Origin of the sequence: Vibrio sp. 10N.222.52.B7 (genome assembly GCF_041474275.1) — a bacterium.
Taxonomy (GTDB): Bacteria; Pseudomonadota; Gammaproteobacteria; order Enterobacterales; family Vibrionaceae; genus Vibrio; species Vibrio crassostreae_C.
Genome location: NZ_JBFRTU010000022.1, coordinates 1 through 57671 on the forward strand (window position 1 = coordinate 1; position 57671 = coordinate 57671).

Consider the following 57671-nt stretch of genomic DNA (forward strand, 5'->3'; position numbering starts at 1 on the left):
AATTGATAGCCCACGACCTGCTCTCCCAGCCTCTCCAGAGCACCCAGATATGGACTTTGATGATACACCTCGTTGGTCTCCAGATTTCGGTGAAGACCGCCCCGAGATGGAAGAGCGTGACCTGACAGTTAAGATCATTAACGGCGAAATCCACATTATCGACGAAAACACCAGCGAGTGGGTAGGTACTGTCCAACGCAAAGATGGCGAGCTCGTATTTATTGGCAACGGAGACTTTGAAAAAACACTACTTCGTGTGGAAGGCGATGTTACTTCTGACCAATTCTCTTTAGTCAAAGGCAACGGTCAATGGGTTGCGACTGTTTCAAAAATAGATGACGGTGTACGTATTCAAACAAAGAATCACGATCATGTGTTTGATGGTTCAAACATCGACCGTAGCAAGCTTCAATCTATCGACCCAACTAAACTACAGAAAGCTAAATCCGCTATTCAACAACGTTTACGCGGCTAAAATTCAACCTGAGTTGAACCCGCTCACCCGATAATAGTGAACGCTATTATCGGGTGTTTTTACTCACTAGCTAAGGAAAGCGATTCGGAATTTGAATATGAAACGCCTTCTATTAATACTTGCTTTGACTTTCCCTTTTTACTCGTCTGCAAATGACACCCTTATTGAATCTATTGAGCGTTTTACAGATATCTTTTCCGTCAGCTTATCTCAAAGCCCAGACAATGATAAGACAGTCGCCACACTTGATATAAACTATCAAATCAATGATAAATTGCGTGTTTTTGGAGAGGTTGATACTCAAGACTATTGGCAAGCAGGGTTGGGATATTCATTCTGGCAAGGGGACACGTACTACACTGAAAACACCGTAAAAGTCAGCGAACATGAGATCACAACAGGCATTTTTGTTGCTAAGTTGATTCATGAAAATTGGACACTGCTTGGCGATATCAACTACAACTATATGGACAGAGATTTCAATGCTTGTCTTCCAAACTTATGCATGGAATATAAAACCTCTGACACATTCGATTATAGTGCAGGCGCTCTGTGGAGCCCGATTCAATATGCTGACTTTCTTTACAAATTCAACCAAGAAATCGGATTCAAAAAAGATACCCAAGACTTTTATATTAAAGATGAGACTACTACGAGATCTAGACATATCAGAAATGAAACTAGGACCAACATTCATTATCACGAAGTAGCTGTATTCTTTAACTTGAAGTACGTAAAACCGTCCGTTACCTATACCATATACCCTGAAACCAAAAACTATGTGGAATTCGGTTTAGCCTTCGATTTCTAGCTATTTAATAACTGTTTAAGCTCATCTCGTAACTCTTGATGTTGCCCATTAGTTTGATACTTCTTGTGATAGAAAAACTCAAACTCCACGGGACGCATTGAGAATGGAGGCTCATGAATTTGTAAGCCAATGATTTTTGCTAAATGGATCATGCTAACCGGAACAGCTGCAATATAGTCAGTCCCTTTTACCGCCAATATCAAGTTAGTGATGTTTCTTACTTCGATAGCAACATCACGAGTAAAGCTCTTTTCGGAAAGAAAGTCGACTATTTGAGTATCTTGGCGAAGTAACTTCAAGGTTACATGCCGTGCTTCAAGAAACTCATCCATCGAAATCTTCTCACCAAATTGACTGTTTTCAGGATCACTCATAAGAAGCAATCTATCAGTAGTTGCAAATTCAGACGCTAAACTTGACTGTTTAGGTAAACCAGTATCGACCACTAAATCTACTCGATTGAGTCGGATATCCTCGACAACATTCTCTACAGAAATTGGGGATTCAACTAACTGAACACCATTGAGCATGGGCATTTTGTGGAGCAGATTCGCAGGCATATAAACCGTAAAATCACGCTTTCTTGATACTGCACCTTCCATCAACTCTAAAGCATCAGATAATTGACCAGCCAGTTTGTGAGACATTGACGTTGGTTCTATTGAACGCCCTACTCTTACGAACAACGCATAGCCTACCACCGCTTCAAACCTCTTGATTGCAGCACTAACCGCAGGTTGAGTTAGCTCTAACGATTCAGCCGCTTTGGTTATCGATCTTTGTTGATATACAGAGAGGAATGGCTTTACTAAATTGAGATCAAACACGCTTTACTCCATCAAAACGGTGTACTCTTAGTGTAACAAAAAAGCCGAATGCTAGAAGCAATTCGGCTTTAATATTATCCAACAATGTTATGTAGAACTGTCGCTATTAGTGCTCGCGCGTCGCTCGGAATTGAACTTCAGGGAAACGTTCAGAAGCTAGGTTCAAGTTCACCATAGTTGGTGCGATGTAAGACAGGTTGTCACCGCCATCTAGCGCAAGGTTAGATTGGTTCTTACGTTTGAATTCTTCTAGTTTCTTAGCGTCATCACATTCAACCCAACGAGCTGTTGCAACGTTAACACCTTCGTAGATAGCTTCTACGTTGTATTCCGCTTTCAAGCGCGCTACAACCACGTCGAACTGAAGCACACCAACCGCACCAACGATCAGGTCGTTGTTTTGCATAGGACGGAATACTTGTACTGCGCCCTCTTCTGAAAGCTGAACTAAGCCTTTTAGAAGTTGCTTCTGCTTAAGTGGATCGCGTAGACGGATACGACGGAATAGCTCAGGTGCGAAGTTAGGAATACCAGCGAACTTAAGGCTCTCACCTTGAGTAAAGGTATCACCAATCTGGATAGTACCGTGGTTATGTAGACCGATAATATCACCCGCGTATGCTTTTTCAGCACGTGCACGGTCACCCGCCATAAAGGTTACCGCATCAGAGATACTTACACTCTTGCCTGTACGAACATGGTTCATCTTCATACCTTGGTTGTAAGTACCCGAAACGATACGCATGAATGCGATACGGTCACGGTGTTTAGGGTCCATGTTTGCTTGGATCTTGAAGACGAAACCAGAGAACTTCTCTTCGGTTGCTTCAACATCACGCTCGTTCGCTTGACGCGTTTGAGGTGCTGGAGCCCATTTCGTTAGACCATCAAGCATGTGGTCAACACCAAAGTTACCCAATGCAGTACCGAAGTAAACCGGCGTTAGTTCACCCGCTAGGAATAATTCATGGTCAAACTCAGGACAAGCACCGATAACAAGCTCTAGCTCTTCACGTACGCTTTCCGCAAGATCAGCACCTACTGCTTCATCTAGCTCAGGGTTATCTAGACCTTTGATGATACGAACTTCTTGGATCTCGTGGCCGTGGCCAGATTCATACAAGATCGTTTCATCACGGTGAATGTGGTAAACACCTTTAAACTCTTTACCGCAACCAATTGGCCATGAGATTGGAGCACAAGCCATACCTAGCTCGCTCTCTACTTCATCAAGCACTTCCATTGGGTCACGAACGTCACGGTCAAGTTTGTTCATAAACGTTACGATTGGCGTATCACGCAGACGTGTTACTTCCATTAGTTTACGAGTACGATCCTCGACACCTTTCGCAGCATCGATAACCATCAAACATGAATCAACCGCTGTTAGCGTACGGTACGTATCTTCCGAGAAATCTTCGTGTCCTGGAGTATCTAGTAGGTTTACTAGGCAATCATTGTATGGGAATTGCATTACCGACGTAGTTACCGAGATACCACGTTCTTTTTCCATCTCCATCCAGTCAGATTTAGCGTGCTGGTTAGAGCCACGGCCTTTTACGGTACCCGCTTTTTGAATCGCGTTTCCGAATAAAAGAACTTTTTCAGTAATCGTGGTTTTACCCGCATCCGGGTGAGAGATAATCGCAAACGTTCTACGTTTGCTCACTTCTTGTTGGAAAGACATAGTCGCCCTTTGCTGATCTAAAGCGTAAAAAGGGCAAGTAGATAATACTTGCCCTTGAATTCTGTGTGCGGATTATACAGAAAGCGTATCACTTTCTAAAGGGTCAGTTTACACCCTATTTTTCGCGTACCCTCTGCTTAGCTAAAAGCTACAGTATGACTAGCTAAAAGACATAAAAAGATAGCTCATAATGATGGCGTCTTCGTTGCCTTGCTTAGTTGGATAATAGTTACGACGGCGATCAACTTCGTTGAAGCCTGCCTTTTCGTAAAGATTAAACGCGTTCACATTACTTTCGCGAACTTCTAGCCAAGCACTTTCCGCGTCAGCTTGCTCACACATATCAAGGAAATGTTCCGTTAACGCTTTTCCATACCCTTTGCCTTGCTGGCTTGGGTCTACCGCGATATTAAGCAATGTGACTTCGCCAACGATGTTTTGCGCGAAGAAATAGCCCACCACTTGTCCATCAACTTCAAGGACATGATGACAAGCGCCTCGGCTATCAAGATCTCGGATCATATTTTCAGACCAAGGGTGAGAATGCGCGGCCTGCTCTATCTTCCAAATGGCGTCTAGGTGTTGTTGTGAAGTCGGTAAAAATTGATTAGTCATAAGCACAAATTTGTTGCCATAAGTCGCGGCGGTGTTGGTTGTTACCGTTAATGTCAGACAGTAATGGCGATTGAAGTGTTTTAGCCTTCAGCTCTTGAGCCGACTCACAACCAGCAAACCATATCCACTCAACCGAACCTAAATCCACAGTAGACAAGTGTTGCGGTTGAAGGTGTAAAGCCTGAGATAAGTCGAGCTTGATACTTTTGAGTACTCGCTCAAACATCACGGCGAGATCTTCCTGAGGTTTTTCAGGCGAAACCAACAGTAACTTGCAATCGCTCGAGAGCGGAGTCAATTCAGATTCATAACCTGCTAAACGCTCTGGGTGACTTAGTTCCCATTGGCTAATGCCCATCTCATGTAGGTGTTGCGCGTGTGTTTGTGACATATCTAGCGGTAGTAACCTTAAGTTTATTGGAGCCAAAGTTTATTGAAACCAGAAGTTTGTTAGAACTAGTTTTGTGAAAGCTGCCTCTATTGAAAGAGCGCTTATTAGAGCAGGGCTGATACTAACAAAAAATAAAGGAGCATCAAGCTCCTTTATTTAGACTAAATCAGTTTGTATCTTGTTGCGTGATAAATCAGCTTATAAGTCGTTGAACTCAGGACTGTAAGCAATCTCACCAGAATGCCCTGCAAGCGCACCTTCAACTAACTCGATAGCTTGGAAAGCTCCTTCAGGTACATCCCAAGTGCAGCTCAAACCAAATTCACTCGCAGCCTTGAAACCAAAGCGACCGTAATAGGCAGGATCACCAAGCACGACACAGGCTGGGTAACCAAAATCAACCAAAGTAGAGAAAGCATCTTCAACCAGTGATTTAGCAATGCCTTGGTTGCGGAACTCTTCTTTCACAGCAAGTGGTGCAAGCCCCTGCCAGTTGTGATCGTCACCTTTAAGGGTAATTGGGCTAAACATCAGGTGACCAACCACCTCGCCTTCGTCAGAGCAAGCCACCAGCGATAGCGTTAAATGACTATTCTCACGCAAGCTCATAACCAAATTAGCTTCTGCATCCGTTTCAAAAACAGATTTCAATAGACGATCAATGACAAGTATATCTGCCGGTGCTTCAGTTCGAATAAGCATTCATTACCTCACTTTGTGTATCTGGGGATTGTACTCCCTTCTGCACAAAATCAGCTAATTGATTTAACAAAGTTTTCATAGGAGTCGGCAATAAGTCCAAATCTACGCTATCCATCAAGTTTTTGACCTCTAAACCGAGCTCTGTATCACCTTCAATAGACAGTCGACGTTGGAAGAAAAGCGTATCTGGGTCTTCTTTACGTCCCGCAATCAACACAAGATCGTTAAGATTGCCGCTAAAGCTTACATCTTCAACCACCTCTTTATCAGCTACAACCAGTTGCTCATTTTTGTAGCTAATACACCAACTTAACCCCATGTCTTTTATTGAGACTTTCAGCCATTTGTCTTCTAAAAACTCAAAGTCACCGTCCTCTAAAGCTTCCTTGAATACATTCTTAAGCGCCTCCAATAAGGCTCTTTTTTGTACTGTTTTAGGCAATAACTGGACTGGAGATCGCAAAATTGATGCGGCATTTTGAACTAGTTGAGTGCGAATCTTGTTTATCACGTGACTTATCCGTAACTTTGTCAATAATATGGAATGCATCATAGATGATGTTGAGATCTCAGTTACTGTTATGTATCAAATTAACTTCTGTTTGATACTCGACCTTTAATATCCTGAAAATCACAGTTATAGTAACTCAGGTAATGAGAATTACAGCGGATCGCTGCACTCACAGGTAAATATCGATAGCCACACAAAAAGTAATAAATATTTATCGATAGTGAATATTCAAGCTCTTGGAGAATTGGTAGTACTTTGATGCCTCCCCAACAACTACAACATTGGTTTACCCAGCTAACTGCAAATAGTCCGTTCTTTTTTGCAGTACTTGATGCTCAACATAACTATTTTATGGTGAATGAGCGTTACTGCGATATTGCTGGTTTGAGTCAAACAGAGCTTGCAGGCATGAATGATCGCCAAACATTGGGCGAACAGTTCTACCAACATCTCAAGCCTTACTATGAGCGTGCATTCAGTGGCGAAACGATTGAGGCCGAAGTCACCCTCAACGAAACAGACCTCGATACCAGCCTTCATTTCAGCCTATCTCCGCTTACCAATGGCAACAAAACCGACTACATCGTCTTTCACGCCTTCGACACATCAGAAAACCAAGTACTTGTCCGTTCTTTAGAAGAATCCGAAGCCAAATTCCACAAACTATCTCAACTACTCCCTGACGGATTACTGCTCGTTGAAAGTGACTATATCTTGTCATCCAACCCAGCGGCAGCGCGCCTGCTTGGCTTTAACTCAACCACAGAGTTAATTGGCGAACAGCTGGGACGCCTATTTATCGATGAACAAACCAAAACAGTCTTCAATAATAACCTCAGCTCTATTATTTCTGAGTCTGGTTTGGTTTGCTTAACGGGTGCGCGATGCGGCTTTGAACGTAAGGTCCAGCTCAACATCGACTCCACCACCGTTCTTGGAAGCAACACTCAGCTGGTGCTTATTCAAGACGCACAAGAAACCGCAAAACAATACACACCAGCAAACAGTGAAGATGCCTACATAGATGCACTGACCAAACTCTACAATCGAGTTGGGTTTACTAAGCGTCTTGAGCAGTTCATTCACAACGATACGCCGGTGGTGATGCTCTACTTAGACATTGATAACTTTAAAAATATCAATGACTCACTTGGTCATCACATCGGTGACAAGGTGATTAAAGAGGTCGCTTCGCGTCTTAAACGCTTACTGCCTCGTAAGGCCGTGATTGGACATTTAGGCGGGGATGAGTTTGGTATTATCCTTCCAGAACCTGAACATCAGCGAACACCTGAAATGCTCGCTGAAAAGATCATTTCCCTGATCAATCAACCCTTCGATCTTCACCACTTTAGCAAGCGCTTAGCCTGCTCTATTGGTAGTGTGAGCTTTCCTCAAGATGGTACTGATGCTCGTATCTTGCTGCAAAATGCAGACACAGCAATGTATGAAGCGAAAGATCGTGGTCGTAATCGTCTGATCAAGTTCAACGAACAGATGAATAAAGAAGCGCGTATGCGACTGTGGCTTGAGATAGAGCTCCAAAAAGCACTGCAACAAAATGGACTTGAGGTTTGGTATCAACCGAAAGTGAATGCCCGTGATTTCACCATCAACGGCGCTGAAGCTCTGGTACGTTGGAAGCATCCTGTCGAAGGTTATATCAGTCCGGCCGCGTTCATTCCTGTGGCGGAACGAGCAGGGCTTATTGAACAACTTGGCCGAGTGGTAATGCGTGAAGTATTTGCTACGGTTAAGCGCTGGAAGATGCAAGGTATCCTTCCAGGTCGAGTGGCTATCAACCTTTCACCAGAACAGTTTGGTAACCCGAAACTGATTGATTACATGGAAAAGCTACTGCGTTCGACCGAGCTTGATCCAAGTGCGATTACGTTCGAGCTAACGGAAAGTGCGGTGATGAGTGATAGTGAACACACACTCCAAATGCTTAACGCCATCAAGAAACTTGGCTTTGCTCTCTCCATTGATGATTTTGGTACAGGTTACTCTTCACTGTCTTACCTTGCTCGCTTCCCAATTGATGAGCTTAAGATAGACCGTGCTTTCATCTCTGATATCGATACCCTACCAAAGCAAATCACCGTAATTGAAAACATCATCAACCTAGGTAAATCTCTCGATTTGACCGTGGTTGCTGAAGGTGTCGAAACCAGTGAGCAAGCAACTCTGCTATCGAACCTCAACTGTAGTTCGATTCAAGGCTTCCACTTCTACCGTCCGCAACCAAAACAAGATGTCGAAGAGTTGTTTGCCCAAAACCGCCGTCATAAGAACTAATCAAGTACCTCATATTTAAACCAAGCCAACATGTAAAACGGTCACTCGTCAGTACCTCAAACGGAGTAAAAGCAGATTTATCCATCTAAACCTGCCTTACATCAATTCCGTCATTCACAATTCTTCATAAAATGCTCGCTTCAACTTAATTCTACTGGTAGTGAGCAAATGGAACTCTTATGCCCAGCGGGTAACTTACCTGCTTTGAAAACCGCTATTGATTGTGGTGCGGATGCTGTCTATATCGGATTCAAAGACGATACCAATGCCCGACACTTTGCAGGCCTAAACTTTGCGGGTAAAAAGCTCGATCGTGCTGTGCAGTATGTGCATGACCACAACAAGAAAATTCATGTTGCCCTAAATACGTTTGCTCACCCAAATGGCTTCGACCGTTGGACTAATGCCGTAGACAACGCCGCTGCTCTGGGTGTTGATGCGCTGATCATCGCAGACATCGCGGTGCTTGAGTACGCAGCAAATAAGTATCCAGATCTCGAACTGCACCTATCAGTGCAAGCATCTGCGACCAATGCGGCGGCTATCGACTTCTACCATAAAAACTTCAACGTTAAGCGTGTCGTACTACCGCGTGTGTTGTCGATTCATCAGGTCAAACAGCTTTCTCGTAACATCACTTCTGACGTTGACCTTGAAGTATTCGCTTTTGGTAGCTTGTGCATCATGGCAGAAGGCCGTTGCTACCTCTCTTCATACATGACAGGCGAATCACCAAATACCGTTGGTGCTTGTTCTCCCGCAAAATACGTTCGCTGGCAAGAAACAGAAACTGGCCTCGAGTCTCGCTTGAACGAAATCCTTATCGATAAGTATGAAGCAGGTGAGAACGCAGGTTACCCAACGCTGTGTAAAGGCCGCTTTGAAGCCGAGATCGATGGTGAACGTAAGCGCTATCACGCACTTGAAGAGCCCACCAGCCTCAACACGCTATCCATGTTGCCTGAGCTTTTCGCGGCAAACGTTGCCTCAGTGAAGATTGAAGGTCGCCAACGCAGCCCGGCTTATGTTGAACAAGTCACTCGCACTTGGCGCGCAGCTATCGATCGCTACTTAGCGAACCCAGAACAATACCAAGTGGAACAAGCTTGGAATGCGACACTGGCGAATGTATCTGAAGGTACACAAACCACGCTTGGCGCTTATCACCGTAAATGGCAATAGAGCCAAATGGAGAACTCAATGAAATACGCATTAGGCCCTCTACTTTATTTTTGGCCAAAACAAGACGTTGAAAGCTTCTATGAGCAAGCGAAATCAAGCTCTGCCGATATCATCTACCTAGGTGAAGCGGTGTGTTCAAAGCGTCGTGAGATGAAAGCGAAACACTGGATGGACATTGCTAAAGAGCTGTCGGCTTCAGGTAAGCAAGTCGTACTTTCCACCATGGCATTGCTAGAAGCACCAAGCGAAGTCAACATCATGAAGAAGTACATCGATAACGGTGACTTTGCGATCGAAGCCAATGATGTGTCTGCAATTCAACTGGCCAGCGAAAGCAAAGTACCTTTCGTGGTTGGCCCGGCAGTAAACACCTACAACGCACGCACCCTGAACCTATTCTTGAAACAAGGCATGACGCGTTGGTGTATGCCGGTTGAGCTTTCTCGCGAATGGCTAAGCAACGTAATGACCCAGTGCGAAGAGCTAAATATTCGTAACAAGTTCGAAGTTGAAGTGTTTAGCCACGGCTACCTGCCGCTTGCTTACTCAGCACGCTGCTTTACCGCTCGCGCTGAAAACAAAGCTAAAGACGATTGCGAAACCTGCTGTATCAAGTACCCAACAGGGCTACAAGTAGAAAGCCAAGAAGGCCAATCAGTCTTCAACCTTAACGGTATTCAGACGCAATCAGGCTACTGCTACAACCTAGTCAATGATTTACCGAACATGCACGACCTGGTTGATGTGGTTCGTTTAAGCCCTCTCGGTATCGATACCTTCTCTGAAATCAATAACTTCAGAGCGAACGAGCAAGGTCAAAAACCGATGAAGATTGAAAGCCGCCAATGTAATGGTTACTGGCATCAGCTTGCAGGTTTAGACGTTAAGAACATCTAGTTCCTCGCATTGGACTAACCAGCAACAGATACAAAAAAGGTCTAGCGTTCGCTAGACCTTTTTAATGCGACTTAAGAAACACGGCCTATGCCGTCGCTGTTTCCATCGGTGAGGCATCGAGCTTCTTTAAGTCTTTGTAGAGCATTACCATCACCACCACACTTAGTGCGATGTTAGACAGTGGGTACGCAATCCAGATCCCCGGCACACCATACAACTTAGGCATAATGTACAAGAACGGTAGTTGGATAAGCATATTACCTATAGTCACAAACATCGCCTTGCTGCCCTTGTTCACCGATTGATAGTAAGCAGCTGCGACTACCAAGAAGCCATCCAGCGCCAGTGCAAACATGTGTAGTCGAATACCCAACACGGTGTACTCAACTAACTGAGGTTCGTCTGAGTTAAATACTGATACAAACTCCCGTGGGAACGCATTGAGAAGTAGCACGAACGCCACACCAATCAATACTGAACTCATCATCGCTATCTTAAGTAACTTACGGATGTTCGCTTGGTTACGCGCACCATGGTTGTAGCTCACCAAAGGTTGCATGCCGTTGGCGATACCTTCAGCCGTGAGATAATAAACCGTCACGATGTAGCCCAAAATCGCGTAAGCACCGATCATCAACTGGTCGCCATATTGAGAGAACAACGCATTGTGCAACGCCACCATCATCGAACCATAAGCGTACATAAAGAAGCTTGATGTACCAATGGCGAAGATTTGTGGAATCACATCCAGCTTCAATCTCAACTCATTCCAACGTAAACGTAGGTTTGCTCGACGCGAGAAGAAGTAAGCCAAGCCGAGAGCCGTTACTACAAACTGGGCAATCGCTGTTGCTAATGCTGCACCCATCAACTCCCAGCCATAGAGAGCGATAAACAGGTAATCGAGCACGATATTAATCACCGCACCAACGATCATCAGTATCGTCGCTAAGTTCGGACTGTCATCGTTACGCAGTAGAAACGGCATCGCGATCGAACCTAGCGTGAAGACACTAGCACCAATCAGAATGTGTAAGTACTGCAGACCAAGTTCATACACTCGCCCTTCAGCGCCCTGCCAAAGCAAGAAGTTATCAGCAAACAAGAACAGCAATGCAGAGACAATAGGCGTTATCGCTAACAACAAGGTTAAGCCCGTTGCTAAGATCTGCTTAGCGCCTTGAGTATCTTTTTCACCTTGGCGAATCGAGACAAGCGCACCTGTGCCCACACCCACCAACATACCAATACCAAGAATCGAACCAATCACAGGCCACGCAACATTGATACCTGCAAGTCCATCAGCCCCCACATAGCGGCCAATGAAGATGCCATCCACCACTTGGTACAGGCCATTAACCAACATGGCCGCCACGGTAGGGATTGTGTATCGCCAAAATTGACGACTAATTGAGTTACTCATTTCTTACTCTACTTTCATTTGTGAGTCGCATATCAACAAGATATGACTCGAAAAATTAGTTAACAAGGCTAACTAAATATCTAAATTATTTACTTTAAAGCTTTATTTAATAATAGGTTTAACTGCTGAGATTCTTGCTCAGACAAACGGCTTTCCAGTATCTGTGCCATGACCTGATAGATCTTACTTTCTTCTTCCAAGCCGACTTCCGCTTTGCTGGTCAGTACGACCAACTTAGACCTCGCATCTTCGAGCGAAGCTTTACGCTCAACGAGACCTTTTCTCTCTAACCTTTGAACCATAGTAGTTGCTGAAGGCTTGGTTACTTGCATTTCAATCGCCAGATCTGTCAATCGGATCGGTTCAGGAGAGGCTTGAATGACCTTCAAATAGTCATATTCATTGAAGCTCAATTGGCAAATAGGATCTTTATTTACCTGAGTGCGCCATATCTTAGAGGCGAAGCGCTCAATCTTTTCTAAATTCTGGTTCAGCATACTCACCTAATCAAAGAATAGCATTTAGTTAGCAAGGCTAACTATTTTAGTGTTGTTTAAATAAAAAGCAATCAAAACGAGATGAAGATCATAAAAAAGGAGCATAAAAAAACCGCTGACAGACAGCGGCTTTTCGGAATCAAAATGTGTTGCTTACTTAGCGTTGGCTTCTTCTTCGGCCTCAGCCAGCTTAACTTGCGCTAAGTGCTCAGCTTTAAGTGTGGTGAAGATACGGCTTAACTCTAAGAAAGAGTAACGATGTTCTACGTATTCATACACGTTAAAAGAAACCGCTAACTTGTACAAAGAGATAGCATTCGCGTAATCACCATTCATATGGTAACGCTTAGCAAGGTAGAAGTACGTCTCTGTTAGACGCTGCGCAAGTAACGTGTTGTCACGAGTACCGGTTAAGATCGCCTTGAAAGCCTGCTCTTCAGTAATGTCATCAAGCATAATCGCGACTAATACCCAACCCCACTGCTCATCACGGCTCTCGTAACGTTTTTGCAAATCAAGCTTAGCCTGCTCTGGCGTCAGCTCATGCTGAATGATGTACAACCACAGAGCGCGAAACGGATCGCTAGGATCGTCGGCATAGTGCTTCATCATCTCTTCATTGGCTAAGTCGTAACGCTCGCCATAGTAAAGCGCGATAGAGCGGTTCCTTTCTGCGTAAGAGTTTGCAGGATCAAGCTCTAACGTAGAATCAAAAGATTCATAAGCCGCATCAAACTCCCCTACCTGCGTAAAGTAAACACCCAAAAGATTGAAGATATCAGGTTGAGCAGGGTTCAATGAAAGAGATTGGTTGAAGTCGAGACGCGCGAGATCACGCAGGCCAACACTGTCGTAGTAGTTACCACGTTCAAACAGCATCTTAGCTCGAACTTCATCGTTCAAATCTGGGCGCTGTAATAACTGACTAAGACGTGCAATTTGAACTTCTTGCTGAACGCTTGGTTGCAGTGGCACAGCCATCGGTGGATAAACCCAACTTGAGGTGTTATCTGATGTTGTCGCACAACCTGTTAGTACAAGCAGTAAACACATACTCGCGGTTTGAAACCATTTCACAAATAATTACTCCTGTTATGACCGCAATAAAAAAGGGGAGCGATATGCTCCCCTTTATAACATGCTTTGTTGACGATAGGTTAGAAATCACTAAAAAGCGATATCACCATCGACACACTGAGAATTACTCAGCAGCAGGTGCTTCGCCTTCAGCTGGCGTTTCAACTGCTTCTTTCATGCTTAGACGTACACGGCCTTGACGGTCAATTTCAAGAACCTTAACAGGAACTTCTTGACCTTCAGTTAGGTAGTCAGACACTTTCTCAACGCGCTTGTCAGCGATTTGAGAGATGTGTACTAGACCATCTTTACCTGGAAGGATAGTAACGAATGCACCGAAGTCAGCTAGACGAGCAACTTTACCTTGGTAAATGCGGCCAACTTCAACTTCAGCTGTGATCTCTTCGATACGACGGATAGCTTCTTTAGCAGCTGCGCCTTCAGTAGCAGCAATCTTGATTGTGCCATCGTCTTCGATTTCGATTGTAGTACCAGTTTCTTCACAAAGAGCACGGATAACTGCGCCGCCTTTACCGATAACATCTTTGATCTTATCAGAGCTGATTTTCATTGTGTGGATACGTGGAGCGAATTCAGAGATATCTTCACGAGCACCAGAGATAGCTTCATCCATTACAGAAAGGATGTGCTTACGTGCACCTTGCGCTTGGTTAAGTGCAATTTGCATGATCTCTTTAGTGATACCTTCGATCTTGATGTCCATTTGAAGTGCAGTGATACCAGCGTTAGTACCTGCTACTTTAAAGTCCATGTCACCTAGGTGATCTTCGTCGCCAAGGATGTCAGAAAGAACAACGAAATCGTCGCCTTCTTTAACAAGACCCATTGCGATACCCGCAACAGAAGCTTTGATTGGAACACCAGCATCCATAAGAGCTAGAGATGTACCACATACAGAAGCCATTGAAGAAGAACCGTTAGATTCTGTGATTTCCGATACAACACGAACTGTGTATGGGAATTCTTCAACAGAAGGCATTACTGCTTGGATACCACGTTTAGCAAGCTTACCGTGACCAATTTCACGACGCTTAGGAGAACCAACGAAACCAGTTTCACCTACACAGTATGGAGGGAAGTTGTAGTGTAGAAGGAAGTTGTCTTTCTTCTCACCCATCAGGCTGTCGATGATTTGAGCATCACGTTGTGTGCCAAGCGTTGCAGTAACAAGTGCTTGAGTTTCACCACGAGTGAATAGAGAAGAACCGTGTGTACGTGGAAGAACACCAGTACGTACGTCTAGCGCACGAACCATGTCTTTTTCACGGCCATCGATACGTGGGTTGCCAGCGATGATGCGGCTACGTACTACGTTTTTCTCTAGAGAACCAAGCATGCCGCGGATTTCGCGCTCATCTAGGTTTTCGTCTTGTGCAATTAGAGCTTCAACAACGTCGTTCTTGATTACGCCAACTTGCTCGTAACGAGCCATTTTCTCAGTGATCTGGTACGCGTCAGATAGACGAGTTTCAGCAAGTTCAGCAACTTGAGCTTTAAGCTCAGTGTTAACTGCTGGTGCTTCCCAGTTCCAAGATGGAGTTGCAACTTCAGCAGCAAACTCGTTGATTGCTTTGATTACAACTTGTTGTTGGTCGTGACCGTAAACAACAGCTGAAAGCATTTCTTCTTCAGATAGGTTATCTGCTTCAGATTCAACCATAAGTACTGCGCCTTCTGTACCAGACACAACTAGGTCTAGTTTAGAGTTTTCAAGCTCAGTATTTGATGGGTTAAGAACAAGTTCGCCGTCGATGTGACCAACACGTGCAGCACCGATAGGACCATTGAATGGAGCACCAGAGATAGCAAGCGCAGCAGATGTTGCGATCATAGTGATCATGTCTGGGTTTACGTCAGGGTTGATAGAAACAACCGTAGCGATAACTTGAACTTCGTTTTTAAACGCACTTGGGAAAAGTGGACGAATTGGACGGTCAATCAGACGAGCTGTTAGTGTTTCGCCTTCAGATGGACGACCTTCACGCTTGAAGAAACCACCAGGGATTTTACCCGCAGCGTATGTACGCTCTTGGTAGTTTACTGTTAGTGGGAAGAAGTCTTGACCTGCAACTGCTTCTTTCTTAGCAACAACAGAAACGAATACTGAAGTATCGTCCATAGTCGCCATTACAGCAGCAGTAGCTTGACGTGCAATTACGCCCGTTTCTAGAGTAACGGTGTGGTTACCGTACTGGAACGATTTTACAACTGGTTTTTCAAACATTGTATATCCTTAGCTCTAAAGTCAGACTTTAGATTAAGTGAATAATGACTCAAGACATTACCAATCGCGACTAGTGAAAAGGGACTTAGGATGGTGACTCTTTGTATGTGTTCATACGCCGAATTAAGACCAAATCCGCCTTTGAATAGTCGCGACCTATTGGCCGACATCTGTGACTGTAATCTCTTGAGAGGTTGATTGCCAAACGCTGAAAACGCTATAGGCGGGCGTAGTATAAACTATTTTTATTAGGAGATATATTTCCTATCAGAAAAAGCCAGATGATATTCTGAGCATCCAGCCTAGCATTTTCTTACAGGCACAAAAAAAGGAGCATAAATGCTCCTTTTCTTCAAACTGTCTTTGCAGACATCGCTATTAGCGACGTAGGCCTAGACGCTTGATTAGGTCTTGGTAACGAGCAAGGTTTTTGCCTTTCAAGTAATCAAGAAGCTTACGACGGCTAGAAACCATACGTAGTAGACCACGACGGCTGTGGTGATCGTGTTTGTGCGCTTTGAAGTGACCTTGTAGGTGGTTGATAGAAGCAGTAAGTAGTGCTACTTGTACTTCTGGTGAACCTGTGTCGCCTTCAGATTGTGCGTATTCTGCAACGATTGCTGCTTTAGTTTCTGCATTCAGAGACATAATTCTCTCCTGATAAGAGTAAGTTTATATTTGTAGCAGCCAATCTCTGATTCAGCCGCTACGCGAGCCGAGGATTATAGGGAAGTTTGTCAGTTGGTGCAATAACAATCGAACCCATTAAAAACGAAAAAAGCGAACCACCTAAATTAGGCGTTCGCTTTCTATCTTATTTGCTCGCTTTTCACGACTCAGCGCTAAGATCCGATGTAAGCGCTACGCTTGTGGCTCTTCATCTCTGAAAACAACCAAACGCTTCGGTGCAACTCGGCCATCTTCAGCAATCTGAGCTACGCCGACAAACAGCTTCTCTTCGCCACTTGTCATACGAACCGTGCCTTCAGTTGGCGCACCAGCAACCTGAACTGGCATACCGTGCTGAACTAGGTCAGTCAGTTCCGCGTTCAGGTTTACTTCTGGTAAGTCTTCAACGGCAGTGTCCATTGGCATCAGCAGTGGATCAAGCAGCTCTTTCGGTGCAATTTCTTGCGCCTGTGCTTGCTCTAGGATCTCGTTTAACTGCTCCAAAGTCACCATACGCTCGTATGGGTACTTTGCGACACCTGTACGACGAAGCATGGTCACGTGAGCACCACAACCTAGCATTTCACCAAGGTCGTCGGTAATTGTGCGGATGTATGTGCCTTTCGAACAGTGCACTTCCATTTCAACTTCATCACCTTCAAAGCGAAGCAGTTCAATAGAGTACACAGTGATCTTACGAGACTCACGAGGAACCTCGATACCTGCACGTGCGTATTCGTACAAAGGCTTACCTTGATACTTCAATGCCGAAAACATTGATGGTATCTGATCGGTTTCACCCTTGAAGCTCGCAATGCAACGTTCAAGCTGTTCTTGAGTCACGTTAACATCACGTGTCTCTACCACTTCACCATCAGAGTCAGAGGTATTGGTACGCTCACCAAGCTTAGCGATAACAACGTAGCGCTTATCAGAATCTAGAAGAAACTGAGAGAACTTCGTTGCTTCACCAAGACAAATTGGCAGCATGCCAGTCGCAAGAGGATCCAGAGCACCGGTGTGCCCTGCCTTCTCTGCAAAGTAAATACGCTTTACTTTTTGCAGTGCATCATTAGACGAAATGCCAGTCGGCTTATCTAATAGAATTACCCCGTTGATAGGGCGACCTTTACGACGGCGAGCCATTACTCTTCGCCCTTAGACTGAGCTTCGTCAGTGCGGCCAGCTTCTTCTTGCTTACGCTTATCATCGTTCAGAACTTCACTTACTAGGTTAGACATACGCATGCCTTCTACTAGTGTGTTGTCGTAAGTAAAACGAACTTCAGGCGTTAGACGGTGGCGAATACGCTTACCAAGAGCCATACGAACTGGCACTTCATGCTCTTTAAGAGCTTTAAGGCATGATTCCGGTGTTTGCTCACCAACACATAGGAAAGTCACGAACACTTTTGCGTAAGCAAGGTCACGAGACACTTCTACGTCTGAGATAGTTACCATACCAATACGTGAGTCACGAACTTCACGTTGTAGGATAAGCGCAAGCTCTTTTTGAAGCTGCTGAGACACACGTTGTGTGCGGCTAAATTCTTTTGACATTTTCTTTTCTCACTTAGAAAGATGGGGGGCTTGGTAATAACCAGCCCCCCATGGTGTATTCAACAACCGATTACTTATTACCTTTACTAGTAATGTTAGTAACCTTAGTCAATATGTCGAGTCGTACAGACTGATTAGTCTAGAGTACGTTTAACCTCAACGATTTCGAATACTTCGATCTGGTCACCAACGCGAACGTCGTTGTAGTTCTTAACGCCGACACCACACTCGTAACCGTTCTTAACTTCTTGAACGTCATCTTTAAAGCGACGAAGTGACTCTAGTTCACCTTCGTAGATAACAACGTTTTCACGAAGTACACGGATTGGGTTGCTACGCTTAATCGTACCTTCAGTCACGATACAACCAGCGATTGCACCAAGTTTAGGCGACTTAAATACGTCACGAACTTGTGCAAGACCAATGATCTCTTGACGGAATTCAGGAGCAAGCATACCGCCCATCGCCTGTTTAACTTCGTCAATTAGTTGGTAAATGATTGAGTAGTAACGTAGATCTAGGTTTTCGTTCTGAACCGTGTTACGCGCAGTTGCGTCAGCACGAACGTTGAAACCAAGGATGATAGCGTTAGAAGCTGCAGCAAGCGTTGCATCAGTTTCAGTAATACCACCAACACCAGAACCTACGATGTTCACTTTCACTTCGTCAGTTGACAGTTTCAGTAGAGAGTCAGCAATCGCTTCTACAGAACCTTGAACGTCAGCTTTAAGTACCACGTTAAGCTCAGCAACTTCGCCAGCCGTCATGTTCGCGAACATGTTCTCTAGTTTCGCTTTTTGTTGGCGAGCTAGTTTAACATCACGGAATTTACCTTGACGGTAGTTCGCAACTTCACGTGCTTTACGCTCATCACGTACAACAGTCGCTTCATCGCCTGACGAAGGAACACCAGAAAGACCTAGAATTTCTACAGGAATAGATGGACCTGCAGTTTCGATGTCTTTACCGTTTTCATCACGCATTGCACGAACACGGCCGTACTCTTGACCACAAAGAACGATATCGCCTTTGTTTAGAGTACCAGACTGTACTAGTACTGTTGCAACTGGACCACGACCTTTATCAAGACGAGATTCAACAACAACACCAGACGCCATGCCTTCTTTAACCGCTGTAAGTTCAAGAACTTCAGACTGAAGAAGGATAGCTTCTAGAAGACCATCGATGTTTGTACCCTGTTTAGCAGAGATGTGAACGAAGATGTTCTCACCACCCCATTCTTCAGGGATAACGTCGTATTGAGCTAGCTCATTCTTAACGTTGTCTGGGTTTGCACCCTCTTTATCGATCTTGTTCACAGCAACAATCAGAGGAACGCCTGCCGCTTTCGCGTGCTGGATTGCTTCGATTGTTTGTGGCATTACGCCATCGTCTGCTGCAACTACAAGTACAACGATATCTGTCGCTTGAGCACCACGAGCACGCATAGCTGTAAACGCCGCGTGTCCAGGAGTATCAAGGAAAGTGATCATACCGTTGTCAGTATCTACGTGGTAAGCACCAATGTGCTGCGTGATACCGCCAGCTTCGCCAGAAGCAACGTGTGCTTTACGAATGTAATCAAGTGTTGAAGTTTTACCGTGGTCAACGTGACCCATGATAGTAACAACAGGAGCACGACCTTCAGCGATAGCATCGCTATCACGGTCAGCTAGTACTGCTTCTTCAAGTTCGTTTTCTTTACGTAGGATTACCTTGTGACCCATTTCTTCAGCAACAAGTTGTGCTGTTTCTTGGTCGATCACTTGGTTGATAGTCGCCATAGCGCCCATCTTCATCATTACTTTGATAACTTCAGTTGCTTTAACTGACATTTTGCTAGCCAGTTCAGAAACAACGATAGTTTCGCCGATAGCAACGTCAGATTTAGCAACAGTTGCTGACTTATCGAAGCCTTGCTGCATTGAAGTTGGTTTAGCAAGCTTACCTTTACCGCCACGACCACGCTGGTTACGACCACCACGGTTGTTTGCAGGTTGGTTAGCAGGAGCTGCTTTCTTCTTGCGACGACGAGGTGCTTTCTCATCTTTCTTATCTGCCGCATCTTCAGCTTCACGAGCGTAAGTAGAAGTAGTCACATGGTAATCCGCAGATTTCTCTTGCTCTTTCTTCTTCTTCTCTTCTTCAGACCAACGTTCTTGGTTCTCTTCTGCTAACTTACGAGCTTCTTCAACAAGCTTAGCTGCTTCAGCTTCTGCTTTACGAGTTGCTTCTAGCTCTTGACGAGCTTTAAGTTCATCCGCTTCTTTTTTCGCTTGTGCGTTAGCGTCTGCATTTTTTGAATTCATGTCTTTTTTAGCCTTTTCAGCTTGTGCGCGTTGAGCCTTCTCTTCAGCTTCACGTTTTGCATCCGCTTCACGTGTTACTTTTTCTTCAGCTTCGCGCTGTGCTTTCTCTGCAGCATCACGTTTCGCTTGCTCTTCAGCATCGCGTTGTGCTTTCTCTTCCGCTTCACGATTAGCTACTTCCTCAGCTTCACGTTTCGCTTCATCTTCAATAGTGCTGCGCTTCACGTAAGTACGCTTTTTACGTACCTCTACTTGAACATCCTTACTCTTACCGCCTCCAGCGGCAACACTTAGCGTGCTGCGGGTCTTGCGTTGAAGAGTTAAACGAGTCGGTTCTGTTTCGCCTGAAGTATCGCCGTGCTCCTTTTTAAGGTGCGTTAGCAATGTTTGCTTCTCTGAATCAGTCACTTGATCCGACCCTGCTTTCTTCATGCCTGCATCAGCAAGTTGTTCAATTAAGCGGTCAACTGGCGTACCAATCTCTTCACTCAGTGCTTTAACTGTTAATTGTGTCATACCGCTTTCTCTCCTTGCTGAATTATTCTTCGTCGCCGAACCAACAGATGTTACGCGCAGCCATAATTAGCTCGCCTGCACGCTCTGCAGTTAGGTCTTCGATGCCTTCTAGTTCATCAACGCCTTGGTCAGCTAGGTCTTCCAGTGTCGCAACGCCTTTTGCTGCTAGCTTGTAAGCCATTTCACGCTCAAGACCTTCAAGTGCAAGTAAGTCTTCAGCAGGCTCAACACCGTCGAAAGTTTCTTCTTTCGCTAGCGCTAGAGTAGTCAGTGCGTCTTTTGCGCGGTTACGTAGTTCTTCAACGATACCTTCGTCTAGACCGTCTACTTCAAGAAGCTCGTTCACAGGAACGTATGCTACTTCTTCAAGCGTAGAGAAGCCTTCTTCAACAAGCATTTGAGCAAAGTCTTCTTCAATGTCTAGGTGCTTCATGAAGTTTTCAATAGAGGCAACTGCTTCTTCTTGGTGCTTCTTCTCAAGATCAGCAACAGTCATTACGTTCAGTTCCCAACCAGTAAGTTGAGACGCTAGACGTACGTTTTGACCGCTACGGCCAATCGCTTGTGCTAGGTTATCCGCTTCAACAGCGATATCCATAGAGTGTGCGTCTTCATCAACGATGATTGAAGCAACATCAGCAGGAGCCATTGCGTTGATTACGAATTGAGCCGGGTTATCATCCCAAAGAACGATATCGATACGTTCACCACCAAGATCGTTAGAAACAGCTTGTACACGTGCGCCACGCATACCAACACACGCACCAACTGGGTCAATACGTTTGTCGTTTGTTTTCACAGCGATTTTAGCACGAGAACCAGCGTCACGTGCAGCACCTTTAAGTTCAATTAGCTCTTCACCAATCTCAGGCACTTCAACACGGAATAGTTCAGCTAGCATTTCTGGCTTCGAACGAGTAACGAAAAGCTGGAAACCACGAGCTTCTGGTTTAACTGCGTAAAGAAGACCACGAACACGGTCACCTGGACGGAAGTTTTCACGAGGAAGTTGGTCATCACGAAGGATTACCGCTTCAGCGTTGTTACCTAGGTCTAGAATAATAGTGTCACGGTTAACTTTCTTAACTGCGCCAGTTACTAGCTCGCCTTCGTTATCGATGAACTGCTCAACGATTTGAGCGCGTTCAGCTTCACGTACTTTCTGTACGATAACTTGCTTAGCCGTTTGAGTCGTAATACGGTCAAACGTTACTGATTCGATATCATCTTCAATGAAACCGCCAAGTTCGATCTCTGGGTCATCGTACTTTGCAGCTTCAATAGAGATTTCTTTTGTTGGGAATTCAACTTCCTCAACAGCTTCCCAACGACGGAAAGTTTCGAAATCACCCGTTTTACGGTCAATTTCAACACGAACTTCAATTTCTAGTTCGCTTTTCTTTTTTGTTGCCGTTGCAAGCGCGATTTCAAGCGCTTCAAAAATACGCTCACGAGGAACTGCTTTCTCATTTGAAACAGCTTCTACTACCGCCAAAATTTCTTTGTTCATTAATCTAGCCTCTTAAGCTCTTCTCTCTAGGAGAACTAAAATTTAGGGATCAGGTTAGCTTTCGCAATATTGCTCAGGACGAATTCTTCTTCTTGTCCTTCAACCAATACTTTCACTGTCTCGCCTTCGATAGATTGGATATCACCTTTCCATTTACGACGGTTGCCGACAGCCATTTTCAAAACGATGCTTACCTCGTGACCAATAAATTGTTGGTAATGCTCTGCTTTGAACAGTGGTCTCTCTAAACCTGGTGAAGACACTTCAAGGTTATAAGCCACTGAAATTGGATCTTCAACGTCCATTACGGCACTTACTTGGTGGCTAACTTCAGCGCAATCATCTACATTGATACCGTTTGGTGAATCGATGTAAATACGTAGCGTTGAGTGCTCACCAGCACGAATAAATTCTAATCCAACTAACTCATAACCTGATGCTGCTACTGGAGCGTCAAGCATTTCAGTAAGTTGTCTTTCTAAACCAGTCATTTAACCACTCCAGAAACAAAAAAAGGGCTCAAAGCCCAATTTAAATTCCAAGCAAACATTATCTAAATACATTTACAAATGCTTAGATAACAAAAAACCCCGTATAAGCCGGGGTTTTTGTTGCTGGACCCTTATATGTTAAGTGCCATCACATTCGATATCGCACCTAACTCACAGTGAGGTTCACACTGTGCAAACTTGCTACCAATACAAGCTATATAATAGCATTGAAATTGGTTGCGGGAGCCGGATTTGAACCGACGACCTTCGGGTTATGAGCCCGACGAGCTACCAAACTGCTCCATCCCGCGTCCGACTTGCGAGCATTATACGCCCAACAAGATGTTTTACAAGTTTGTAAACATGGTGCCGAGAGAGGGACTCGAACCCTCACACCCTAAGGCACTAGCACCTCATGCTAGCGTGTCTACCAATTTCACCATCTCGGCATCAAATCTTTACAGATTATTGTGGAATTTCGTCGCCTTGCGCCGGAACTTCACTCACTGCATCATCAGCTTGTTGAATCACCTGACCTTGGGTCGGGTCAATCCATTGTGACTCAGTTTTATGTGTAGACATATTACCAAGCACTAAGCTAAGGATAAAAAATGTAGTTGCAAAAATTGCAGTCATTCGGGTAAGGAAATTTCCTGAGCCACCAGCACCAAACACAGTGTTTGAAGCGCCAGCACCGAAAGAGGCTCCCATATCTGCGCCTTTACCTTGTTGAATCAACACTAGGCCAATTACACCAAGCGCTGCCAACAGGTAAATCACAAGTAGAACTGTAAACATTTTTCCACCTATGTTCCTAATTGTTGAGCCAGCGCCGTTCAAAAAACTATTTTTAAGAACAAGGCTAGCGACCTCCTAACTGAAGGCCGAGCAATACTAGCGAATGCGACGATGGCTGACAAGGAGAATTTGCTAAAAAATAAGCCTTTACCAAGTGAATGGTCAAAAAAAGGTCAAAAGCGACACAAAACTCATTTATGTCTCTTTTGACCGTGATATCTTTTGACCGTGATATAAGTCAACCACTTCTAATCACAAGCGCTATTCGCTGCGCCAGCTAAGTAAAAGGTTAAATTAGCAGTTTGCTTTTACTGCATCTGCAATCTTAAGCGCTGATGCTTGAACAAGCTCTGCATCTTCGCCTTCAACCATGACACGCAGTAGTGGCTCGGTACCAGACTTGCGTAATAGTACACGGCCTTTCTCGCCAAGCTCTGCTTCTACTTCAACAACCGCTGCTTTTACCGCTTCGGCTTCTAGTGGGTTTGAATCTCCGCTGAAACGAACGTTTTCTAGAACTTGAGGGTACAACGTCATGCCCTGAGACAACTCATTCAGTGTCATTTCGCTATCAACAACTGAAGCCAAAACTTGCAGAGCAGCAACGATAGCATCACCCGTCGTCACTTTATCTAGTAGGATAACGTGCCCCGAGTTTTCAGCGCCGATCTTCCAGCCTTTAGCAAGAAGCTGTTCCATTACGTAACGGTCACCAACAGCAGCACGTACAAACGGAATACCTAACTGCTTAAGGCCGTTTTCCATACCCAGGTTGGTCATTAGTGTACCAACAACGCCGCCTTTCAACTCACCGCGACGCAGTGCATCACGAGCAATAATGTAAGCGATTTGGTCGCCATCAACTTTGTTGCCTAGCTCGTCAACCATGATGATACGGTCACCATCACCATCAAAGCCAAGACCTAATGCCGCTTTTTCTTCAAGCACTTTTGCTTGCAGAGCACGTACATCCGTCGCACCGACTTCGTGGTTGATGTTAGTACCGTTTGGCTCAACACCAATCGCAACGACCTCAGCACCCAGTTCTTTAAATACAGCAGGCGCAATGTGGTAAGTCGCACCATGTGCACAATCGATAACGATCTTCATGCCAGCTAATGTCATTTTATGTGGGAACGTACTTTTACAGAACTCGATGTAACGGCCAGCCGCATCGTTCAAACGTACTGCTTTACCTAGCTCTGAAGAATCAACACATTCGATGTCTTTATCCAACTCTGCTTCAATTGCCAACTCGATATCGTCCGGCAGTTTTGTTCCCTCAGAAGAGAAGAACTTGATACCGTTATCGTAGTATGGGTTGTGTGATGCAGAGATAACAATACCGGCTTCAGCGCGGAAGGTTTGAGTTAGGTAAGCCACAGCAGGTGTTGGCATTGGGCCAGTAAACGTAGCCTGAAGACCAGCAGCAGCAAGGCCAGCTTCTAGCGCTGACTCAAGCATGTAACCAGAGATACGAGTATCTTTACCAATGATGACTTTCTTTGTGCCTTGCTTCGCAAGAACACGACCCGCAGCCCAGCCAAGCTTCAGAACAAAATCAGGTGTAATCGGGTACTGGCCTACTTTGCCACGCACACCATCTGTGCCGAAATAACGTCTTTTATCAGACATAGTGATTTTCCTTAATTATATTTAGTGATTGTTGTTCATCACTTCGATTATTTTCATCGCTTCCAGTGTCTCCTCGACATCATGAACGCGAATAATTTGTGCGCCTTTCATCGCGGCAATCGTCGCGCAAGTGACGCTTGCGACCATGCAGTCGGCCGGAACCTTGTCTAGCAATTTAAAGATCATCGATTTTCTCGACATCCCCGCTAAAACAGGTAAGCCTAACGAATGAAACTTTTCAAGGTGCGCTAATAGGTGGTAATTATGCTCAATGGTTTTACCAAAACCAAAACCAGGATCCAGAATCAGCTGATCTTTTGATATACCAACAGCCTCACAAGCCTCCACCCTTTCTTTTAAGAACGCTTCAACATCCATTAGGACATCATCGTAATTAGGGTTAGCTTGCATGGTTCTTGGCTGACCTTTCATGTGCATCAGGCAAACGGGCACATTAGCATCGGCGGCCGCTTCTAAAGCTCCGGGCTCTTGCAGTGCGCGCACATCATTGATCAAATCAGCCCCCGCTTCAACGGCTTGGCGCATCACTTCAGCTTTACTGGTATCAATGGAGATCCACACATCAAACTTAGCGCGAATTGCTTTAATGGCAGGAATAACGCGAGCGAGCTCTTCTTCTAAAGGAACGTCAGGCGCTCCCGGGCGAGTTGATTCACCACCAATGTCAATAATGCTAACACCAGCTTGAATCATTCGCTCTGCTTGCAGTAAAGCATTATCTAATGAATTGAATTTTCCGCCATCAGAGAAAGAGTCAGGCGTAACATTGAGGATACCCATCACATGTGGGCGGTCTAAAACGAGCGTTTTATTATGTGCTTTTAATATCATGGAAGGTGGGTCTTAAAGGTAAAAACATCTAGGGCTAGAAACAGAAAAACCCTGAGCGTACTCAGGGTTTTAATTTATAACTTAGCGATTAAGAATCTTTGTTTTGAGCATCATCTGTTTCAGATTTAACTTCTTCAACTTTCGACTCTTCAGCTTTTGGTTCCGCTTTAGCTTCTTCTGCCTTAGCTTCAGGTTTTGCTTCTTCCTTTGTAGGTTCAGCTTTTACCTGATCACCCCAACCAGCTGGATCACGAATCTCTTGCTTACGCTCCATCAAGTCATCAATTTGACCTGCATCGATCGTTTCGAACTTCATTAGAGCGTCTTTCATCGAATGCATGATATCCATGTTATCTTCAAGAATCTTCTTAGCTCTATCGTAGTTACGGTCGATAAGGATACGAATCTCTTCATCGATAAGCTTAGTCGTGTCATCAGAAACGTGCTTAGCTTGGCTCATGCCGCGACCTAGGAAAACTTCACCTTCTTCTTCTGCGTAAAGAAGAGGACCCAATTTCTCAGAGAAGCCCCACTGCGTAACCATCTTACGAGCAATATCAGTTGCACGTTCGATATCGTTAGACGCACCAGTTGACACTTTGTCTTTACCGTAAATAAGTTCTTCAGCAAGACGACCACCGTACAGGCTAGAAATCATAGACTCTAGATGTTGGCGAGACATGCTCACACGATCTTGCTCTGGCAAGTACATGGTTACACCAAGCGCACGACCACGTGGAATGATTGACACCTTGTACACTGGATCGTGTTCAGGTACCAAACGACCAACAATTGCGTGACCCGCTTCGTGGTAAGCCGTTGACTCTTTCACTTCTTCAGACATAACCATTGAACGGCGCTCTGCACCCATCATAATTTTGTCTTTCGCAAGTTCAAACTCAACCATAGATACATTGCGCTTGTTACCACGAGCAGCAAATAGCGCCGCTTCGTTCACAAGGTTCGCAAGATCTGCACCAGAGAAGCCTGGAGTACCACGAGCGATCAGCGACGGTTCAACATCACCTGATAGTGGCACTTTACGCATGTGTACTTTAAGAATCTGTTCACGACCACGTACATCCGGTAGACCAACCACAACTTGACGGTCAAAACGACCAGGACGAAGTAATGCAGGGTCTAGTACGTCTGGACGGTTAGTCGCAGCGATAACGATAATACCTTCGTTACCTTCGAAACCATCCATCTCAACCAACATTTGGTTCAGTGTTTGTTCACGTTCATCGTGACCACCACCAACACCAGCGCCACGTTGACGACCTACAGCATCAATTTCATCGATAAAGATGATACAAGGTGCCGCTTTCTTCGCTTGTTCGAACATGTCACGCACACGAGATGCACCAACACCAACAAACATTTCAACGAAGTCAGAACCAGAGATAGTAAAGAACGGTACTTTCGCTTCACCAGCAATCGCTTTTGCAAGCAATGTTTTACCCGTACCAGGAGGACCAACCAACAGGATACCTGTCGGGATCTTACCACCTAGCTTTTGGAAGCGGCTTGGGTCACGAAGGTAGTCCACAAGCTCTTTCACGTCTTCTTTTGCTTCGTCACAACCAGCAACATCAGCAAACATGGTTTTGATTTGTTCTTCGCTCATCATTCGAGCTTTACTCTTACCGAAAGACATCGCGCCTTTACCGCCGCCGCCGCCTTGCATTTGACGCATGAAGAAAATCCATACACCAATCAGTAAGATCATTGGGAACCATGAGATGAAGATAGTGCCAAGCAGGCTCTGCTCTTCAGGTGGTGTACCCTGAACTTTTACGTTTTGATTAATTAAGTCATCAAGTAGCTTTTGATCATAAACAGGCATGTAAGTTACATACTTAGAACCACCACCACGACGTGTGAAAGTGATTTCGCTGTTATTGAACTGTGCGTCTTGAATCTGGCCTTGGCCAACTTCCTGTACAAACGTGGTGTAATCTACTGCTCTGCCGTTACTTTCCCCAGGGCCGAAGCTCTGGAATACCGACATCAACACTACCGCGATAACAAGCCACAGAATTAAATTTTTTGCCATGTCACTCAAGGTGTAAGCCTCTCGATAACTAATTGTAATTAAAGGTAGGGTACTACAGTTTGTAACCTGTAGCCATGTTGTTAACTCTCACTCTTGGAAGAGAATCGTTAACCTTTGTAACCAGTGGCTACGATAAACACTTCACGAGATCGAGCTCGAGAAGAGTCGGGTTTTCTAACTTTTACTGTTTTAAACATCTCGCGGACGTCCTTAACGTATTGGTCAAACCCTTCGCCTTGGAATACTTTTACAACAAAACTACCATTGGTAGCTAGAACTTGTCGACACATATCCAAAGCTAATTCAACTAAATACATAGCTCTTGGCTGATCCACAGAATTGTTGCCTGCTATATTAGGTGCCATATCTGACATCACGACATCAACCATGTTTGGTTGTATACGTTCCAACAAGGCATCTAGCACAGCTTCTTCGCGGAAATCGCCTTGTAAAAAGCTAACACCAGCAATCGGATCCATTGGTAACAAGTCACACGCAATGATTTGTCCGTTGTCTCCAACAATCTTAGCAGCATATTGAGACCAACCGCCAGGTGCTGCACCCAAATCCACAATGGTCATCCCAGGAGACAGCAATTTATCTTTCGTTTGAATCTCTTCCATTTTGAAATAAGCACGTGAACGATAGCCTTTCTTTCTTGCTTCATTTGCGTACTTGTCGTCGAAGTGTTCCTTCAACCAACGGCCTGAACTGGCCGAGTGTTTCTGTTTGCTCATTGGATACCTAAATTGGAGGAAAGTACTAATTGCTGAATAAATTATAGTCTTCAGCTTTAGATGGCGTTAAAATAGGTTTTTTTCAACCCTAATAGTAAAGAAAATTGGCCGCGTAATGAACCTAAGTACCAAACAAAAGCAGCATCTAAAGGGCCTAGCTCACAGTTTAAAACCTGTTGTGCTAATGGGCGCAAATGGACTTACTGAAGCTGTTCTAGCGGAAATCGAATTAGCTCTAGACCACCACGAACTGATCAAGATTAAAGTTGCATCAGAAGACCGTGAGACTAAGCAACTGATTATCGATGCAATTGTACGTGAAACTAAAGCTGAGAAAGTACAGACTATCGGTAAAGTTCTAGTACTGTTCCGCCAGTCAGAAGCACGTAAAATCGAGATTCCACGTAAATAAGCGAGTTTGATATAAGCTAACTTCACTAATAGGAAGCCACAGCGCTTATCTTTTAGTGTAGCGTGAGAAACGAAAAAGGTCGCATTTAGCGACCTTTTTACTTATCAGAAACAAAGAAAATTCAATTAGATATATTCTACTTTGTCGATTTCGAAGTCTTTGTCACCACCAGGGGTAGAGATCATGACTTCGTCGCCTTCCATTTTACCGATAAGACCGCGAGCAATTGGCGATTTCACAGAAATGCGACCCGTTTTGATGTCTGCTTCGTCTTCTGAAACGATTTGGTAGCGGAACTCATCATCGGTATCCACATCAATCAGTGTCACTGTCGTACCAAAGATAATCTTGCCCGTATTATCCATTTGCGTTACATCGATGATCTGAGCCAGTGATAGCTTATATTCAATATCACGGATCTGAGCTTCACAAATACCCTGCTCTTCACGAGCGGCGTGGTATTCAGCATTCTCTTTCAGGTCACCTAGTTCACGTGCTTCACCAATAGCTGCTGAGATAACAGGGCGTAGCTTAAGTAGGCGATCTAATTCGTCACGTAGCTGCTGAGCGCCACGTACTGTCATTGGAACCTTTTCCATTTTTTACCTCTATGCCAAAGCTTTCTTTGGCCAACATAAATACACCCAACGTATTTATTGGGTGATAGAAACAAAACGATTTGACTTAGTGTAAACAAACTTTATGGCTAAATCACCTTTATTCCACTTTGCGTTATAAAAGCTTTATCTAGGTCTAAATTACAGACATCACAAAAATGAATAATAACCTCCCCATCAATAAGCGGAGAGCTAAATACCTAAAAAAACAAAAAACAAACAAAATAAACACAGATCACACTTTTATAAAATACACTCAAAAACAACCACTTAAACAAAAAAGATATAATAAAACAGTGTTCATTTTTTAGTTTTATATCATTTTACTAACTGACCATGGAACTTTAGAGGTAAAAAGTAACCCATGGATTGCACTGGCATTTTCAGACTTCTGTTCTAATCATGATTATGAAGCCTGATTAATACAGGCAATACACAAAAGGGTTCAAATCCTTAATAAAACTTCTATGGACAGTAATTAGGAAATAATAACATGAACAAGACTATGATCGCGCTTGCTGTATCTGCTGCAGCTCTTGCTACTAACGCAGTGGCAGCCGACGGTAAACAAGCTGGTGATATTGCCGGCACTTCTGTATACAGCTCAAACGGCACTTCTCTAGAGATCGGTGGTCGTGCGGAAGCTCGTCTATCGATGAAAGATGGCAAAGCTGAAGACAAAACACGTGTACGTCTTAACTTCCTAGGTAAAGTTGAAATCCAAGACGGCCTATACGGTGTTGGTTTCTACGAAGGCGAATTCACAACTGCTGAAAACGGCGGCTCTACTGATAACAACGACGGCGACATCACTAACCGTTACACATACGCTGGTATCGGCGGTACATTCGGTGAAGTTACATACGGTAAAAACGACGGTGCGCTAGGCGTTATCACTGACTTTACCGATATCATGTCTTACCACGGTAACTCAGCGGCAGACAAAATCGCAGTAGCTGACCGTTCAGACAACATGCTTTCTTACAAAGGTCAATTCCAAGACCTAGGCTTAAAAGCAAGCTACCGCTTCGCTGACCGTTCTGAAACTAGCGGTGAGTTCAACGACAACGGTAAAGATGGCTACTCTCTATCTGCTATCTACGCAATCGGTGATTCTGGCGTTAAGCTAGGTGCTGGTTACGCAGACCAAGATCAATCTAATGAATACATGCTTTCTGCATCTTACCGCATGAGCCACTTCTACTTCGCAGGTCTATTCACTGATGGTGAAAAACAAGCGACGACAGCAAACGGCGCTGAATACAGCAACAGATCTGTAGATTACACTGGTTACGAATTCGCAACTGCTTACACGCTAGATAAGACTGCATTTACACTAACGTACAACAATGCAGAAACTGACGGTGAAACTTCAGCTGACAACATTGCAATCGATGCAACGTACTACTTCAAGCCGAACTTCCGTACGTACATCTCGTACAACTTCAACCTAATCAGTGAAAATGATACGATCGGTACAACAAACCTAGTGTCTAACGGCAAAGCAAGCTCTGCAGACGCTGAAGACGAAATCGCTCTAGGTCTACGTTACGACTTCTAATTCTGATTACCTAATTGATTAATTAGTTAATTGAGAATCAAAACGCCCGCTCTCTAGCGGGCGTTTTTTATATCTGTATACTGAAAACATCAGCCATCCAAGACAATCTTCTATGCGCCTTCTATCCCCACTACTGCTATGTAGTTTTTCCATTAGCGCTTTATCTGTTAACGCATACGCCCCGCTAGATACACTGCCCGATGGTAGTAGTACGAGTTTGATCATCAAATCGTTAAGCAGTGGTTCAAGCGAGCTTAATACCAATAGCGATGACTTTTATCCACCAGCCAGCACGTTAAAACTGGTGACGGCTTTAGCGGCCAAGCTAGAGTTGGGAGATGACTTTCATTACACGACTAGCATTCTTCGTTCTGGCAATGATTCAATCATTTCATTTAGCGGCGACCCAACACTGCAACGTGAGCAGCTAAAAAGCCTGTTAACTCAATACGCTAAGTCTCAATCCAGAACCATCAAGGGCAATTTATATCTGGATAACACAGCTTATACCGGCTATCAGCGAGCGGTGGGGTGGCCTTGGGACATTCTAGGGGTTTGTTACAGCGCGCCTTCTAGTGCAATGACCTTAGACAGCAACTGCGCACAAGCCTCTATTTATACAAAAGGTAATGGCAACACTCGCGTTTATATTCCCGCTCACTATCCGATAGACGTGACGACCACCGCTGCCACGGTAACTCGCTCTGGGCAGAAGGCGACACAATGCGACTTGGAACTCATCACCACACCAGATAACGCTTACAAGCTCTCTGGTTGCTTGGTTGAGCGCAAAAAGCCACTGCCACTTAAGTTCGCCATTCAAAATCCAGAACTTTACACCTATCAAGTTGTTGCATCGCTTCTCAAAGAACTGAAAATAGAAGTAAAAGGTGATGTGATTATTGGTAAAAAAGAGAAAGCAGACAAAACCACGTTAGTCGCTAGTCACAACTCAGAAAAGCTTCCTGAACTGCTCGATATCATGCTCAAGAAGTCGGATAACCTTATCGCAGATAATCTAACTAAAACGCTAGGAGCGACATTTTATGTTCAACCAGGCAGTTTCAATAACGGTACTGAAGCGATAAAGCAGATATTGCTGACCAAGGCTAATATTGACCTCAGTAAAGCGCAGCTCGTCGATGGTTCAGGGCTATCTAGAAATAACCGAATGAGATCACAGACCATGGCTCAAGTGCTTCGTTATATCTGGGAAAACGATCAACAGCTCAACCTAATTGAGGCTATGCCTACATCAGGTGTAAATGGAACGCTCAAGTACCGTCCAAGCATGAGAAAAGCACCGATTCAGGGCAACATCACAGCCAAAAGTGGTTCTTTGTACGGAACGTACAACATGGCGGGATATGGTTTAGATGAGTCCGGGAAACCAAACTCTTTGTTTGTGCAGTTTATTCGTGATTACTTCCCTGAAGAGCAAGATCCAGACAGACCGGTAGAGGCTCCAATCACCCAGTTTGAGCGTGCTTTCTACAAAGATGTAGTTGAGTTCAGTCAAACACAAAGCAAATCGAAGTAATGTTTGGCTCTGTGTAAACTTCTACTCAAACAATAAAAATGGCGCTGAAGACCTTCAATCTGCAGCGCCATTTTTGTTTCTCAGATGTATTTAACTATTTTTATAGGTGCCCATTTTTATAAGAGCTAAGCAATTCCTAAAAATGAGTTCACCACAGTGAAGTAGATCCACATTCCTGAGATATCCACTATCGATGCAAGTACTGGACTTACTAACACCGCTGGATCAAGCTTAAATAACCTAGCAACTATCGGTAATCCGCCGCCGAGCACAGTTGATATGGTCACCTGAATGAATAGCGCTACCGCAATCGCTAACGCAATCATGTTGATGTCATAGCCACCTGTCGATTGGTTTTCACTGAATAGTAAAATACGCCCAATCATCACTACGGCAATCGCTAGAGCTAGACAAATTGCAACTCTAAACTCTTTCCACAGAACGTTAGCCCATTGGCGTTTTTTCAACTCACCTGTGGCTAAGGCTCTAATCACCAAAGTCGCGGCTTGTGTTCCGGTGTTACCACCAGCAGCAGCAATTACCGGCATGTAGATTGCCAAAAGTACCAACTGACTGAGAATGTCTTCATACTGAGCAATGATAAGCCCTGAGACGATTCCCAATAGTGCTAACGCAATAATCCAACCGATACGCTGCCTAACGTGGCTCATGACACCTGTAGAAAGATAGCCTTGCTGAGGTTCTACCTCTGAGTAGATCAGCCCTAGTTGGTGAGCTAGATGTCGAGAGCGCTTCTCAAAGCCCTGCTCTTCTAGCTCACTAAGTAAAGTCTGAATCGTACTCAAAGAGCATTGCCCCAGCACTAGCACCGCATCTTCGAGCGGCATTCGATTCAAAAGATTAATTTGTTGTTCACGTCCGTACTGTTGAAATGCATTCGATACAGCTTGGATGTCTTGCTCTGAGTACAGAGCTTCAATAGATAAAAAAGTGTTGTTCATTACCGTCATGGCGAATCTCCCGATTGGCAAAGGTAACGACCATCAAAACAAGTAGCCTACAGTAAGTACTTCACAAACATAAAGCGGTGTACACCAAGAGCGTAGAACTCGATACATAAAGCATATAACTGAGCGCACCAAGAGCTTAAAGCACTGGTGTGTCTACTTGTTAGAATCTAGAGTGTGGAAAAGAATGAAGGGAAAACAAAGATACCCTACCTGAACGGCAGGACAATAGATCAATACCGAGACAGGTTATTCTTCTCCATTCAAACTAGGAGGATGGTCGGTATTGTTCATAAAAATCTCCAGAATTACTGTCAATTTGACAGCGCGCATAGTGTAGCAATAGCCGTTCAAAAACTTCGTCAAATTCCTGTCAATAAATAGGGGTCAATAAAAAAGGCATCCGTAGATGCCTTTTATTAAATCATTGATGTACGTTATTACTTGATAGTAATACGAGCAAACTTACGCTTACCTACTTGGTAAACAGCTGTACCAGCTTCTGGTACCAGTTTGTTGTCTTCAACTTTCTCGCCTTCGATCTTAGCAGCGCCTTGCTTGATCATACGCATCGCATCAGAAGTCGAGTTTACAAGACCCGCTTCTTTTAGAACGTTCGCAATTGGCAGGCCTGCTTCGAATTCAAACTCCGGCATTTCATCAGGAACTTGGTTCTTAGCAAAACGGTTAACGAACTCTTGCTCAGCGGCTTCAGCATCTGCTTCACTGTGGAAACGAGCGATGATCTCTTTAGCAAGAAGCACTTTAACGTCACGCGGGTTCTTACCTGCATCAACGCCAGCTTTCAGTTCCGCAACTTCTTCAAGAGGACGGAAAGACAGCAGCTCGTAGTAGCTCCACATTAGATCGTCAGAGATAGACATGATCTTACCAAACATCTCGCTTGGTGCTTCGCTAATACCGATGTAGTTATGCGCAGACTTAGACATCTTCTTAACACCGTCTAGACCAACAAGTAGTGGCATCATTAGTACCGCTTGTGGTTTTTGACCTGCTGCTTTTTGCAGTTCACGACCCATTAGAAGGTTAAACTTCTGGTCAGTACCGCCAAGCTCAACGTCGCTCTCTAGTGCAACAGAGTCGTGACCTTGTAGAAGTGGGTACATGAATTCGTGGATTGCGATCGGTTGACCACCAGCGTAACGCTTTTTGAAGTCATCACGCTCAAGCATACGAGCAACAGTTTGGTTAGAAGCAAGACGAATCATGCCTTCAGCGCCAAGCTCAGATAGCCATTCAGAGTTGAAACGAATTTGCGTCTTCGCAGGATCTAGAATCTTGAATACTTGCTCTTTGTAAGTTTCAGCATTCTTCAATACGTCTTCGCGGCTTAGCGGTGGACGTGTTGAGTTTTTACCTGATGGGTCACCAACCATTGCAGTGAAATCACCGATAAGGAATGTCACTTCATGACCAAGCTCTTGGAAAGCGCGAAGCTTGTTAAAGATAACCGTATGGCCTAGGTGGATATCTGGAGCTGTTGGATCGGCACCCAGCTTAATGCGTAAAGGACGACCTTCTTTTAGTTTTGCAATCAGTTCGTCTTCTGGAATCAGTTCTTCTACGCCACGTTTGATCTCGGCTAGTGCAGCTTCAATACTCGCCATTCTTGTTCACTCCCACAGATTTGGCAAAAATACATTAATTAGACATCTTACTTGAATAGCGATGTATTTTGAAACCAGTTACACTATTCCGTCGTCGATTTTCATAATATTTACAGAACGAACTGGAACATGTTGTCTATTTTTGCACGCCTTCCTATTTTGCACCGGGCTTTTATCGCATTTTTTAGTGCCATAATTTTCGTCGCGATTTTCTTACTCCCCGACGTCAACAGTTTGCGTGACGATTCGGGCGCTTTAGTTGTAGGAAAACATTACCCACTGACTATCAATGCCTCTGCACTTATTAGCTCAAGTGACGCTCCACCGACCGCAGTGCTCAACTGGGAGAAATACACTGTTCGCTCTGGCGAAAGTACCTCTGTTTTATTTGAACGTATTGGCCTCTCATACCGCCTGCTGATCACGCTACTCAATACCAATGATGATATTAAGAAGCAGCTGTCTAACCTAAGACCTGGTGATGTCTTGCAGTTCGGCTTTGATGAAAACAACGACCTTATTCAGTTAAAACGACAACTTAGTGCGTTTGAAAGCTTCAAGATCACTAAATCTGGCGATTCTTTCTCATCAAGTTTCGACAAAAAAGAAGTGGCCTACCAATACAATTATGCCGAAGCCAACATCACCTCTAACTTCTGGAACGCTGGTGTAAGCGCAGGTTTAACCGCAAACCAAATTATGGAACTGGCGGGCATCTTCGGTTGGGATATCGACTTTGCGTTAGATATTCGTAAGAACGACAGCTTCAAAATCTTATACCAAGAGAAAGTGGTTGAAGGTGAAGTGGTTGGTCGCGGTAAGATCATGGCAGCCGTATTCAAAAACCAAGGTGATTCATTTACCGCGGTATTGGATGATAAGAGCGGCAACTACTTCGATGAGAATGGTCGTGCGATGAAGAAGGCGTTCTTGCGCTCACCAATTGATTTTCGTCGCGTGACATCGAACTTTAATCCTACCAGGAGACACCCAGTAACCGGTAAGATTCGAGCTCACCGCGGTACTGACTACGCAGCTCCTGTTGGCACGCCTATCTGGGCTGCCGGTGACGGTATTGTTCAGAAGTCAGGTTACAACCAATTCAATGGTAACTACGTGTTCATCCGCCACAGCAACACCTACATCACCAAATACCTGCACATGAAACGACGTATGGTGAAAACTGGTCAGCGCGTAAAACAAGGCCAAACCATTGGTACTTTGGGTGGCACAGGTCGTGTGACTGGTCCGCACTTACATTATGAATTCTTGGTTAATGGCGTACATAAAAATGCGCGTACCGTGAAATTGCCTCAATCTAAGTCGTTAACGGGTAAAGCAAAAGCAACCTTTATTGCCAACTCAGAGATTCGACTGAATAACCTTGAGCGATACGGCCAGTTGCTAGCGACTAATTAGGCTACTAGCGACCAATTAGATTAAGAGCCCTATAAACCAACGAAAAGAGCGCCCACCAAGGCGCTCTTTTTTATGTTCATCGAACCACTATATCTACTATTTTTCAGGCTTCTTGTCTCGCCCTAGCATTAATAGACAAGGGGTCAGCACCAGGGTCAATACTGTCGCGAATGCCAAACCTCCCGCAATTGCCGTAGCGAGTTGCGACCACCACTGCGTGCTCGGTGCACCGAACTCTATCTTTTGATTAATCAGGTCGATGTTCATCTCTAACACCATCGGCATCAAGCCTAAAATGGTGGTGACTGTAGTCAGCATTACAGGTCTTAAACGTTGAACACCGGTTCTTAGAATCGCATCTCGCTTATCCAAGCCTCTTTTAATCAACTGGTTATAGGTGTCGATCAGCACGATATTGTTGTTCACCACGATACCTGCCAGTGCAATCACTCCAATACCAGACATCACGATGCCAAACGGGCGCTGGAAGATTAGCAGACCAACAAACACACCAACCGTTGAGAACAACACCGCACTCAGAATCAGGAATGCTTGATAGAAGCTATTAAACTGAGTAATCAGAATCAAAGCCATTACCGCCAAAGCAACCAAGAAAGCACTTTGTAGGAAGGCGGAAGAGTTTTCTTGTTCTTCGTTTTGACCACGGATGCGAAATTCGACGCTACTCGGTAACCCTAATTCACTCAACGCTTGCTCAATCTTTGGCAGTTCGAGCGCAAGGTTATAGCCCTCTTCCATATCCGCCATGATGTTAACCACACGCTTACCATCGAGGCGTTTAATCGTATCTTGCTTATGGTCGGGAACAATTTGAGCAAAGTTAGTGATCGGCACCAAGCCAGCAGGTGTTTTGACTCTCAGCTGGTCGAAGCGACCAATATCCCTTTTATCATTCGGGTAACGTACCAATATATCGACCTCTTCTGAAGAGTCATCCGGCAGGTAATCACCAATCTTGAGACCATTAGTCACGAATTGAACGGTATTACCCACCAAGGTCGCATCAGCAGCAAAACGCGCGGCATCGTCGCGGCGAATATCCACCTTCCAATCGATGCCGTCTTTACTCGCGGTATCACTGATATTGGTCAGTGCTTGATTGCCATCAGCCCAACCTCTCACAATTTTTGCAGCCTGATTAAGTTGCTCTGGCGTTCGTGCCGATAGCTCAATCACTAAGTCATTTTCAACCGGAGGCCCTGCATCAGGAAACTTATATTCAATCTCAACACCAGCGTATTGGTCGGTCTGTACTTTTAGCTCATCAATGATCGCTTTAACGCTGCGGCGGTATTGCCAGTCAACAGGCGTAATTGAGATCAAACCAATCTGGTCGTCACCACCAGTACGCGTGTAAACGGTATCAAACTCATCATGATTGAGCATCATCAGTTCAATATCACGCATGATGTCATCCTTTTCTTGGATAGACAGATCACCATGAGAACGAACTTTGACATTAAAGAATGGCGGATCAACCTCAGGAAAGAACTCTGCACCTAGGCCCGCTTTGGAGTAAGTAAACCCAACCGCAACCGCGAGCAGTATCGCACTACAAAGAATCTTAAAGGGGTGCTTAATCGCGATCGACAGTGTGTGGTAGTACGCCTTGGTTAAGCCTGTGGCTTGTGAAAATTCGCCATTATGCAGTGCAACCATTCGAGCTTGGCTCTGAGACGATACGTATTGCGGTTTGCCAATCAAACCGCCTAATACGGGCACAAATAACAGTGCCATGATCAATGAGGCAGTTAATGTCGCGATCAGTGTTAATGGCAGGAACTTCATGAATTCGCCAGTCACATCCGGCCAAAACAGTAACGGAGCAAATGCGGCTAAGGTTGTTGCCGTCGATGCGGTTATCGGCCACGCCATCCGCTTCGCTGCATCTCGGTAAGCGGCTTTGCGCCCTTCACCCTCTTGCATTCGCCTGTCTGCAAACTCGGTCACCACAATCGCACCGTCTACTAGCATCCCCACCGCCATAATCAGCGAAAACAGCACCACGATGTTAACAGTTAAACCGAATACAGACAGAACCAATAACCCCGTCAGGAATGAACCAGGAATGGAGATACCCACCAATAACGCAGTACGCACACCAAGAATCGCGATGATAACGATCACCACCAAAATGATGGCGGATAGAATATTGTTTTGAAGATCATTAAGCATGATCTTCACATCTTTAGATTCATCCCAGGTGTATTTGACCAACAGGTTATTTGGCCATTCCGCTTGCTGCTGAGCGCCTGCCATTACCGCTTTGACTAGCTCAACGGTTTCGATGATATTCTCACCAGCACGCTTCTTGATATCCAACACCACCGCAGATTTGCCATCTAAACGAGCAAAGCTTTCAGGATCTCGAAACGCTCGACGAACCGTGGCCACATCGCCAAAAGTGACCACCTGCTTGCCATCGACTTTAATAGGTAGCTCAAGCACATCCTTTAAGGAATTAAACACCGAAGGTACTTTGACAGAGAAACGCCCATAACCCGTATCAACAAAACCAGCGGCAACCACTCGATTATTCAGAGCGATCAAGTTATAGATATCCGCTTGATCTAAGCTGTAGCTCTCCATCAATAACGGATCGACAATGATCTCAACAATGTCATCGCGATCGCCCGCAATATCGACTTCAAGAATTTGGCGATAGCTTTCTAACTTATCTCCAAGCTCTCGGGCAATTTGCACTATGGTGCGCTCAGGAACGGTACCGAATAGCACAACAGACAGAACAGGCTGCTCAGACGCGAGCGTCACCTCATTCACGGTCGGCTCATCACTGTCTTCTGGTAATTTTGGTTTGGCTAAATCGACAGCATCACGCACATCAGCCATCGCTTTGGTGAGATCAACGCCAACATTAAACTCCAACACAACTGAGGCGTGGCCTTCTGCTGCGGTTGCGGTCATCTCTTTTACGCCTTCAATCGACCTCAGCTCTTGTTCTATCGGCCTAACCAATAAACGTTCTGCATCGGTTGGCGAAATACCTTGGTGCCCAACAGAGACGTAAATAATCGGGATAGTAATATCGGGGCTCGATTCTTTGGGGATCGTGATATAGGTGACAACACCAGCAACCAAGATAAGCGCCAAAAGGGAAAGCATTGTTCGAGCACGAGACAAGGCTGCATCAATAATTGAATACATCGGCAATCTCCTACTCTGCGGTTACATTTGAGAGTTCAGCGACTTGCTCAACAGCAATCACCGAATCACCATCACGCACAAACCCTTGGCCTACTGTGATGATATCGACGCGTTGACCTAGCCCCGTGAGCCACACTCCATCTTGTTCGGCCTTTACTAGCTGAATGCCTACAAACTTCACCGTTGGTGAGTCATCGACTGAAACCAAGGTTTTGACCCCTAGGTTACCCGCCTCATCCAATGCTAGCATCGCCGGTGTTATCTTTATTGCATCTCTTGTTTCTAGGTTGAGTTTAACTTCGGCACTGACACCTGCTGGTAATAGGCCTTTAGAGTTATCGATTTCTATCTCGATTGGGAAGGTATTAGTAGCAACAGAAGAGATACGAGAAACATAGCGTAAACGGCCTTCCGCTTCTTCTCTTCCCAGCAAGCGGACCAAGGCGGACTGATTAACTAACAAATGCTGGATATGACGTTCACTGACATCGGCTTCGATGACCAGAGGATCGAGGTCAATCACGCCCGCAACAGGATCGCCAACCCCAACAAAGTCACCAAGCTCAACCATTAAGTCTTGAACCACACCCGAAAAGGGCGAAGTAATCACAGTATTCTTTAAAGCCAATTCCGCATTGCGCATCATGGCTTTTGCTTCTGTTAATGAAGCCTCAGCTGTGGTGTAGGCGATTTCACCTTGCAGTCCTCTTTTCTTCAGTGACTGCGCCGCTTTGAACTCTTTCTGCTTCAAGCGATATAACGCAGATGCTCGCTCTAGTTGAATCTCTAAATCACCCTTATCTATCTGGGCAATGGCTTGTCCTGCTTTAACCATCCCCCCCTTAACAACATTCAATCTGACAATCTTACCCGCGACTTCTGCACCTAGACGAGCATGCCTATCGGGCGCCGTTCTTCCATAGAGATCAATCGTTTTAAAGGTCGGTGATGAGGTAAATGTTTGAAAGGAAACCTTAGCCAACGGAATTTCTGTCGCCTTTTTTTCAGGTGACTCTTCTGCTTGCCCTACGCCGAAACCAAGCCAGATCGACAACAACACGACTAGAGTCAGAGAAACCAGCCACGGCTGCTTCAATTTCTGAAAAAGTGGTGAGTTAGAAAATAGAGTGGGCATAACAAATCCTTTTGTCCGATGTCATTCAGGCGCGCTAGTTGGCTTAATAGCGTGATGTGCAACTTCCTTATGCACAAAGGTAACCTTAACAGACCAATCCTCAACGAAGTTGGACGCTATCGACAGTTTAAAAAATATGCCGTGTACTAAAAATGAGAGGAATGCTTTGAAAAGTAATAAGTTACTAAGTAAAAACAAAAACGCCGACATAAGTTCGGCGTTTGAAATGTACCTAATACAGCTTTGAGCTCAAGCTATTTTCAACTCATGCTATACGCTGAATGATGCGCCACAACCACATGTTGTTGTAGCGTTCGGGTTGTTCACAAAGAAGCGTGCGCCTTCTAGGCCTTCAGTGTAATCAACCATGCCGCCCATTAGGTATTGTAGGCTCATTGGATCAACAACCAGCGTTACACCGCTGTTTACAATTGTAGTGTCGCCATCATTTACTTTTTCATCAAATGTGAAGCCGTATTGGAAACCGCTACAACCACCACCTGTAATGTATACACGCAGTTTTAGTTCTGGGTTTTCTTCTTCAGCAATTAGCGTTTGTACGCGGGTAGCTGCTGCATCAGAAAAAGACAATGGGATATTTACTTCGCTCACGACAACCTCTCTTACCTGTGTCAAAAACAACATGATACAAATCTAATTCGAGACCATAGTTGTTGAGTATTTTCTTATATTCCGGTGATTATCTAATACCTGACTGAAACGTTCAAGTATTCACCACAGGATCGGTCCTTTTACTGCTGTAAACTCGCCAATATCTAACAATTAAAACGTGTAACCACACAAAACAACCAGATTCGGGTGATTATCTGGGCGAAAGCATTCCTAGTTGGATTAGGGATAGGTACAATGCGTGCCAATTGGTCCGACAGTCAAAAGAGGATATATCAATGACCAAATCAGCAGAGCTGTACGAAAAAGCACAGCAAACCATTCCTGGTGGCGTAAACTCTCCAGTTCGTGCATTCAATGGCGTAGGTGGTTCTCCAATCTTCGTTGAACGCGCTGATGGCCCACTTATTTTTGATGCTGATGGTAAAGCGTATATCGATTACGTTGGCTCTTGGGGTCCAATGATCCTTGGTCACAACCACGCGGTTATTCGTGACGCAGTTATTGCAGCAGCTCAACGCGGCCTTAGCTTCGGTGCTCCAACCGAAACTGAAATCAAAATGGCTGAACTGGTATCTGAGATGGTTCCATCAATGGAACAGCTACGTATGGTGAGCTCAGGTACAGAAGCAACAATGAGCGCGATTCGTCTAGCTCGTGGCTTCACTGGTCGTGACAAAATTCTTAAGTTTGAAGGCTGCTACCACGGCCACGCAGACAGCCTACTTGTAAAAGCTGGTTCTGGCGCACTGACTTTAGGTCAACCAAGCTCTCCAGGCGTACCGGCTGATTTTGCGAAACTAACGCTAACAGCAACCTTCAACAATCTAGATTCAGTACGTGAAATCTTCGCAGCAAACAAAGGCGAGATCGCTTGTATCATCGTTGAGCCAGTAGCGGGTAACATGAACTGTATCCCTCCTGTAGAAGGCTTCCACGAAGGTCTACGTGAAATCTGTGATCAAGAAGGTGCATTGCTAATCTTTGATGAAGTAATGACAGGTTTCCGCGTTGCTGAAGGTTGTGCTCAGGCTTACTACAACATCAAGCCAGACCTAACGTGTCTTGGTAAAGTGATTGGCGGCGGCATGCCTGTCGGTGCTTTCGGTGGTCGTAAAGACGTGATGCAATACATCGCACCAACTGGCCCTGTTTACCAAGCGGGTACGCTTTCAGGTAACCCTGTTGCAATGGCTGCTGGCTACGCATGTTTGAACCTTCTACGAGAAGAAGGCAACGAAAAGCGTCTAGCTTCAAAAACTAAGCAGTTGGCAAAAGGCTTCAAGCAACTTGCTGACAAGCACGGCATCCCGATGCTAGTTCATCAAGTTGGCGGTATGTTTGGTTTCTTCTTCACAGATCAAGAAACTGTGACGTGCTACGAAGATGTAACTAAGTGTGATGTAGAACGCTTCAAGCGCTTCTTCCACCTAATGTTAGATCACGGTGTTTACCTTGCACCTTCAGCATTCGAAGCAAGCTTTACTTCTCTTGCTCATGGTTCAAAAGAACTTGATGCAACACTAGAAGCTGCCGACCGCTCTCTTGCGATCATTGCTGCTGAAAGCAAATAATCGAAAGCACTTTATAAGTCGCTAACCGATTGAATTTAGGGCTGCATTAAATGCAGCCCTTTTTATATATCGCGCTCACCAGCCCAAAAATATGACAGCTTATTTAGCCGTCGACTAAGGCTAAAGCTGAACCAAAAGCGATTAACGTTCCCAGAAAAGAAAAACCAACAACATCAAGGTACCGAGGAACATTCTGAACCAAGGGATCTCTTTTTTTGTTTGCTGTTCTTCGTCTTGGCATTTCTTATCTTTATTACAGCATCCCATTATCAAAACTCCTCATTGCTAACTCTCTGTTTTGCAGCCATTATAAACTCAGAACGCAAATATAGAGACCATTACCGTGTCAGAAAAACTCAAAATCAATTCCAGCCACTGGGTGATCATCATTGCCCTACTCGCGGCGGCTTATGCTTGTTACTTGCTTATCGAGCCATACGTTAACTCTATCGTGATGGCCTTTATCATTTCACTATTGATGTTCCCAATCCATGAGTGGCTTGAAAAAAAGCTCCCGAATAAAGAAAACATCGTCTCTCTGCTGTCTTGTATCATACTGACCTTCATTATTGTTATCCCTTTATTGGCAGTATTCGCAGCAATTGTTCAGCAAGGTTCTCTGTTCTCTCAGAACACCTACCAATGGGTAACACACGGCGGCATTCAGACTCTGTTTGCTCATCCGTTAGTGGTCAAAGCGCTGTCATTTGTGAATAACTACCTGCCTTTCGACAATATTGAGCCCCAAGCCATCGCACAAAAAGTCGGTGAGTTTGCGACAAGCTTTGGTTCTAAGCTAGTTGGTATCAGTGCCAAAATCTTAGGTGACGCGACCAATTTCTTGATGGATTTCTTCTTGATGCTGTTCGTTTTGTTCTTCTTATTAAGAGATCACGACAAAATCATCAGTGTGGTTCGTCATATTCTGCCGCTGTCTCGTAGCCAAGAAGACAAACTTCTAACAGAGATAGAGCAAGTATCTAAATCAGCAGTAATGGGCTCATTCTTAACCGCAATCGCACAAGGTTTTGCCGGCGGTTTAGGTATGTGGATTGCTGGTTTCCCAGGTCTATTCTGGGGCACAATGATGGGCTTTGCCTCTTTCATCCCAGTAGTGGGTACTGCATTAATCTGGATCCCAGCAGCAACCTACTTGTTCCTAACTGGTGATACCACGTGGGCGATTTTCCTAACGGTTTACTGTGTAGCGATTGTTGGTTCAATTGATAACCTGCTACGTCCGCTGCTGATGCAAGGCAGTGCAGGCATGAATACCCTGATGATCTTCTTCTCACTATTGGGTGGTATTCAACTGTTTGGCCTAATTGGTCTTATCTACGGACCATTGATTTTTGCGATTACCATTGTCCTATTCAACATCTACGATGAAGAGTTTAAGGACTTTTTAAACCAGCAAGACAAGAGTTAACGAACTTGACGTCAACTTGATTGGCGAACCCGTATTAAACACTTCAAGCTTTGGGCGGATTATGCGAAAATCCGCCCTCATTTTTTGCTAACGATTCAACAGAGTGTCCTATGTCAGCTTATATTGCACCAAGCCAGATTGCTCAACGCCAACTCGCCTACTTTGAAGGCAAACATGTTTTAGTTGCCGGTGAGGCAGAAGACTTGTTCCCTGTTGAGTTAGCGAAGCATTGTGAATCTGTCTCTGTGTTTACTTCTAATTACAGCTACTACCGTCAATTAGAAGGCTACAACACCATTCAACGTTTTTATGGTGCGGAGTTTACCGAAGAGACCAAAGCCGACTTAGTGATGTTGTACTGGCCAAAAGCCAAAGCGGAAGCGGAATTTTTGTTGGCGATGCTATTTGCCAAGCTAGGCAAAGATACCGAGATCGTCGTGGTTGGTGAAAACCGTTCAGGCGTGAAAAGCATCGAGAAGATGTTTGCTCCTTACGGCAAAGTTGTTAAATACGATTCAGCGCGTCGTTGCTCTTTCTACTGGGGTCAATGCTTCGAGCAACCACAAGCGTTCAACCTGCAAGACTGGTTTAAGACCTACACGGTTAACATTGATGAACAACCTCTGACGGTAAAAAGCCTTCCTGGCGTCTTCAGTCACGGTCAATTCGATGTCGGTAGCCAACTTCTGTTGGATACTCTGCCAAAACTAAAAGGCAAGGTACTGGATTTTGGTTGTGGTGCAGGCGTCTTAGGCGCGGTAATGGCATCTCGTAATCCTGATATCGAGCTAGAAATGTGCGACATCAGTGCATTTGCTGTGGCATCAAGCCAAGCAACGCTAGAAGCGAATGGTTTAACGGGTAAAGTCTTCGCGTCAGATGTCTATTCTGATACTGCAGAAGACTACCAGTTCATCATCAGTAACCCACCATTCCATTCAGGTTTAGACACTAGCTACAGCGCGACTGAGAGCTTGCTTGCTCAGGCTCCTAAGCATTTGAAGCGTTCTGGTGAGATGATTATTGTTGCGAACAGTTTCTTAAAATACATTCCAATTATTGAACAAGCATTTGGAAAATGCGCGACTCTAAATAAGACCACTAAATTCGCGATCTATCACGCAAACAAATAACCTCTCTAGCACAGCGCAGGGTCATTATCTGCGCTGTCTGTTCATATTTTTGTCAAAACTCTATAAAAATGAGCTTTTGCACACGCTTTAAATACCACTTACTTGTCAAAGTAAAAAAACTCGTTAATTTCGTTAAATTGGAACCCGTTAATTCTATTCTCTGTACTTGTTTTCGCCCCTTTTAGCAGTACATCAAAGGAAAGTAGTACCCAATTTATGTTTAGATTCTATCGTAAGCAGAAGTTTAAGCGCCTTCAAAATACCCTAATGCTGGCATTTCTTGTCCTCAGTATTACCCCAGTGACACTTATCGCGATATTTTTCCTCCAATCGCACAGTCAGGATCTTCAGGAACAAAGCACCTCACACCTTGTTTCGGTTCGTGATACTAAGCAACAGCAAATTGTCGATTACCTACAAGCTCAAGAATCCCAAGTGATGGGCTTTGTTCGCTCAGAATTGGCCAATGCCAGTGGCGGGCGATTTTATGGTTTGATCAATGCATTCCAACGATTGGGGTTAGATATTGACGAGGCTCGCGGTAATGCGCAGCAGCGCTACATTCAGGGATCTGGCGATCAAATCAAAACGTCGATTCTTCCAGAGTCCAGCAGCTTTATTGGCAGCGAACGTTATCGCTTACTGCACAAGCGCTACCATAATGCTTACCTAGAACTGCTTAAACGCTCTGATTTTGACGATATTCTCTTAGTTGATATCAACGGCAACGTCGCTTATTCCGTCTTTAAAAATGACGATTACGGCACCAATCTGCTGACAGGAAAATACAAGGACTCCAACCTAGGTATTACCTTTCAACGACTAGCCAAAGACGTAACCGACCGACGCAAATCTAACGAAGATTACACGCCGGTTATCGTTTCTGACTTTAAAGACGAGAATGGCAAACAGACCGCATGGCTAGGCGCACCTATCGTTCAACAAGGCTACCTACACAGTTACGCGATGTTTAGGCTACCAATCAACGGCATTACTAAGTTGATTGCGGATCTCAACAAGAGTTCGAATATTCAAACGCTGCTTGTAGGTGATGATCACCTGCCGCGTAGCCTTGCTCATTCACAAGAATCTATCAACTTGAGCCTAGATGTTGTCGATAAAGCATTGGCTGGCGAAACAGCGGTTGGCACCTTCGACAACACCCTAGATCAAGCGATCATCGCGGCATATACGCCAATTGAGCTGAAATACGCAACATGGGCTCTTGTCGTAGAGCTGCCAGAGAAAGAGGCGTTTGCCCGTATTCATCAGTTAGAAAAGATCTTCGTGATCGTGATGCTAACGGCGATCATTCTGGTAGTCGTTGCATCGCACTATCTGTCTAACTTCATCACATCCCCACTGCTTAAACTGACGTGGGCTGCCGAAAAAGTATCGGCGGGTGATCTCGATGAAACCATGATCAATACCGAGCGCAAAGATGAGATAGGCCGACTCGCGGTGAGCTTCGAAAGAATGCAGCGATCTATTCGTGAAAAAATGCAGCTCATCAAAAGCCAAAACGATGAGCTTGAGGACAACCTTAAGACCATTCAAAAGCAAAACGAAGAGTTACAACTGGCAAATAAACTCAAAGATGAGTTCTTAGCGACTACTTCACATGAATTGAGAACACCACTGCATGGCATGGTGGGTATCGCTGAAGCGTTGATATCTGGAGCTAACGGCCCTATTCCTGCTAATCAGAAATATCAGTTGGATATCATCATCAATAGCGGTCAGAGATTGGCGACCTTGGTTGATGATCTGCTTGATTATCACAAGATGCGCTATGGCAGCTTAGATATTAAGAAATCAGCCGTTGATTTGTCGGCAGCCACCAGCTTGGTCCTAGAGTTGTCTCATCACCTATTGGGCAATAAGCCAATCCGTATTATTAACCAAGTCCCAAGTGATTTAGGTCTGGTTTCATCGGATCCTCAACGGCTTGAGCAAGTGATGTATAACTTGGTCGGCAATGCCATCAAGTACACCTCAGAAGGTAAAATTGTTATCTCTGCCAGCGTTATCGATGACAACATTCGTGTACAAGTTGTCGATACTGGCCAAGGTATACCGGCCGAGTACCTTGAGCACATCTTTGAGCCATTGATTCAAGCAGGCCAAGATGCGAGTAACTACCGCCAAGGTGCAGGGCTTGGATTATCGATCAGTCGTCAGTTGATCGAGCTAATGGGCGGTTCACTGTACGTTAGTAGCCAACCAATGCTCGGCACTACGTTTAGCTTTACCCTGCCCCTAGCTACTCAAGATGAGTTAGACAGTTACAACGAATCAGGTCACTACTCGCACTTCCAAGCGCCTGATTTAATTGATAACAGCCAACAAGAAAATAGTGTTATCAGTGAAAACCCAGATGGCCCGTTATTGGTTATCGCCGATGATGAGCCGGTTAACCTGCGAGTATTAGACAGCTTCTTGAAGTTAGAAGGTTATCGAGTACGTACTGCATGTGATGGCCCTGAAACCATTGAACTGATTGAGAAAGAGAAGCCAGAGCTGCTTCTACTCGACATCATGATGCCAGGAATGAGCGGCTATCAGGTTTGTGAAGCACTGCGTAAACAGTATGACCATGCTCAGTTGCCAATCATCATGCTAACAGCCCTCAACCAAGCAGAAGACCGTGTTCGAGGTTTCGAAGCGGGTGCCAATGACTACTTGTCTAAACCGTTCAACAAACAAGAATTAGCGGCTCGAATAACAGCGCATCTATCAGCAAGTAAAGCTGAACAGAGACGCCTTGAAAACGACCAACTGCAACTCGAGCTCAAACATAGAGCGATGGTTGAAGCTAACTTGCTAGAAACTCAAGGCCGCTTACTAGAGCAACTAGAATCGGCACCTGAAGCCATCATCTGTATTCGTGATGACCAACGCATTCGCTTTGCTAACGAAGCCGCAGCTAAGCTATTCAGACGCGGACAGGAACAACTCAAACGCTCAATGGCCGACGAGATCATTGCGCCTAAATACCTTAAGGTAGAACAAGCCCACTACTGCGGTGATATTGATATCTATATAGACGACACACGTCAGCGCATACCAAGTGACATCCTTAAGCTGCCTGAAGGCTCAGGGCTCGACACCATGTATATCTTCAATGTAGGTGGTGGTGTTAACTCAAACCGAATCAATAACCTTGAAACGGCGGTTGAAGCTCTCTCTAGTTATGCCTTTGAAGGCGACAAAGATAAGTTACAGCAGCTTAAAGAGCTTGGCGGAGAATTTACTCGTCTTGCTGACAAGGCAACAGGTGAAGGTAAAAACAAGCAAGAGTTAATGCGTGAGGTACTGGTCGATGCGATGACGAATGCCATCATCTACTGGGAATCGGTGACGGGTGAAACCAAGTTTGCTTTCGCCGAGAAGAGTGGCTTGTGGCGCGTCTACTTAGACCGCAGTACGCTGCAAACTCGAACGCTAGACAAATACCTACGCGTCGAAACCCTACCGAAAACGCCTCGCTGGCGAACGGTACTGAGCTCAATCGAATTCATACTGGAACACTGCAAAGAACAGACGCCAGAAAGAACCCATATTGAGATGCTAAGGGATAAACTGCAGAAACTACTGACCAGTTAAACCCTGAACCAACATCACGATACTTTGAATAATAGAGCCCACCTAGCGTGGGCTTTTTTGTACGCCTCATAAACACAAAAAGTAGAATCCCAACGCTTGCAACGCACTTTTTTCACGTCTTTAAACAAGGAGGAATTCACGCCAATTACGCACAGTGCGTGCTGGTAACCGTCAGTACTTTTCGTTCTATTCTCAATCATATCTGACCGTTATCTGACTCTTTGTTGCAGTTTGAGAAGCGAGTCACAACAGAACGGCAGATTTAATTTTCTAGGGAAATTTAACGTAAAACTGGCAAGTGACCGAGATCTACAATTATACCAACGTAGGGTAAGGCATTATAATAAAAAGCCTTTAAAGTTAGTGGCCACTTACAACCTGCAAGAACCTCAAAACCAAATGCGAGTCACATCACTTTAACAATTGCGTACGAAAAACCACCAAAGCAACCTATTTTGACGTTAATGACGTGGGGTTGTGTGTTTTTAACGTTTTTGACGGGAAACGAGTTTGATTAATTCATCGATAAGGTGTTTTCTTACTCCTGCCAAAGGCCTACAGGCCACTCTTACCACTTCTCAGAATCAACGATGAATCTGGAGCAACGAAGAAGAGGTAGGCCTTTAACCAGAGTGTGTATCTACTAAACAATTTAGCGACAGATAACATTCAATCCATTAGTGAAATGAAAGCAAATAGTAAGGAACAGCTATGCTTGCCAATATAAAAAAAACAGCAATAGCAACAGCAATTATTGCAACTGCTACAACAGGTTTTGCATCAGTAGCAACCGCTGCAGAACGCAGTGAACTGACCGTTCACCCGAAAGAGTACACTACATTCGTACGTAACTTTAACCCGTACCTTGGTGCTACTAACCTACATACTACAACTGACTTCATGTATGAGCCGCTAGTAGTATTTAACGAAATGCACGGTAACACTCCAGTGTTCCGTCTAGCTGAAAACTTCAAGATGTCAGATGATCTGATGAGCGTTGTTTTCGACATTCGTAAGGGTGTTAAATGGTCTGACGGAGAAACTTTCTCTGCTGATGATGTTGTTTTTTCTTTCAACCTTGTAAAAGAGAAGCCAGAGCTTGACCAATCTGGTATCAACTCTTGGGTAACTTCTGTAGAAAAACTGAACGACAACCAAGTTAAGTTCACACTAACAGAAGCAAACTCAAACGTACCTTACGAGATTGCTAAAGTACCTGTAGTACCTAAGCACATCTGGAAAGACGTTAAAGATCCATCAACGTTTACCAATGAGAACCCGGTAGGTTCTGGTCCATTTACAGAAATCGATACGTTTACAGCGCAGCTATACATCCAGTGTGCAAACCCGAACTACTGGGATGCAGACAACCTAGATGTTGACTGTCTACGTGTTCCACAAATTGCGAACAACGACCAATTCCTAGGTAAAGTTGTAAACAGTGAAATGGACTGGACGTCTTCTTTCGTTCCAGATATCGATCGTACATACGCAGCAGCTAGCCCTAAACACCACTACTGGTACCCGCCAGCAGGTACACAGGCATTCATCGTTAACTTCAAGCACCCTGATGCTGCGAAGCATGAAGCATTGAGCAACGTTGACTTCCGTCGTGCTTTCTCTATGGCTCTTGACCGTCAAACTATCATCGACATCGCATTCTACGGTGGCGGTACTGTAAACGATTTCGCATCGGGTCTTGGCTACGCGTTTGAAGCTTGGTCTGATGAAAAAACTCATGACAAGTACAAAGGCTTCAACACTTACAACGCTGAAGGCGCGAAGAAGCTTCTTGCTGACGCTGGCTTCAAAGATGTAAACAAAGATGGTTTTGTTGACACTCCATCAGGCAAGTCTTTCGAACTAATGATTCAATCGCCAAACGGCTGGACTGACTTCAACAACACAGTTCAACTAGCGGTAGAACAGCTAAACGAAATCGGTATTAAAGCGAAAGCTCGTACACCTGACTTCTCTGTTTACAACCAAGCAATGCTTGAAGGTACATACGACGTAGCATACACAAACTACTTCCACGGTGCGGATCCATACACGTACTGGAACAGTGCTTACAACTCATCACTACAATCTGGTGATGGTATGCCTCGTTTCGCAATGCACTTCTACAAAAACGACAAGCTAGATGGTCTTCTAAACAGCTTCTACAAAACAGCTGATAAGAACGAGCAGCTAGACATTGCACACGGTATCCAGCAAATCATCGCTGCAGACCAAGTGACAATCCCTGTGATGTCTGGTGCTTACATGTACCAATACAACACAACTCGCTTCACTGGTTGGTGGAACGAAGAAAATCCAAAAGGCCGTCCAAACATTTGGGCTGGTATTCCAGAGCGTCTACTTCATGTACTGGACCTAAAACCAGTTAAATAAGTAATCGTTCAATCCTTGCGGCGTAACCTCTTACGCCGCTTATAAAAATCCCCACACTCTCAATTGAAAGTATGGCGCTAGTCGTCAGGGGATTTTTCGTTCCAAATTTCGCTAGGAGCGACCTGAATCCAGAAACAGGGAAACAATCTGGGTGAGTAAGGTGTGAGTTATGGGTTATTTTTTAAGACGTTTGTCATTTTATTTTGTCGCGCTATTAGTTGCTGCGACGTTAAACTTTATTATTCCAAGAGCAATGCCTGGTGACCCAGTTACCATGATGTTTGCGAACGCTTCTGTACAAGTTACTCCAGAGCGTATTGCTGCAATGAAAGAACTATTAGGCTTCGTTGATGGTGGCTACTTAGTTCAATACGTGGCGTACATGAAGAACATTCTTAGCTGGGAACTTGGTACATCAATTCAATTCTACCCACTTTCTGTAAACACACTGTTGGGTGGAGCATTCGGTTGGTCGCTTTTCTTAGCCGGCACCGCAGTTATTCTTTCTTTCTCGATTGGTTCAATCCTAGGTATTTTCGCAGCGTGGAAACGCGGCAGTAAGTACGATGCCTTCGTAACGCCAGGGATGCTGATTCTACAAGCCGTTCCTCAAGTTGTTATCGCGATGATTGCACTATTTACCTTTGCAATTGGCTTGAAGTGGTTCCCAACAGGGTATGCCTACACCGCTGGTACTATACCTGATTGGACAAGCTGGGCATTCATTAAAGATGTCGCTTACCACGCCTTCTTACCACTGTTCTGTGCTTCTGTTGTTCAAATTGGTGGCTTCCTAGTAAACATGCGTAACAACATGATCAACCTACTAGCCGAAGACTACATCACCATGGCGAAAGGCAAAGGCCTGAGCGAAAACCGAGTGGTATTCAACTACGCAGCTCGTAACGCGATGCTACCTAGTGTGACAGCCCTGTCAATGTCGCTAGGTATGGCAATCGGCGGTCAGTTAATTATCGAAATCATCTTTAACTACCCAGGTCTTGGCAGCGTACTTTTCAACGCAATTAACGCTCGTGACTACCAAGTACTGCAAGGTCAGCTGCTTATCATGACGCTATTCATGCTGTTCTTTAACCTAGTTGCAGACATGCTTTACGTTGTTCTTGACCCTCGTCTTCGTAAGGGTGGTAAATAATCATGAAAGACTTTTTAAAACTCATTTGGCGTAACCCGATGGCCCTAACAGGCGTCATCATCCTAAGTATTTTTATTCTTGGCGCGATTGCAGCTCCATTAATCACCAAACATGTACCAGACAAGCGTACAGGTAACCCACACGAATATCCTGGTTTCGTGGTGAAGTCTGCACAAACTAACCCTGATGGCTGGGTTGCTCAAAATCTAGCAGACGACCGTCGTACATTGATCATGTCTAAAAAGGCAGACCACGTACTAGGCACAACTCGTATGGGTCGTGACGTTTGGTCTCAAGTGGTATACGGCGCACGCGTATCTCTTGCTGTAGGTTTTGGTGCGGGTCTAACCGTATGTTTACTCGCAACTGTTATTGGTGTTTCTGCAGGTTACTTCGGTGGCCGTGTCGATGACGTTCTAACAGCCGCAATGAACATCATGCTGGTAATCCCTCAATACCCATTACTGTTCGTAGTAGCAGCCTTTATCGGTGAGGCAGGGCCACTCACCATAACCTTGGTTATCGGCTTTATGTCTTGGGCTTGGGGTGCCCGTGTTGTTCGCTCCCAAACCTTAGCACTGCGTGAAAAAGAGTTTGTAAAAGCCGCTGAAGTTTTGGGTGAATCTTCATTCCGCATCATCTTCGTAGAGATTCTGCCAAACCTTATCTCTATCGTTGGCGCAAGCTTCATCGGTTCGGTGATGTACGCAATCATGATGGAAGCAACCATCTCGTTCCTAGGTCTTGGTGACCCGAACACAATCAGCTGGGGCATCATGCTTTACAACGTTCAAACCTCTTCATCAATGCTGATTGGCGCTTGGTGGGAACTGTTGGCTCCTTGTATCGCATTGACACTACTTGTAACTGGTCTTGCTCTACTTAACTTCGCGGTCGATGAAATTGCTAACCCGCAACTGCGTTCTCACAAAGGCATGAAGCGTTGGAAGAAACTAGCAGCTCAAGACAAAGAAGAACGTGAACCAGAACTACCACCACAAAATGCACTTTGGAGCGGAGATAAATAATCATGTCTGAACCACTAATTTCTATCCGCAACTTATGCGTGGATTACATCACAGAGTCTGGCGATGTTCGTGCGTGTAACAACGTAAGTTTCGACATCGCTCCAGGTGAAGTCTTCGGCCTAGCTGGTGAATCTGGCTGTGGTAAATCAACGGTCGCTTTCTCTCTTATGCGTCTTCATAAGCCGCCCGCTTACATCAGTGGTGGTGAGGTTATCTTCAACGGTGAGAACATCCTTGAATACAGTGATGACCGTATGCAGTCGTTCCGTTGGAGTGAGATGTCGATGGTATTCCAGAGCGCGATGAACGCACTCAACCCAGTACTACCGATGGAAGAGCAGTTCTGTGACGTAATCATGCGTCACACCAACATGACTCGCGAGCAAGCTAAGCAGCGTGCTGAAGGTCTACTTGAAATCGTAGATATTCACCCGAGCCGATTGAGTGACTATCCTCACCAATTCTCTGGCGGCATGCGTCAGCGCTTGGTTATTGCTATCGCGTTAGCACTGAATCCGAAGCTGATCATTATGGATGAGCCGACAACCGCACTTGATGTGGTTGTGCAACGCGAAATCCTACAAAAGATCTATGCACTAAAAGAAGAATTTGGCTTCTCAATTCTGTTCATCACCCATGACTTGTCATTGATGGTCGAGTTCTCTGACCGCATCGGCATCATGTACTCAGGTGAGCTAATCGAAGTGGCTAACTCTCAAGATATTCTAGAAAACCCTTACCACCCTTACACCAAAGGGCTGGGAAATTCTTTCCCTCCACTGACAGGGCCAAAGACAAAGTTAGCAGGTATTCCGGGTAACCCTCTGAACCTGTTAGAGATCCCTGAAGGGTGTCGTTTCCAAGCTCGTTGTGACCGTGTACATGAAAAGTGTACCAAGGTGCCAACCAAGCTGCGTTCTATCGACCCGGGACATTTGTCTAACTGCCACCTGTACGGTGACCCAATAGTACAAAGGAAGCTATAGCTTGCACGCTGACTCAGCGTGAATAACGAACAAGGCGGCTCGACCGCCTAAAAACAAGCAAAGCGAATAAGGATTCTGGAGACAATTATGAGCAAAGATTTCGGTCAATTATTGGTAGAAGGCAAGAATGTCGTAAAAGACTTCCCAATAAGCAGTACCACCATTCAAACCCCAATGATGCGTGCGATTAACGACGTGTCATTCAAGATGTACAAAAGCCGTGGCCTAGCAGTGGTTGGTGAGTCTGGTTCAGGCAAATCAACAACCGCAAAAATGATCGCAAAAATGTACGCACCTTCAGGCGGCACGATCGAATACAAAGGTCGTGATATCCAAGAGATCTCAAGCAGAAAAGATCTTATGCACTACCGTGAAGGCGTGCAGATGGTATGGCAAGACCCGTTTGGTTCATTGAACCCAACGCACAATATCTTCCACCACATTGCTCGACCACTGTTGATCCACAAGAAAGTATCTCCGGGCAACAAGAAAGAGCTAGAAGAACGCGTTTACGATCTTTTAGAGCAAGTAGGTCTCATTCCGCCAAAAGAGACGGCGAAGAAATACCCTCACCAACTGTCTGGTGGTCAGCGTCAACGTGTCAACCTAGCCCGCAACATCGCGGTAGGTGCCGAAGTTGTACTAGCCGATGAGCCAACTTCAATGCTTGATGTATCGATTCGTGCCGGTGTTTTGAACCTGATGGAAGAGATGAAGTTCGAGAAGCAAATGTCTCTGCTTTACATCACTCACGATATCGCAACCGCTCGTTACATCGCTGAAGACCTTTCGGTGATGTACGTGGGACACATGGTGGAATGGGGCGATACCGATGACGTGATTGCTAACCCTCAGCACCCATACACCCAATTGCTTGTTTCGGCCGTTCCAGATCCTAAGAAGTCGATCCACGAGCAACTTGCAGGCAACAAAGGTGAGATTCCTCTGTGGACACCAGTATCAGCAGGCTGCCCATTTGCAGGCCGATGTACTCACGCAATGGATAAGTGCAAAGAGCAGCTACCAGGGGTTACGCAGCTCGCTGATAACCACTTTGTGCGCTGTTACCTACACGAAAGCTAAGCAATAAAACCCAAGTTAGGGTCTTCGGACCCTAACTATTTATATCCAAAACATTCAAGTACCTAGCCAATAGAAACTAGGACTGTCGGAGAATATTGATGCTGTTATTGACCAACCATATTGGCTATGAGTCCACAGGCCCGAAGCAAGCTATCCTGCAAACTAAGAAAGCTCGCCTATCAAGCACTACGGCTCTACTCGTCTGTGCTGACAACCATATGACTGTCGGAAATTTTGATGTGGTTAAACAAGGCCGCGTAGCAAATTGGCATCAAGGGCAATTCTTCACTATTGATTTCAGTTCAGTCACTGAATCTGGTCGCTACTACCTACGTTTTGACAACCTGCGTTCAGAAGTATTTGAGATTGGTAGCAACCTATTAATGAACCACACGTTTTCTGATGTGCTTCATTACTTTAAGTCACAACGCTGTGGCGGGATTTTCGACAAAAAAGATCGACAAGTACAAATTCTAGGTACCGACCTATACGTCGATGTCCACGGTGGATGGTATGACGCATCAGGTGATGTCAGTAAGTATTTTAGCCACCTGTCTTATGGTAACTACCTAAACCCACAACAAATTCCGATGGTCGTTTGGAACATGCTAAAAAGCGTACGCTTGACTGGCCATAACCCAGACTTCCCGAAATTCTCCATGACTCGTCTAACGGAAGAGGCTCTGTTCGGTGCCGACTTCTTAGTGCGTATGCAAGACGCTGACGGATACTTCTATATGACGGTATTCGACAAATGGAGCAAAGATATCAACCAACGCGATATCTGCGCTTATGCGACTCAAGAAGGTCATAAATCAACGGACTTACAAGCGGGCTACCGACAAGGTGCAGGTGTTGCTATCGCAGCATTAGCCGCAGCTTCTGAGCTTGAAATCTCTGGCAGCTACTCGAGCCACACATACCTTGAAATGGCGGTTAAGGGTTACTGGCATCTAAAAGAGTACAACCTCCAGTATCTAAACGATGGTGAAGAGAACATCATCGATGAGTATTGCGCCCTACTCGCAGCCAATGAGCTGTATCGCGTAACACAAGACCAGCAATACCTATCAGAAGCAAGAACTTGGGCGACTCGTTTAATCTCTCGTCAGCAATCCGATGATTCATTTGAGCACTTCTGGTCGGCAAACTCTGATGGCTCTCGTCCATACTTTCACGCAGCTGAAGCCGGTCTTCCTGTGATTGCACTATGTGAATACATCGACAATGAAACCGATGCTGAATTAAAAGAACAGGCGCGCACAGTTGTTGAACAAGCTTGTCAGTTCGAAATCAACATCACCGACAAAGTCACCAACCCATTTGGCTATCCAAGACAATACGTTAAATCTGTCGATGGTGATAAACGTGATGCCTTCTTCGTCGCTCAACAGAACGAAACCGGTTACTGGTGGC

The 57671-nt window shown here is 44.9% G+C and carries 46 protein-coding genes and 2 tRNA genes (1 of these 48 running past the window's edge); 19 read left to right on the top strand and 29 right to left on the bottom strand.

The window, feature by feature from the left end:
* Both AB4512_RS08545 and AB4512_RS08550 read left to right on the top strand, forming a co-directional pair.
* On the top strand, positions 1 to 475 hold a 475-nt coding region (locus tag AB4512_RS08545; protein WP_372174756.1), incomplete at its 5' end, for a hypothetical protein.
* 97 nt (positions 476 to 572) lie between these two features.
* The gene (locus AB4512_RS08550; RefSeq protein WP_372074593.1) at positions 573 to 1286 is read left to right on the top strand and encodes a hypothetical protein; all 714 of its coding nucleotides are present in this window, start codon (positions 573 to 575) and stop codon (positions 1284 to 1286) included.
* Here AB4512_RS08550 and AB4512_RS08555 read toward each other — a convergent pair.
* From AB4512_RS08555 to AB4512_RS08580, 6 genes are all read right to left on the bottom strand, one after another.
* Positions 1283 to 2113, bottom strand: a complete 831-nt coding sequence (locus AB4512_RS08555) for a LysR family transcriptional regulator (RefSeq protein WP_136989294.1) — start codon at positions 2111 to 2113, stop codon at positions 1283 to 1285. The two genes, AB4512_RS08550 and AB4512_RS08555, sit on opposite strands and share 4 nt — an antisense overlap.
* 106 nt (positions 2114 to 2219) lie before the next feature.
* Positions 2220 to 3800, bottom strand: coding sequence for a peptide chain release factor 3 (gene prfC, locus AB4512_RS08560; protein WP_017059244.1), 1581 nt, complete (start codon positions 3798 to 3800; stop codon positions 2220 to 2222).
* Between the two features lie 159 nt (positions 3801 to 3959).
* On the bottom strand, positions 3960 to 4415 hold the full coding sequence (gene rimI, locus AB4512_RS08565) for a ribosomal protein S18-alanine N-acetyltransferase (RefSeq protein WP_017063281.1): 456 nt from the start codon (positions 4413 to 4415) through the stop codon (positions 3960 to 3962).
* Positions 4408 to 4806, bottom strand: coding sequence for a DNA polymerase III subunit psi (locus AB4512_RS08570; RefSeq protein ID WP_372174757.1), 399 nt, complete (start codon positions 4804 to 4806; stop codon positions 4408 to 4410). Before AB4512_RS08570 ends, rimI begins: the two co-directional genes overlap by 8 nt.
* 198 nt (positions 4807 to 5004) lie before the next feature.
* Entirely contained in the window at positions 5005 to 5508 is a 504-nt protein-coding gene (locus tag AB4512_RS08575) for a GNAT family N-acetyltransferase (protein WP_017059241.1), read from the bottom strand.
* Positions 5492 to 6019, bottom strand: a complete 528-nt coding sequence (locus tag AB4512_RS08580; protein WP_029235120.1) for an SCP2 domain-containing protein — start codon at positions 6017 to 6019, stop codon at positions 5492 to 5494. The genes AB4512_RS08575 and AB4512_RS08580 overlap by 17 nt, the downstream gene beginning before the upstream one ends.
* Before the next feature lie 258 nt (positions 6020 to 6277).
* On the opposite strand from AB4512_RS08580, the gene AB4512_RS08585 reads away from it, so the two are divergent.
* From AB4512_RS08585 to AB4512_RS08600, 3 genes are all read left to right on the top strand, one after another.
* Entirely contained in the window at positions 6278 to 8317 is a 2040-nt protein-coding gene (locus AB4512_RS08585; protein WP_017059239.1) for a bifunctional diguanylate cyclase/phosphodiesterase, read from the top strand.
* Between the two features lie 168 nt (positions 8318 to 8485).
* Entirely contained in the window at positions 8486 to 9499 is a 1014-nt protein-coding gene (locus AB4512_RS08595) for a peptidase U32 family protein (protein ID WP_017068227.1), read from the top strand.
* Between the two features lie 18 nt (positions 9500 to 9517).
* Positions 9518 to 10396: a U32 family peptidase gene (locus AB4512_RS08600; protein ID WP_017059237.1), complete on the top strand. Its 879-nt coding sequence runs from the start codon at positions 9518 to 9520 to the stop codon at positions 10394 to 10396.
* 85 nt (positions 10397 to 10481) lie between these two features.
* Here the strand turns inward: AB4512_RS08600 and AB4512_RS08605 are convergent, their stop codons facing one another.
* From AB4512_RS08605 to rlmE, 17 genes are all read right to left on the bottom strand, one after another.
* A complete protein-coding gene (locus tag AB4512_RS08605; RefSeq protein ID WP_372174758.1) occupies positions 10482 to 11819 on the bottom strand; it encodes an MATE family efflux transporter in 1338 nt (445 codons plus the stop codon).
* 89 nt (positions 11820 to 11908) lie between these two features.
* Entirely contained in the window at positions 11909 to 12316 is a 408-nt protein-coding gene (locus tag AB4512_RS08610) for a MarR family winged helix-turn-helix transcriptional regulator (RefSeq protein ID WP_372174759.1), read from the bottom strand.
* 153 nt (positions 12317 to 12469) lie between these two features.
* Positions 12470 to 13393, bottom strand: coding sequence for a lipoprotein NlpI (gene nlpI / locus AB4512_RS08615; RefSeq protein ID WP_017059235.1), 924 nt, complete (start codon positions 13391 to 13393; stop codon positions 12470 to 12472).
* 124 nt (positions 13394 to 13517) lie between these two features.
* Complete coding sequence (gene pnp / locus AB4512_RS08620; protein WP_017059234.1) at positions 13518 to 15638, bottom strand: polyribonucleotide nucleotidyltransferase; 2121 nt, start codon at positions 15636 to 15638, stop codon at positions 13518 to 13520.
* A 378-nt stretch (positions 15639 to 16016) separates the two neighbouring features.
* A complete protein-coding gene (gene rpsO, locus AB4512_RS08625; protein WP_010436144.1) occupies positions 16017 to 16286 on the bottom strand; it encodes a 30S ribosomal protein S15 in 270 nt (89 codons plus the stop codon).
* 213 nt (positions 16287 to 16499) lie between these two features.
* Positions 16500 to 17453: a tRNA pseudouridine(55) synthase TruB gene (gene truB / locus AB4512_RS08630; protein ID WP_017059233.1), complete on the bottom strand. Its 954-nt coding sequence runs from the start codon at positions 17451 to 17453 to the stop codon at positions 16500 to 16502.
* Positions 17453 to 17866 carry a 30S ribosome-binding factor RbfA gene (gene rbfA / locus AB4512_RS08635; protein WP_017059232.1) on the bottom strand — a complete coding sequence of 138 codons (414 nt, stop codon included), beginning with the start codon at positions 17864 to 17866 and terminating at the stop codon, positions 17453 to 17455. Before rbfA ends, truB begins: the two co-directional genes overlap by 1 nt.
* Before the next feature lie 134 nt (positions 17867 to 18000).
* Entirely contained in the window at positions 18001 to 20691 is a 2691-nt protein-coding gene (gene infB, locus AB4512_RS08640; protein WP_017059231.1) for a translation initiation factor IF-2, read from the bottom strand.
* Positions 20692 to 20713: 22 nt separating this feature from the next.
* The gene (nusA, locus tag AB4512_RS08645) at positions 20714 to 22201 is read right to left on the bottom strand and encodes a transcription termination factor NusA (RefSeq protein ID WP_017059230.1); all 1488 of its coding nucleotides are present in this window, start codon (positions 22199 to 22201) and stop codon (positions 20714 to 20716) included.
* 35 nt (positions 22202 to 22236) lie between these two features.
* Complete coding sequence (gene rimP, locus AB4512_RS08650) at positions 22237 to 22692, bottom strand: ribosome maturation factor RimP (protein WP_004738265.1); 456 nt, start codon at positions 22690 to 22692, stop codon at positions 22237 to 22239.
* A 234-nt stretch (positions 22693 to 22926) separates the two neighbouring features.
* Positions 22927 to 23003: transfer RNA gene (locus AB4512_RS08655), tRNA-Met, on the bottom strand.
* A 53-nt stretch (positions 23004 to 23056) separates the two neighbouring features.
* Positions 23057 to 23141, bottom strand: a tRNA-Leu gene (locus AB4512_RS08660).
* 16 nt (positions 23142 to 23157) lie between these two features.
* Entirely contained in the window at positions 23158 to 23490 is a 333-nt protein-coding gene (secG, locus tag AB4512_RS08665; protein WP_017059392.1) for a preprotein translocase subunit SecG, read from the bottom strand.
* Between the two features lie 294 nt (positions 23491 to 23784).
* On the bottom strand, positions 23785 to 25125 hold the full coding sequence (gene glmM, locus AB4512_RS08670) for a phosphoglucosamine mutase (RefSeq protein WP_017059393.1): 1341 nt from the start codon (positions 25123 to 25125) through the stop codon (positions 23785 to 23787).
* Positions 25126 to 25146: 21 nt separating this feature from the next.
* Positions 25147 to 25977: a dihydropteroate synthase gene (gene folP, locus AB4512_RS08675; RefSeq protein ID WP_102393175.1), complete on the bottom strand. Its 831-nt coding sequence runs from the start codon at positions 25975 to 25977 to the stop codon at positions 25147 to 25149.
* Positions 25978 to 26065: 88 nt separating this feature from the next.
* Positions 26066 to 28033, bottom strand: a complete 1968-nt coding sequence (ftsH, locus tag AB4512_RS08680; RefSeq protein ID WP_017068905.1) for an ATP-dependent zinc metalloprotease FtsH — start codon at positions 28031 to 28033, stop codon at positions 26066 to 26068.
* Between the two features lie 107 nt (positions 28034 to 28140).
* Positions 28141 to 28770 carry a 23S rRNA (uridine(2552)-2'-O)-methyltransferase RlmE gene (gene rlmE / locus AB4512_RS08685; RefSeq protein ID WP_017059396.1) on the bottom strand — a complete coding sequence of 210 codons (630 nt, stop codon included), beginning with the start codon at positions 28768 to 28770 and terminating at the stop codon, positions 28141 to 28143.
* Between the two features lie 115 nt (positions 28771 to 28885).
* Between rlmE and yhbY the strand changes: the two genes are divergently transcribed.
* Positions 28886 to 29182: a ribosome assembly RNA-binding protein YhbY gene (gene yhbY / locus AB4512_RS08690; RefSeq protein ID WP_004738252.1), complete on the top strand. Its 297-nt coding sequence runs from the start codon at positions 28886 to 28888 to the stop codon at positions 29180 to 29182.
* 125 nt (positions 29183 to 29307) lie between these two features.
* Here yhbY and greA read toward each other — a convergent pair whose 3' ends face one another.
* Positions 29308 to 29781 (bottom strand): transcription elongation factor GreA, encoded by a 474-nt coding sequence (greA, locus tag AB4512_RS08695; RefSeq protein WP_017059397.1) that lies wholly within the window; start codon positions 29779 to 29781, stop codon positions 29308 to 29310.
* A 511-nt stretch (positions 29782 to 30292) separates the two neighbouring features.
* Between greA and AB4512_RS08700 the strand changes: the two genes are divergently transcribed.
* Both AB4512_RS08700 and dacB read left to right on the top strand, forming a co-directional pair.
* A complete protein-coding gene (locus AB4512_RS08700) occupies positions 30293 to 31360 on the top strand; it encodes a porin (RefSeq protein WP_017068904.1) in 1068 nt (355 codons plus the stop codon).
* Positions 31361 to 31472: 112 nt separating this feature from the next.
* Complete coding sequence (gene dacB, locus AB4512_RS08705; RefSeq protein ID WP_372174760.1) at positions 31473 to 32900, top strand: serine-type D-Ala-D-Ala carboxypeptidase; 1428 nt, start codon at positions 31473 to 31475, stop codon at positions 32898 to 32900.
* Positions 32901 to 33025: 125 nt separating this feature from the next.
* Here the strand turns inward: dacB and AB4512_RS08710 are convergent, their stop codons facing one another.
* Together AB4512_RS08710 and tyrS are read right to left on the bottom strand one after the other, a co-directional pair.
* Positions 33026 to 33871, bottom strand: a complete 846-nt coding sequence (locus AB4512_RS08710) for a magnesium transporter (protein ID WP_017068902.1) — start codon at positions 33869 to 33871, stop codon at positions 33026 to 33028.
* 437 nt (positions 33872 to 34308) lie between these two features.
* Positions 34309 to 35496 (bottom strand): tyrosine--tRNA ligase, encoded by a 1188-nt coding sequence (gene tyrS, locus AB4512_RS08715; protein WP_372174761.1) that lies wholly within the window; start codon positions 35494 to 35496, stop codon positions 34309 to 34311.
* Positions 35497 to 35625: 129 nt separating this feature from the next.
* Between tyrS and AB4512_RS08720 the strand changes: the two genes are divergently transcribed.
* Positions 35626 to 36915: a peptidoglycan DD-metalloendopeptidase family protein gene (locus AB4512_RS08720; RefSeq protein ID WP_372174762.1), complete on the top strand. Its 1290-nt coding sequence runs from the start codon at positions 35626 to 35628 to the stop codon at positions 36913 to 36915.
* Between the two features lie 96 nt (positions 36916 to 37011).
* Here the strand turns inward: AB4512_RS08720 and AB4512_RS08725 are convergent, their stop codons facing one another.
* From AB4512_RS08725 to erpA, 3 genes are all read right to left on the bottom strand, one after another.
* Positions 37012 to 40101, bottom strand: a complete 3090-nt coding sequence (locus AB4512_RS08725; protein ID WP_372174763.1) for an efflux RND transporter permease subunit — start codon at positions 40099 to 40101, stop codon at positions 37012 to 37014.
* 10 nt (positions 40102 to 40111) lie between these two features.
* Positions 40112 to 41236, bottom strand: coding sequence for an efflux RND transporter periplasmic adaptor subunit (locus tag AB4512_RS08730; protein ID WP_372174764.1), 1125 nt, complete (start codon positions 41234 to 41236; stop codon positions 40112 to 40114).
* Between the two features lie 270 nt (positions 41237 to 41506).
* Complete coding sequence (gene erpA, locus AB4512_RS08735) at positions 41507 to 41848, bottom strand: iron-sulfur cluster insertion protein ErpA (protein ID WP_004734539.1); 342 nt, start codon at positions 41846 to 41848, stop codon at positions 41507 to 41509.
* Positions 41849 to 42144: 296 nt separating this feature from the next.
* Here erpA and hemL point away from each other — a divergent pair, with 296 nt between their 5' ends.
* The 10 genes from hemL to AB4512_RS08785 form a co-directional block, all read left to right on the top strand.
* Entirely contained in the window at positions 42145 to 43440 is a 1296-nt protein-coding gene (gene hemL / locus AB4512_RS08740; protein ID WP_010436060.1) for a glutamate-1-semialdehyde 2,1-aminomutase, read from the top strand.
* Positions 43441 to 43783: 343 nt separating this feature from the next.
* Positions 43784 to 44869 (top strand): AI-2E family transporter, encoded by a 1086-nt coding sequence (locus AB4512_RS08745; protein WP_017059406.1) that lies wholly within the window; start codon positions 43784 to 43786, stop codon positions 44867 to 44869.
* Between the two features lie 110 nt (positions 44870 to 44979).
* A complete protein-coding gene (rsmC, locus tag AB4512_RS08750; protein WP_372174765.1) occupies positions 44980 to 46002 on the top strand; it encodes a 16S rRNA (guanine(1207)-N(2))-methyltransferase RsmC in 1023 nt (340 codons plus the stop codon).
* Between the two features lie 216 nt (positions 46003 to 46218).
* The gene (locus AB4512_RS08755; RefSeq protein WP_065676704.1) at positions 46219 to 49608 is read left to right on the top strand and encodes a response regulator; all 3390 of its coding nucleotides are present in this window, start codon (positions 46219 to 46221) and stop codon (positions 49606 to 49608) included.
* Between the two features lie 711 nt (positions 49609 to 50319).
* A complete protein-coding gene (locus tag AB4512_RS08760; protein ID WP_017056650.1) occupies positions 50320 to 52002 on the top strand; it encodes an ABC transporter substrate-binding protein in 1683 nt (560 codons plus the stop codon).
* A 169-nt stretch (positions 52003 to 52171) separates the two neighbouring features.
* On the top strand, positions 52172 to 53158 hold the full coding sequence (locus AB4512_RS08765) for an ABC transporter permease (RefSeq protein WP_017059409.1): 987 nt from the start codon (positions 52172 to 52174) through the stop codon (positions 53156 to 53158).
* 2 nt (positions 53159 to 53160) lie between these two features.
* Complete coding sequence (locus AB4512_RS08770) at positions 53161 to 54186, top strand: ABC transporter permease (protein ID WP_017056648.1); 1026 nt, start codon at positions 53161 to 53163, stop codon at positions 54184 to 54186.
* Between the two features lie 2 nt (positions 54187 to 54188).
* Positions 54189 to 55172, top strand: coding sequence for an ABC transporter ATP-binding protein (locus tag AB4512_RS08775; RefSeq protein ID WP_017059410.1), 984 nt, complete (start codon positions 54189 to 54191; stop codon positions 55170 to 55172).
* Positions 55173 to 55259: 87 nt separating this feature from the next.
* Complete coding sequence (locus AB4512_RS08780) at positions 55260 to 56255, top strand: ABC transporter ATP-binding protein (RefSeq protein WP_017059411.1); 996 nt, start codon at positions 55260 to 55262, stop codon at positions 56253 to 56255.
* Between the two features lie 98 nt (positions 56256 to 56353).
* Positions 56354 to 57671 carry the 5' portion of a glycoside hydrolase family 9 protein gene (locus tag AB4512_RS08785; protein WP_372174766.1) on the top strand. Its footprint extends 404 nt past the window's final position, so only the first 1318 of its 1722 coding nucleotides appear in the window; its start codon is at positions 56354 to 56356; its stop codon lies off the right edge, out of view.

Coding starts and splice junctions, on each gene's coding strand:
- AB4512_RS08550 (WP_372074593.1), top strand. CDS start 573: ATGAAACGCCTTCTATTAATACTTGCTTTGACTTTCCCTTTTTACTCG.
- prfC (WP_017059244.1), bottom strand. CDS start 3,800: ATGTCTTTCCAACAAGAAGTGAGCAAACGTAGAACGTTTGCGATTATC.
- rimI (WP_017063281.1), bottom strand. CDS start 4,415: ATGACTAATCAATTTTTACCGACTTCACAACAACACCTAGACGCCATT.
- AB4512_RS08570 (WP_372174757.1), bottom strand. CDS start 4,806: ATGTCACAAACACACGCGCAACACCTACATGAGATGGGCATTAGCCAA.
- AB4512_RS08575 (WP_017059241.1), bottom strand. CDS start 5,508: ATGCTTATTCGAACTGAAGCACCGGCAGATATACTTGTCATTGATCGT.
- AB4512_RS08585 (WP_017059239.1), top strand. CDS start 6,278: ATGCCTCCCCAACAACTACAACATTGGTTTACCCAGCTAACTGCAAAT.
- AB4512_RS08595 (WP_017068227.1), top strand. CDS start 8,486: ATGGAACTCTTATGCCCAGCGGGTAACTTACCTGCTTTGAAAACCGCT.
- AB4512_RS08600 (WP_017059237.1), top strand. CDS start 9,518: ATGAAATACGCATTAGGCCCTCTACTTTATTTTTGGCCAAAACAAGAC.
- AB4512_RS08605 (WP_372174758.1), bottom strand. CDS start 11,819: ATGAGTAACTCAATTAGTCGTCAATTTTGGCGATACACAATCCCTACC.
- AB4512_RS08610 (WP_372174759.1), bottom strand. CDS start 12,316: ATGCTGAACCAGAATTTAGAAAAGATTGAGCGCTTCGCCTCTAAGATA.
- pnp (WP_017059234.1), bottom strand. CDS start 15,638: ATGTTTGAAAAACCAGTTGTAAAATCGTTCCAGTACGGTAACCACACC.
- rpsO (WP_010436144.1), bottom strand. CDS start 16,286: ATGTCTCTGAATGCAGAAACTAAAGCAGCAATCGTTGCAGAATACGCA.
- truB (WP_017059233.1), bottom strand. CDS start 17,453: ATGGCTCGCCGTCGTAAAGGTCGCCCTATCAACGGGGTAATTCTATTA.
- rbfA (WP_017059232.1), bottom strand. CDS start 17,866: ATGTCAAAAGAATTTAGCCGCACACAACGTGTGTCTCAGCAGCTTCAA.
- infB (WP_017059231.1), bottom strand. CDS start 20,691: ATGACACAATTAACAGTTAAAGCACTGAGTGAAGAGATTGGTACGCCA.
- nusA (WP_017059230.1), bottom strand. CDS start 22,201: ATGAACAAAGAAATTTTGGCGGTAGTAGAAGCTGTTTCAAATGAGAAA.
- rimP (WP_004738265.1), bottom strand. CDS start 22,692: ATGACTGGTTTAGAAAGACAACTTACTGAAATGCTTGACGCTCCAGTA.
- secG (WP_017059392.1), bottom strand. CDS start 23,490: ATGTTTACAGTTCTACTTGTGATTTACCTGTTGGCAGCGCTTGGTGTA.
- glmM (WP_017059393.1), bottom strand. CDS start 25,125: ATGTCTGATAAAAGACGTTATTTCGGCACAGATGGTGTGCGTGGCAAA.
- folP (WP_102393175.1), bottom strand. CDS start 25,977: ATGATATTAAAAGCACATAATAAAACGCTCGTTTTAGACCGCCCACAT.
- ftsH (WP_017068905.1), bottom strand. CDS start 28,033: ATGGCAAAAAATTTAATTCTGTGGCTTGTTATCGCGGTAGTGTTGATG.
- rlmE (WP_017059396.1), bottom strand. CDS start 28,770: ATGAGCAAACAGAAACACTCGGCCAGTTCAGGCCGTTGGTTGAAGGAA.
- yhbY (WP_004738252.1), top strand. CDS start 28,886: ATGAACCTAAGTACCAAACAAAAGCAGCATCTAAAGGGCCTAGCTCAC.
- greA (WP_017059397.1), bottom strand. CDS start 29,781: ATGGAAAAGGTTCCAATGACAGTACGTGGCGCTCAGCAGCTACGTGAC.
- AB4512_RS08700 (WP_017068904.1), top strand. CDS start 30,293: ATGAACAAGACTATGATCGCGCTTGCTGTATCTGCTGCAGCTCTTGCT.
- dacB (WP_372174760.1), top strand. CDS start 31,473: ATGCGCCTTCTATCCCCACTACTGCTATGTAGTTTTTCCATTAGCGCT.
- AB4512_RS08710 (WP_017068902.1), bottom strand. CDS start 33,871: ATGACGGTAATGAACAACACTTTTTTATCTATTGAAGCTCTGTACTCA.
- tyrS (WP_372174761.1), bottom strand. CDS start 35,496: ATGGCGAGTATTGAAGCTGCACTAGCCGAGATCAAACGTGGCGTAGAA.
- AB4512_RS08720 (WP_372174762.1), top strand. CDS start 35,626: ATGTTGTCTATTTTTGCACGCCTTCCTATTTTGCACCGGGCTTTTATC.
- AB4512_RS08725 (WP_372174763.1), bottom strand. CDS start 40,101: ATGTATTCAATTATTGATGCAGCCTTGTCTCGTGCTCGAACAATGCTT.
- AB4512_RS08730 (WP_372174764.1), bottom strand. CDS start 41,236: ATGCCCACTCTATTTTCTAACTCACCACTTTTTCAGAAATTGAAGCAG.
- hemL (WP_010436060.1), top strand. CDS start 42,145: ATGACCAAATCAGCAGAGCTGTACGAAAAAGCACAGCAAACCATTCCT.
- rsmC (WP_372174765.1), top strand. CDS start 44,980: ATGTCAGCTTATATTGCACCAAGCCAGATTGCTCAACGCCAACTCGCC.
- AB4512_RS08755 (WP_065676704.1), top strand. CDS start 46,219: ATGTTTAGATTCTATCGTAAGCAGAAGTTTAAGCGCCTTCAAAATACC.
- AB4512_RS08760 (WP_017056650.1), top strand. CDS start 50,320: ATGCTTGCCAATATAAAAAAAACAGCAATAGCAACAGCAATTATTGCA.
- AB4512_RS08765 (WP_017059409.1), top strand. CDS start 52,172: ATGGGTTATTTTTTAAGACGTTTGTCATTTTATTTTGTCGCGCTATTA.
- AB4512_RS08770 (WP_017056648.1), top strand. CDS start 53,161: ATGAAAGACTTTTTAAAACTCATTTGGCGTAACCCGATGGCCCTAACA.
- AB4512_RS08775 (WP_017059410.1), top strand. CDS start 54,189: ATGTCTGAACCACTAATTTCTATCCGCAACTTATGCGTGGATTACATC.
- AB4512_RS08780 (WP_017059411.1), top strand. CDS start 55,260: ATGAGCAAAGATTTCGGTCAATTATTGGTAGAAGGCAAGAATGTCGTA.